This is a genomic window from Pseudomonas sp. 203-8 (assembly GCF_020708595.1).
Taxonomy (GTDB): Bacteria; Pseudomonadota; Gammaproteobacteria; order Pseudomonadales; family Pseudomonadaceae; genus Pseudomonas; species Pseudomonas aeruginosa.
The window spans coordinates 111,141-167,814 of record NZ_JAJFDF010000012.1; the positions used below are offsets into that span (position 1 = coordinate 111,141).

Annotated in this window: 48 protein-coding genes (1 of these 48 running past the window's edge); 32 read left to right on the plus strand and 16 right to left on the minus strand. The window is 68.1% G+C overall.

Annotated features, from left to right (window positions below; translation table 11 throughout):
* Nucleotides 1-644, plus strand: partial view of a 4-hydroxy-2-oxoheptanedioate aldolase gene (gene hpaI, locus LJF27_RS26120; protein ID WP_003113007.1) — the 3' portion only. It extends 163 nt beyond the left edge of the window; 644 of the gene's 807 nt are visible here — the last part of the coding sequence; its start codon lies off the left edge, out of view; the stop codon is at nt 642-644.
* A gap of 81 nt (nt 645-725) precedes the next feature.
* Here the strand turns inward: hpaI and LJF27_RS26125 are convergent, their stop codons facing one another.
* Both LJF27_RS26125 and LJF27_RS26130 read right to left on the minus strand, forming a co-directional pair.
* On the minus strand, nt 726-1,214 hold the full coding sequence (locus LJF27_RS26125; RefSeq protein WP_003093457.1) for a DUF934 domain-containing protein: 489 nt from the start codon (nt 1,212-1,214) through the stop codon (nt 726-728).
* Complete coding sequence (locus tag LJF27_RS26130; protein WP_016263085.1) at nt 1,211-2,884, minus strand: nitrite/sulfite reductase; 1,674 nt, start codon at nt 2,882-2,884, stop codon at nt 1,211-1,213. Before LJF27_RS26130 ends, LJF27_RS26125 begins: the two co-directional genes overlap by 4 nt.
* Nucleotides 2,885-2,989: 105 nt before the next feature.
* Here LJF27_RS26130 and ccoG point away from each other — a divergent pair, with 105 nt between their 5' ends.
* The 4 genes from ccoG to LJF27_RS26150 all read left to right on the plus strand — a co-directional run bounded on the left by ccoG (nt 2,990) and on the right by LJF27_RS26150 (nt 8,241).
* Complete coding sequence (ccoG, locus tag LJF27_RS26135; protein ID WP_078465416.1) at nt 2,990-4,711, plus strand: cytochrome c oxidase accessory protein CcoG; 1,722 nt, start codon at nt 2,990-2,992, stop codon at nt 4,709-4,711.
* Between the two features lie 97 nt (nt 4,712-4,808).
* Nucleotides 4,809-6,224 (plus strand): GntR family transcriptional regulator MpaR, encoded by a 1,416-nt coding sequence (mapR, locus tag LJF27_RS26140; protein ID WP_003101248.1) that lies wholly within the window; start codon nt 4,809-4,811, stop codon nt 6,222-6,224.
* A 263-nt stretch (nt 6,225-6,487) separates the two neighbouring features.
* The gene (gene ccoN / locus LJF27_RS26145; RefSeq protein WP_003093467.1) at nt 6,488-7,915 is read left to right on the plus strand and encodes a cytochrome-c oxidase, cbb3-type subunit I; all 1,428 of its coding nucleotides are present in this window, start codon (nt 6,488-6,490) and stop codon (nt 7,913-7,915) included.
* An 83-nt stretch (nt 7,916-7,998) separates the two neighbouring features.
* Nucleotides 7,999-8,241, plus strand: a complete 243-nt coding sequence (locus tag LJF27_RS26150; protein ID WP_023117177.1) for a hypothetical protein — start codon at nt 7,999-8,001, stop codon at nt 8,239-8,241.
* Between the two features lie 15 nt (nt 8,242-8,256).
* On the opposite strand, the gene hpaR is transcribed toward LJF27_RS26150, so the two are convergent.
* Both hpaR and LJF27_RS26160 read right to left on the minus strand, forming a co-directional pair.
* Complete coding sequence (gene hpaR, locus LJF27_RS26155) at nt 8,257-8,679, minus strand: homoprotocatechuate degradation operon regulator HpaR (RefSeq protein WP_003093470.1); 423 nt, start codon at nt 8,677-8,679, stop codon at nt 8,257-8,259.
* Between the two features lie 85 nt (nt 8,680-8,764).
* Complete coding sequence (locus tag LJF27_RS26160) at nt 8,765-9,973, minus strand: Bcr/CflA family multidrug efflux MFS transporter (RefSeq protein WP_003159295.1); 1,209 nt, start codon at nt 9,971-9,973, stop codon at nt 8,765-8,767.
* A 364-nt stretch (nt 9,974-10,337) separates the two neighbouring features.
* Between LJF27_RS26160 and LJF27_RS26165 the strand changes: the two genes are divergently transcribed.
* Nucleotides 10,338-11,594, plus strand: coding sequence for an OprD family porin (locus LJF27_RS26165; RefSeq protein ID WP_003118192.1), 1,257 nt, complete (start codon nt 10,338-10,340; stop codon nt 11,592-11,594).
* 28 nt (nt 11,595-11,622) lie between these two features.
* Here the strand turns inward: LJF27_RS26165 and tyrS are convergent, their stop codons facing one another.
* Nucleotides 11,623-12,861 carry a tyrosine--tRNA ligase gene (tyrS, locus tag LJF27_RS26170; protein ID WP_023117178.1) on the minus strand — a complete coding sequence of 413 codons (1,239 nt, stop codon included), beginning with the start codon at nt 12,859-12,861 and terminating at the stop codon, nt 11,623-11,625.
* A gap of 758 nt (nt 12,862-13,619) precedes the next feature.
* On the opposite strand from tyrS, the gene LJF27_RS26175 reads away from it, so the two are divergent.
* The 7 genes from LJF27_RS26175 to LJF27_RS26205 all read left to right on the plus strand — a co-directional run bounded on the left by LJF27_RS26175 (nt 13,620) and on the right by LJF27_RS26205 (nt 22,375).
* Nucleotides 13,620-13,919, plus strand: a complete 300-nt coding sequence (locus LJF27_RS26175; protein ID WP_003093477.1) for a hypothetical protein — start codon at nt 13,620-13,622, stop codon at nt 13,917-13,919.
* A gap of 131 nt (nt 13,920-14,050) precedes the next feature.
* Entirely contained in the window at nt 14,051-15,844 is a 1,794-nt protein-coding gene (locus LJF27_RS26180; RefSeq protein WP_023117179.1) for a cholesterol oxidase substrate-binding domain-containing protein, read from the plus strand.
* A 308-nt stretch (nt 15,845-16,152) separates the two neighbouring features.
* Nucleotides 16,153-16,452 carry a hypothetical protein gene (locus LJF27_RS26185; protein ID WP_003093484.1) on the plus strand — a complete coding sequence of 100 codons (300 nt, stop codon included), beginning with the start codon at nt 16,153-16,155 and terminating at the stop codon, nt 16,450-16,452.
* A 96-nt stretch (nt 16,453-16,548) separates the two neighbouring features.
* Nucleotides 16,549-17,805 (plus strand): HlyD family secretion protein, encoded by a 1,257-nt coding sequence (locus LJF27_RS26190; protein WP_003118189.1) that lies wholly within the window; start codon nt 16,549-16,551, stop codon nt 17,803-17,805.
* 9 nt (nt 17,806-17,814) lie between these two features.
* Entirely contained in the window at nt 17,815-19,974 is a 2,160-nt protein-coding gene (locus tag LJF27_RS26195) for a peptidase domain-containing ABC transporter (RefSeq protein ID WP_003105688.1), read from the plus strand.
* The gene (locus tag LJF27_RS26200; RefSeq protein WP_003119014.1) at nt 19,974-21,389 is read left to right on the plus strand and encodes a TolC family protein; all 1,416 of its coding nucleotides are present in this window, start codon (nt 19,974-19,976) and stop codon (nt 21,387-21,389) included. The genes LJF27_RS26195 and LJF27_RS26200 overlap by 1 nt, the downstream gene beginning before the upstream one ends.
* A 95-nt stretch (nt 21,390-21,484) precedes the next feature.
* A complete protein-coding gene (locus LJF27_RS26205; protein ID WP_003093500.1) occupies nt 21,485-22,375 on the plus strand; it encodes a LysR family transcriptional regulator in 891 nt (296 codons plus the stop codon).
* Here LJF27_RS26205 and LJF27_RS26210 read toward each other — a convergent pair.
* On the minus strand, nt 22,362-22,973 hold the full coding sequence (locus LJF27_RS26210; protein WP_003104796.1) for a LysE family translocator: 612 nt from the start codon (nt 22,971-22,973) through the stop codon (nt 22,362-22,364). The two genes, LJF27_RS26205 and LJF27_RS26210, sit on opposite strands and share 14 nt — an antisense overlap.
* A 204-nt stretch (nt 22,974-23,177) precedes the next feature.
* The gene (locus LJF27_RS26215; RefSeq protein ID WP_003104795.1) at nt 23,178-25,055 is read right to left on the minus strand and encodes a sigma-54-dependent Fis family transcriptional regulator; all 1,878 of its coding nucleotides are present in this window, start codon (nt 25,053-25,055) and stop codon (nt 23,178-23,180) included.
* A gap of 331 nt (nt 25,056-25,386) precedes the next feature.
* On the opposite strand from LJF27_RS26215, the gene LJF27_RS26220 reads away from it, so the two are divergent.
* The 6 genes from LJF27_RS26220 to LJF27_RS26245 are packed head-to-tail and all read left to right on the plus strand — an operon-like array spanning nt 25,387 to nt 31,487.
* The gene (locus tag LJF27_RS26220; RefSeq protein WP_003104791.1) at nt 25,387-26,187 is read left to right on the plus strand and encodes an SDR family NAD(P)-dependent oxidoreductase; all 801 of its coding nucleotides are present in this window, start codon (nt 25,387-25,389) and stop codon (nt 26,185-26,187) included.
* A complete protein-coding gene (locus LJF27_RS26225; protein ID WP_003112999.1) occupies nt 26,184-27,224 on the plus strand; it encodes an ATP-NAD kinase family protein in 1,041 nt (346 codons plus the stop codon). Before LJF27_RS26220 ends, LJF27_RS26225 begins: the two co-directional genes overlap by 4 nt.
* Before the next feature lie 22 nt (nt 27,225-27,246).
* On the plus strand, nt 27,247-28,221 hold the full coding sequence (locus tag LJF27_RS26230; RefSeq protein ID WP_003093507.1) for a thiamine pyrophosphate-dependent dehydrogenase E1 component subunit alpha: 975 nt from the start codon (nt 27,247-27,249) through the stop codon (nt 28,219-28,221).
* A gap of 32 nt (nt 28,222-28,253) precedes the next feature.
* Nucleotides 28,254-29,273, plus strand: a complete 1,020-nt coding sequence (locus tag LJF27_RS26235) for an alpha-ketoacid dehydrogenase subunit beta (RefSeq protein ID WP_003104786.1) — start codon at nt 28,254-28,256, stop codon at nt 29,271-29,273.
* Nucleotides 29,270-30,382, plus strand: coding sequence for an acetoin dehydrogenase dihydrolipoyllysine-residue acetyltransferase subunit (locus tag LJF27_RS26240; RefSeq protein ID WP_023117180.1), 1,113 nt, complete (start codon nt 29,270-29,272; stop codon nt 30,380-30,382). Before LJF27_RS26235 ends, LJF27_RS26240 begins: the two co-directional genes overlap by 4 nt.
* Before the next feature lie 43 nt (nt 30,383-30,425).
* Nucleotides 30,426-31,487, plus strand: a complete 1,062-nt coding sequence (locus tag LJF27_RS26245) for a 2,3-butanediol dehydrogenase (RefSeq protein ID WP_003104781.1) — start codon at nt 30,426-30,428, stop codon at nt 31,485-31,487.
* An 83-nt stretch (nt 31,488-31,570) separates the two neighbouring features.
* On the opposite strand, the gene LJF27_RS26250 is transcribed toward LJF27_RS26245, so the two are convergent.
* From LJF27_RS26250 to LJF27_RS26260, 3 genes are all read right to left on the minus strand, one after another.
* Nucleotides 31,571-32,239, minus strand: a complete 669-nt coding sequence (locus LJF27_RS26250) for a TIGR04211 family SH3 domain-containing protein (RefSeq protein WP_003104779.1) — start codon at nt 32,237-32,239, stop codon at nt 31,571-31,573.
* Between the two features lie 436 nt (nt 32,240-32,675).
* On the minus strand, nt 32,676-33,983 hold the full coding sequence (locus tag LJF27_RS26255) for an NtaA/DmoA family FMN-dependent monooxygenase (protein ID WP_003104777.1): 1,308 nt from the start codon (nt 33,981-33,983) through the stop codon (nt 32,676-32,678).
* Between the two features lie 67 nt (nt 33,984-34,050).
* Complete coding sequence (locus tag LJF27_RS26260) at nt 34,051-36,135, minus strand: TonB-dependent receptor (RefSeq protein ID WP_023117181.1); 2,085 nt, start codon at nt 36,133-36,135, stop codon at nt 34,051-34,053.
* Nucleotides 36,136-36,390: 255 nt separating this feature from the next.
* Here LJF27_RS26260 and LJF27_RS26265 point away from each other — a divergent pair, with 255 nt between their 5' ends.
* Entirely contained in the window at nt 36,391-37,179 is a 789-nt protein-coding gene (locus LJF27_RS26265) for an IclR family transcriptional regulator (RefSeq protein ID WP_003119004.1), read from the plus strand.
* Between the two features lie 6 nt (nt 37,180-37,185).
* Here LJF27_RS26265 and LJF27_RS26270 read toward each other — a convergent pair whose 3' ends face one another.
* Complete coding sequence (locus tag LJF27_RS26270; RefSeq protein WP_003093530.1) at nt 37,186-37,983, minus strand: ABC transporter ATP-binding protein; 798 nt, start codon at nt 37,981-37,983, stop codon at nt 37,186-37,188.
* Between the two features lie 126 nt (nt 37,984-38,109).
* Here LJF27_RS26270 and fepB point away from each other — a divergent pair, with 126 nt between their 5' ends.
* From fepB to LJF27_RS26285, 3 genes are read left to right on the plus strand one after another with little or no spacing between them, the layout of a single operon-like run.
* The gene (gene fepB / locus LJF27_RS26275; protein ID WP_003093531.1) at nt 38,110-39,015 is read left to right on the plus strand and encodes a Fe2+-enterobactin ABC transporter substrate-binding protein; all 906 of its coding nucleotides are present in this window, start codon (nt 38,110-38,112) and stop codon (nt 39,013-39,015) included.
* A 30-nt stretch (nt 39,016-39,045) separates the two neighbouring features.
* Nucleotides 39,046-40,068: a FecCD family ABC transporter permease gene (locus tag LJF27_RS26280; RefSeq protein WP_003118181.1), complete on the plus strand. Its 1,023-nt coding sequence runs from the start codon at nt 39,046-39,048 to the stop codon at nt 40,066-40,068.
* The gene (locus LJF27_RS26285) at nt 40,065-41,096 is read left to right on the plus strand and encodes a FecCD family ABC transporter permease (RefSeq protein WP_023117182.1); all 1,032 of its coding nucleotides are present in this window, start codon (nt 40,065-40,067) and stop codon (nt 41,094-41,096) included. The genes LJF27_RS26280 and LJF27_RS26285 overlap by 4 nt, the downstream gene beginning before the upstream one ends.
* Nucleotides 41,097-41,105: 9 nt before the next feature.
* Here the strand turns inward: LJF27_RS26285 and LJF27_RS26290 are convergent, their stop codons facing one another.
* Nucleotides 41,106-41,822: an SDR family oxidoreductase gene (locus LJF27_RS26290; protein WP_003101310.1), complete on the minus strand. Its 717-nt coding sequence runs from the start codon at nt 41,820-41,822 to the stop codon at nt 41,106-41,108.
* A 304-nt stretch (nt 41,823-42,126) separates the two neighbouring features.
* Here LJF27_RS26290 and LJF27_RS26295 point away from each other — a divergent pair, with 304 nt between their 5' ends.
* A complete protein-coding gene (locus LJF27_RS26295) occupies nt 42,127-43,836 on the plus strand; it encodes an amidase (RefSeq protein WP_003101313.1) in 1,710 nt (569 codons plus the stop codon).
* Between the two features lie 61 nt (nt 43,837-43,897).
* A complete protein-coding gene (locus LJF27_RS26300; RefSeq protein ID WP_003093540.1) occupies nt 43,898-44,224 on the plus strand; it encodes a gamma-glutamylcyclotransferase family protein in 327 nt (108 codons plus the stop codon).
* A 15-nt stretch (nt 44,225-44,239) separates the two neighbouring features.
* Here LJF27_RS26300 and LJF27_RS26305 read toward each other — a convergent pair whose 3' ends face one another.
* Entirely contained in the window at nt 44,240-45,730 is a 1,491-nt protein-coding gene (locus tag LJF27_RS26305; protein ID WP_012613557.1) for a PLP-dependent aminotransferase family protein, read from the minus strand.
* Between the two features lie 131 nt (nt 45,731-45,861).
* Between LJF27_RS26305 and LJF27_RS26310 the strand changes: the two genes are divergently transcribed.
* Nucleotides 45,862-46,320 carry a GNAT family N-acetyltransferase gene (locus LJF27_RS26310; RefSeq protein WP_003101319.1) on the plus strand — a complete coding sequence of 153 codons (459 nt, stop codon included), beginning with the start codon at nt 45,862-45,864 and terminating at the stop codon, nt 46,318-46,320.
* Nucleotides 46,321-46,386: 66 nt separating this feature from the next.
* Here LJF27_RS26310 and dkgB read toward each other — a convergent pair whose 3' ends face one another.
* A complete protein-coding gene (gene dkgB, locus LJF27_RS26315; RefSeq protein ID WP_003118179.1) occupies nt 46,387-47,205 on the minus strand; it encodes a 2,5-didehydrogluconate reductase DkgB in 819 nt (272 codons plus the stop codon).
* Nucleotides 47,206-47,547: 342 nt separating this feature from the next.
* Here dkgB and LJF27_RS26320 point away from each other — a divergent pair, with 342 nt between their 5' ends.
* On the plus strand, nt 47,548-49,956 hold the full coding sequence (locus tag LJF27_RS26320; protein ID WP_003093547.1) for a TonB-dependent siderophore receptor: 2,409 nt from the start codon (nt 47,548-47,550) through the stop codon (nt 49,954-49,956).
* Nucleotides 49,957-50,020: 64 nt separating this feature from the next.
* Here LJF27_RS26320 and LJF27_RS26325 read toward each other — a convergent pair whose 3' ends face one another.
* Complete coding sequence (locus LJF27_RS26325) at nt 50,021-50,449, minus strand: Rrf2 family transcriptional regulator (protein WP_003115857.1); 429 nt, start codon at nt 50,447-50,449, stop codon at nt 50,021-50,023.
* Between the two features lie 80 nt (nt 50,450-50,529).
* Here LJF27_RS26325 and LJF27_RS26330 point away from each other — a divergent pair, with 80 nt between their 5' ends.
* The 3 genes from LJF27_RS26330 (at nt 50,530) to xth (ending at nt 52,984) form a co-directional block, all read left to right on the plus strand.
* Complete coding sequence (locus LJF27_RS26330) at nt 50,530-51,462, plus strand: NAD(P)/FAD-dependent oxidoreductase (RefSeq protein WP_003118999.1); 933 nt, start codon at nt 50,530-50,532, stop codon at nt 51,460-51,462.
* A gap of 135 nt (nt 51,463-51,597) precedes the next feature.
* Nucleotides 51,598-52,161, plus strand: coding sequence for a DJ-1/PfpI/YhbO family deglycase/protease (locus LJF27_RS26335; protein ID WP_017148481.1), 564 nt, complete (start codon nt 51,598-51,600; stop codon nt 52,159-52,161).
* Between the two features lie 22 nt (nt 52,162-52,183).
* Nucleotides 52,184-52,984 carry an exodeoxyribonuclease III gene (xth, locus tag LJF27_RS26340; RefSeq protein WP_003110540.1) on the plus strand — a complete coding sequence of 267 codons (801 nt, stop codon included), beginning with the start codon at nt 52,184-52,186 and terminating at the stop codon, nt 52,982-52,984.
* Between the two features lie 31 nt (nt 52,985-53,015).
* Here xth and LJF27_RS26345 read toward each other — a convergent pair whose 3' ends face one another.
* Complete coding sequence (locus LJF27_RS26345; protein ID WP_003101334.1) at nt 53,016-53,414, minus strand: RidA family protein; 399 nt, start codon at nt 53,412-53,414, stop codon at nt 53,016-53,018.
* Between the two features lie 140 nt (nt 53,415-53,554).
* Here LJF27_RS26345 and LJF27_RS26350 point away from each other — a divergent pair, with 140 nt between their 5' ends.
* Both LJF27_RS26350 and piv read left to right on the plus strand, forming a co-directional pair.
* Nucleotides 53,555-54,478, plus strand: coding sequence for a LysR family transcriptional regulator (locus LJF27_RS26350; RefSeq protein WP_003101343.1), 924 nt, complete (start codon nt 53,555-53,557; stop codon nt 54,476-54,478).
* A 532-nt stretch (nt 54,479-55,010) separates the two neighbouring features.
* Complete coding sequence (piv, locus tag LJF27_RS26355; RefSeq protein ID WP_023117183.1) at nt 55,011-56,399, plus strand: protease IV; 1,389 nt, start codon at nt 55,011-55,013, stop codon at nt 56,397-56,399.
* Nucleotides 56,400-56,674: the final 275 nt, after the last annotated feature.

The window sequence follows — 56,674 nt, forward strand, 5'->3', positions numbered from 1 at the left end:
GCCTGCTCGGCCAGTTGCAGGCGCTGGCGCCCTACCCCGGCCAGCCGGTGATCCGCCCGGTGCAGGGCGACACTGCGCTGATCAAGCAATTGCTCGACATCGGCGCGCAGACCCTGCTGGTACCGATGGTCGACAGCGCCGCCCAGGCCGAAGGGCTGGTGCGCGCCGTGCGCTATCCGCCGGCGGGCGTACGCGGGGTCGGCAGTGCGCTGGCCCGGGCCTCGCGCTGGAACAGCGTGGCGGAGTACCTGAACCACGCCGACGAGCAGATGTGCCTGCTGGTCCAGGTGGAAAACCTGGAGGGCCTGGCCAACCTCGACGCGATCGCCGCCGTCGAGGGCGTCGACGGCGTGTTCATCGGTCCGGCCGACCTCAGCGCAGCCATGGGCCATCGCGGCAATCCAGGCCATCCCGAGGTGCAGGCGGCCATAGAGGACGCCATCCACCGCATCCGCACGGCCGGCAAGGCCGCCGGCATCCTCTCCGCCGACGAGACACTGGCGCGGCGCTACCTGGAGCTGGGCTGCGCGTTCGTCGCGGTGGGCGTGGACACCAGCCTGCTGATGCGTTCGCTGCGCGAGCTGGCGGGGCGCTTCAAGGGCGGCGCGCCGGCGCCGTCCGCCAGTTCCTCGGTCTACGGCTGAGGGGTGCGCCCCGCTCCCGCTGCGGGAGAGGGGCCAGGTCGGCGTTGCGGCAGGTATCGGCGTCGGTCCGGGGGCGTATGCCTAGCGTCGGCGGAACAACGGTCGCGGCTCGATCGCCGAGCGGCCGTAGAGCACGCTCAAGCCCGCCAGCCCCTTGAGCGCATCCTCGACGTTCTTGTCCTCGCGCACCGCGAAGGCATCGAAGCCGCACTGGCGCATATGGCTGAGCTGGTCGCGCAACACGTCGCCCACTGCGCGCAACTCGCCGCTCCACCCCAGGCGCACGCGCAGCAGGTAGGCCAGGCTGTAGCCACGACCGTCGCGGAAGCTGGGGAAGTCGACGGCGATCAGCGGCAGCTCGGCGAAGTGCGGCAGCAAGGCCTCCACCTCATCGTCCGGCGCCAGCCAGGGCGCGGCGGCTCCGGCCTCGCCGCGGCGCTCCAGCCAGGCCGCCAGAGGCAGCAGCAACGGCCCCGGCGGCAGCGCGTCGGGCAACTCGCGCAGGAGTTGCCAGGGATCGTCGCGGCAGACCTCGGCGACGCCATCGCGCAAACGGATCAGGTTGTTCATGCCGGTTCCTCCATCCTGGCGTAGACCCGGGCCTTGAACGGCTCCAGGCCGACCCGGTTGAAGGTGTCGATGAAACGTTCCGGGCCGACCCGCAGGTCGGTGAAGGTTTCGACGATCCGTTCGATCACCGCCGGCACCTCGGCAGCGCTGAACGATGGCCCGATCACCTTGCCCAGCGCGCTGTCCTTGCCCTGGGCGCCGCCGAGGGTGACCTGGTACCACTCGCTGCCGTTCTTGTCGACGCCGAGGATGCCGATGTTGCCGATGTGGTGGTGGCCGCAGGCGTTCATGCAGCCGGAGATGTTCAGGCTAAGCTCGCCGATGTCGTGCAGGTGGTCGAGGTCCTCGAAGCGCTGCTGGATACCCTGGGCGATGGGGATCGACTTGGCGTTGGCCAGCGCGCAGTAGTCGCCGCCGGGACAGGCGATGATGTCGCTGAGCAGGCCTTGGTTAGGCGTGCCGAGGCCGGCTGCGCAGGCCTCGCGCCACAGCGCGTGGAGGTTCTCCAGGCGCACGTCGGGGAGCACCAGGTTCTGTTCGTGGGCCACACGGATCTCGCCGAAACCGTAGCGCTCGGCCCAGTCGGCGACGCGTTCCATCTGCTCCGCGGTGACGTCGCCCGGCGGCGCGCTGGCGCCGGGCTTGGTCGACAGCACCACCGAGGCGTAGCCCGGCACCTTGTGCGCCTGGACGTTGCGCGAGGCCCAGCGGGCGAAGGCCGGATCGGCCGCACGGGCGCTGCCGTAGGCCAGCTCGCCGTCGGCCGGCGGCAGGTAGCGCGGCAATACGAAGCGCTCGGCGACCCGCTGGCACTCCTCGGCAGTCAGTTGCGCCGGGCCGTCGCGCAGGTGCTGCCACTCTTCCTCCACCTCGCGGGCGAAAGCCTCGATGCCCAGCGCCTTGACCAGGATCTTGATCCGCGCCTTGTACTTGTTGTCGCGCCGGCCGTAGCGGTTGTAGACCCGCAGGATCGCCTCGACGTAGGACAACAGGTGCTGCCAGGGCAGGTCGTCGCGGATCACCTGGCCGAGCATCGGCGTGCGTCCCAGGCCGCCGCCGACCAGGACCCGCAGGCGCAACTCGCCGGCGTCGGGGTGGCGGTAAAGGTACAGGCCGATGTCGTGCATCTGCACCGCGGCGCGGTCTTCCACCGCCGAACTGAGGGCGATCTTGAACTTGCGCGGGAGGAACAGGAACTCCGGGTTCACCGTCGACCACTGGCGCAGGATCTCGGCCAGCGGCCGGGGGTCGGTCCATTCGTCCGCGGCGACCCCGGCGAAGGCTTCGGTGGTGATGTTGCGCACGCAGTTGCCGGAGGTCTGGATCGCATGCATCTGCGCGCCGGCGAGGTGTTCGAGGATATCGCCGACCTGCTCCAGTTCGATCCAGTTGAACTGGATGTTCTGCCGCGTGGTGAAGTGCCCGTAGCCGCGGTCGTAGTGCCGGGCGACGTGCGCCAAGGCGCGCAGTTGCGGCGACGAGAGGGTGCCGTAGGGAATCGCCACGCGCAGCATGTAGGCGTGCTTCTGCAGGTACAGGCCGTTCTGCAGGCGCAGCGGGAGGAACTCCTCCTCGCTCAGTTCGCCGTCGAGGCGGCGGGCGATCTGGTCGCGGAACTGCGCCACCCGCTCGCTCACCAGCGCCTGGTCGTATTCGTCGTACTGGTACATCGCAAAGCCCTCATCGACAGGGTTTCTCCACCGATGACGGGCAGGGTGCGTGGCGAAGAAACCGGGGACCGGCTGCGCCCCTGTTTCTGGCGACAGGATGGGCCGGTGTTCACTGGCACCCACTATCGCCCGCGTACAGACAGCGAAACAGCGGCAGATTCCGCCGAAAAAAACACATCAGATGGCCGACGGCGGCGAATTCGTGCCGCCTGCGACCGGTTGCCACGGGGCGCATATCTGTACTGCCCGAGGTCGCCCGGCAACCCGCGGCAATGCTGGGCCGCTGCTTTCCGGAGGCATCTGATACGGTTTTTCCCGCTCGATCTGCCGCTGTTTCGCCCATCAGCCGGTTCCTATAGTCGCAACCGCCTCTCCAGCCTGATGGGCCTACGAAAAATGAGCGAAAGAATTCCCGCGATCCAGGTCGAGCCCGCCGCACCGGCCGCTCCGTCGAAACAGCCGCCCGCGCCCGGCAAGCTGCCGTCGGCGGTGAACGGCCCGATCTACACCCGCAGCTTCACCGGTCTGTTCCGCAACTTCCGCCGCCTCGGCGGCGGCCTGCTGTTCCTGCTGTTCTTCGGCACCCTGTGGCTGAACTGGAACGGCCGCCAGGCGGTGCTCTGGGACCTGCCCGAACGCAAGTTCTACATTTTCGGCGCGACCTTCTGGCCGCAGGACTTCATCCTGCTCTCGGCGCTGCTGATCATCGCCGCCTTCGGCCTGTTCTTCATCACCGTGTTCGCCGGCCGCGTCTGGTGCGGCTATACCTGCCCGCAGAGCGTGTGGACCTGGGTGTTCATGTGGTGCGAGAAGGTCACCGAGGGCGACCGCAATGCGCGGATCAAGCTCGACCAGGGTCCGGCGAGCGCCGCCAAGCTCTTGCGCAAAACGGCCAAGCACGCGCTGTGGCTGGGTGTGAGCCTGGTCACGGCGATCACCTTCATCGGCTACTTCACTCCGGTGCGGCCGCTGGTGGCCGACCTGTTCAGCTTCCAGCTGGACCTGGAAAGCCTGTTCTGGGTGCTGTTCTTCACCGCCGCCACCTATGTCAACGCCGGCTGGCTGCGCGAGCAGGTGTGCATCCACATGTGCCCCTACTCGCGCTTCCAGAGCGTGATGTTCGACAAGGACACCCTGATCGTGTCCTACGACGCCGCCCGCGGCGAGTCCCGCGGCGCCCGCAAGAAAGGCAGCGATCCGCGCGCCCAGGGGCTCGGCGCCTGCATCGACTGCCAGCAGTGCGTGCAGGTCTGTCCCACCGGCATCGACATCCGCGACGGCCTGCAGATCGCCTGCATCGGCTGCGCCGCCTGCGTCGACGCCTGCGACTCGATCATGGACAAGATGGGCTATGAACGCGGCCTGGTGCGCTACACCTCGGAACGCGCCCTGGAAGGTGGCCAGACCCGCTTCCTGCGTCCACGCCTGGTCGGCTACGCGGCGGTGATGCTGGCGATGATCGGCGCCTTCGTCGTCGCCCTGGATGCCCGCCCGCTGGCCTCGCTGGACGTGACCCGCGACCGTGGGCTGTTCCGCGAGAACGCCGCCGGGCAGATCGAGAACATCTACACCCTCAAGGTCATCAACAAGACCCAGCAGCCGCAGCGCTATCGCCTGCAACTCGACGACGCGCCGGAGTTCCGCCTGCAGGGCGAGCACACCCTGAGCCTGAAGCCCGGCGAGATCCTCGACTTCCCGGTGTCGGTGGCCTCTACCGCCGAACGCGCCAGGGCCGGCTCGCAACCGCTGGCGTTCAGCCTGCGCGGCATCGACGACCCGAGCCTGGCGGTCGGCAGCACCAGCACCTTCGTTTCGCCGGCGCGCTGAGGAGGCCGCGATGAGGCATGACAACACGGTCCCGGCGCGCATAGAGTGGGCGCCAGCGGCCGTGCCCACGGCCAGCCAGGACAGCGGCCAGGACAAGATGAAGCGCTACGAGAAATTCGCCGACGAGATTGCCGAGCTGATCCGCACCGGCGTCCTCGCCCCCGGGCAGAAGGTGCCCTCGGTACGGCACGCCAGTCGTACCTACGGGGTCAGCGCTTCCACCGTGTTCCAGGCCTACTACCTGCTGGAAAGCCGTGGGCTGATCATGGCCCGCGCACGCTCCGGCTACTTCGTCTGCCAGCACGTGCAGCGGCCGCTGCCGGAACCGGAGATCAGCCCGCGCCAGGCCGACGCCACCGAGGTCGACGTCAGCGAGCTGGTGTTCTCCGTACTCAGTTCGATCAAGGACCCGGACACCGTGCCCTTCGGCTCGGCGTTTCCCAGTCCGCAACTGTTTCCCCTGCCGCGCCTGGCGCGCTCGATGGCCCACGCGGTGCGCGACATGGACCCGCAGTCGGTGGTCGCCGACATGACGCCGGGCAACCATGGCCTGCGCCGGCAGATCGCCCTGCGCTACATGGTCGGCGGCCTGCTGCTGCCGGTGGAAGAACTGGTCATCAGCAACGGCGCGCTGGAGGCACTCAACCTCTGCCTGCAGGTGGTCACCCGTCCCGGCGACCTGGTGGCCATCGAGGCGCCGGCGTTCTACGCCACCCTGCAGGTGCTGGAACGGTTGAAGCTGAAGGCGGTGGAAATCCCCGTGCATCCGCGTGAAGGCATCGACCTGGAAGTGCTCGCCGACAGCCTGGAGCGCCTGCCGATCAAGGCCTGCTGGTTCATGAGCAACTTCCAGAACCCGATGGGCGCGAGCATGGACGACGAGAAGAAACGCGCCCTCGCCGAGCTGCTGGCGCGCCACCAGGTGCCGATGATCGAGGATGACGTCTACGCCGAACTGTACTTCGGCCAGCAGGCGCCGAAACCGGTCAAGGCCTACGACCAGGAAGGCCTGGTGATGCACTGCAGTTCCTTCTCCAAGAGCCTGGCGCCGGGCTACCGGGTCGGCTGGGTGGCCGGCGGACGCTACGCCGAGCAGATCGAGCGACTGAAGCTGATGACCAGCCTGTCGGCGTCGATCCCGGCCCAGGCGGCCATCGCCGACTATCTCCAGCACGGCGGCTACGACCGCCACCTGCGCAAGCTGCGCTACGCCCTGGAGACCCAGCAGAACGCCATGCTCGCGGCGGTGGCGCGTTACTTCCCCGAGCAGACCCGGGTCAGCCGTCCCAGCGGCGGCTACTTCCTCTGGCTGGAGTTGCCCGAGGCGGTCGACTCGCTGCGCCTGTTCCAACTGGCCCTGGCCCAGGGCATCAGCCTCGCCCCGGGGCCGATCTTCTCCGCCACCCGCCGCTTCGCCCATTGCGCCCGGCTCAACTACGGGCACCCGTGGAGCGCGCGGCAGGAGAAGGCGATGGAGACACTCGGGCGGATCGCCCAGTCGCTGGCGGGATGACGCCCCGCAGACGGAAAGCCACCCCGGCGTAGGGCGGATAACCGCGCGCGGTCATCCGCCATGATCGGCTCGCGTCCCCCATCCCGGTATGCGCCGCCGCCCTGCACGAACGCCTTCCCCCGCCCCATCTGATACCCAAATTCCATATCGACCTGAAGCTGTTTTACCCCCGCCCCAGCCCTTAGATTGCAGGCTCCGGCCGGCGCCCCGTCTCCCCCCTCGACGGCGGTCGCCGGCTGTTCATTTCTTTCGGGACTGTACAGATGAACAAAGCAACGACGGAACCTGCCTACAACTACAAGGTGGTTCGCCAGTTCGCCATCATGACCGTGGTATGGGGCGTGATCGGCATGGGGTTGGGCGTACTGATCGCCTCGCAACTGGTCTGGCCCCAGATGAACTTCGACCTGCCCTGGACCAGCTTCGGCCGCCTGCGGCCGCTGCATACCAACCTGGTGATCTTCGCCTTCGGCGGCTGCGCGCTGTTCGCCACCAGCTACTACACGGTGCAGCGTACCTGCCAGGTGCGACTGTTCTCCGACACCCTGGCCGCCTTCACCTTCTGGGGCTGGCAGGCGGTGGCGGTGATCCTGCTGGTCAGCCTGCCGCTGGGCAACACCACCACCAAGGAATACGCCGAGATCGAGTTCACCGGCGCGATCTGGCTGGCGATCGTCTGGGTCGCCTACGCGGTGGTGTTCTTCGGCACCCTGATCAAGCGCAAGGTCAAGCACATCTATGTCGGCAACTGGTTCTTCGGCTCGTTCATCCTGACCACCGCGATGCTGCACATCGTCAACCACATGTCGCTGCCGGTGAGCTGGTTCAAGTCCTACTCGATGTACTCCGGCGCCACCGATGCCATGGTCCAGTGGTGGTACGGGCACAACGCCGTAGGCTTCTTCCTGACCACCGGCTTCCTCGGCATGATGTACTACTTCGTGCCCAAGCAAGCCGGGCGCCCGGTCTACTCCTACCGGCTGTCCATCGTCCACTTCTGGGCGCTGATCACCCTGTACATCTGGGCCGGCCCGCACCACCTGCACTACACCGCGCTGCCGGACTGGGCGCAGTCGCTGGGCATGGTGATGTCGCTGATCCTCCTGGCGCCGAGCTGGGGCGGCATGATCAACGGCATGATGACCCTCTCCGGGGCCTGGCATAAGCTGCGCGACGACCCGATCCTGCGCTTCCTGGTGGTGTCCCTGGCGTTCTACGGCATGTCCACCTTCGAAGGCCCGATGATGGCGATCAAGACCGTCAACGCCCTCTCCCACTACACCGACTGGACCATCGGCCACGTCCACGCCGGCGCCCTCGGCTGGGTCGCGATGATCACCATCGGCTCGCTCTACCACCTGATTCCCAAGGTCTACGGGGTCGAGAAGATGCACAGCGTCGGCCTGATCAATGCGCACTTCTGGCTGGCCACCATCGGCACCGTGCTGTACATCGCCTCGCTGTGGGTCAACGGCATTACCCAGGGCCTGATGTGGCGCGCGGTCAACGAGGACGGCACGCTGACCTACTCCTTCGTCGAGTCGCTGGTGGCCAGCCATCCGGGCTTCATCGTGCGCCTGGTCGGTGGCGGGTTCTTCCTCACCGGCATGCTGCTGATGAGCTACAACACCTGGCGCACGGTACGCCAGGCGCGCCCGGAAGGAATCCTCGCGGCGGCCCGCATGGCCTGAGCCGCGACAGCGCGTCCCTTCCCTTCCCGAGCCTCGCCCGCCACGCTGCGGGCAAGGCTCGACAGCCGACGAGGAGAATCATCATGGAATTCAGCTGGAGCGAGATCCTGCTGGAGCTGCTGGCGGTCGCCGTGCTGTTCTTCGGCGTGCATTGGAGCCTGCGCCACGCCAAGACCCTGGACCAGGCGAGCATGCTGCCGTTCGCCGACGACGAGGAGGTGGCCCGCCGGGTCGAGCGGGAAACCGGCAGGAGCCGCACCGGCTGCGGCTGTCCCGGTCGCTGCCAGGGCGACTGCCGGCACTGGGACATGAATTGGCCGGCATGACGCCGGCCAGTCGCTTCAGGGCTTTATCTTCTTCAGCTCGTTGAGCAGTTCCAGCAACTGCGCGAGCTTTTCCTCGCCGAACCGCTCCTGGATGCGCTGGTAGTTCTTCTCCATGTCGCCGCTCATGGAGACGAAGCACTGCTGGCCCTTTTCCGTCAGGTTCACGTAGACCCGCCGCTGGTCCTTGGGCGCCTTCCAGCGCCGGACGATGCCGTCGCGCTCCAGGCGCGCCAGCACGCCGGTCATGCTCGGGCGCAGGATGCAGGCCTGGTTGGCCAACTGGTAGCTCTCCATCTCGCCCTGCTGGCGCAGGATGCGGATCACCCGCCACTGCTGCTCGGTGAGACCGTGCTGGTTGAGGGAGGGGCGGAAGAAACTCATCGCGGCTTCGCGAGCCTGCAACAGGGTCAGGGTCAGGGAGGGTCTTGGCGTTGACATAGGGTCCGAGCTTGGATGACTGGTTTCGAAAGTGCAGAAGAGTAGCGGAAAAAACACAGGCTGCATGCGGGTATGCAGAAGGAAATCAACGGTTTCCGCCGTGCAGGGCCAAGCCCAGCGCGAGCAGGCTGCCGACGCCGCAGACGGCCATCACCAGCGCCATCGGCAGCACGCCGGGCAGCGCCAGCCAGCCGACCGCCAGGCTGGCCAGGCAGCCGAGGCCGAACTGCCCGGACACCGCCACCGCCGAAGCCGCCCCGGCCTGTCCGGGATACAACGCCAGCAGGCTGGCGATGCAGTTGGCGCCGAGCAGGCCGGTGACGCTGACGAAGCACAGCAGGCCGGGCACCAGCGCCCACAACCCGCCCCGCTCGCCGAGCGCCGCATAGCCGAGGAGGAACAGCCCGGACACGCAGGCCAGCAGGCTGCCGGCCCGCAGCAGCGGCCGCGGACCGTGGCGGCGCACCAGGCGCGCGCTGCACCAGGTGGCGAGCATCACGCCGAGGATGTTCAGGCCGAAGAACCAGCCGAAGCGCTCCGCGCGCACGCCGAAATGCTCGATGAACACGAAGGGCGCGGCGCTGATGTAGGCGAACATCCCGGCGAACGCCAGCCCCATGCACAGCACGTAGCCCAGCGCGCGACGGTCGCCGAGCAGCCGCCCATAGGCGAGAAAGGCCTGGGCCAGGCTGCCGCCGCGGCGCTCCGGCGGGTGGCTTTCGGCGACCCGCCAGACCGCCAGCAAGCAGAGCCCGGCGAACAGCGCCAGGACCACGAACAACGCGCGCCAGCCGGCCCAGAGCATCAGGTAGCCGCCGAGCAGCGGCGCGGCCAGCGGTGCCAGCATGGTCACCATGTGCATCAATGCCAGCATCCGGGCGGCCTCGCCCAACGGATAGAGGTCGCGCACCATGGCCCGCGCCAGCACCGACGCGGCGCCGCCGCCGAGGGCCTGGAGCACCCTCAGCAGGACCAGTTGCCCCGCGCTGTCGGCCAGCGCGCAGGCCAGGCTGCTGAACAGGTACAAGGCGATACCGGCCAGCAGCACCGGGCGCCGGCCGAAACGGTCGGACAAGGGGCCGTAGAACAGCATGCCGACGCAGAAGCCGACCAGGAAGCCGCTGATGCTCCGCTGCACCTGGGCATCGCTGGCGCCGAGATCGGCGGCGATCGCCGGCAGGCTCGGCAGGTACATGTCGATCGACAGCGGGCCGAACGCCACCAGCGCCGACAACAGCAGCAACAGGCGTCGTTCGCCGCTTCCGACCTGAATCCTCGATGCACTCGCAGGCACGCTCGCCCTCCTCTTCTTCGCCTTTCGGTCCAGACGACACCGCCGTGCACGCGGATGCAAGTTCGCCGTCCGGGAAATCCTCGCGCCGCGACCTCGTTCACCCTGGCAGCGCGCGGGCCTGGCTCCTTTCGCGGGCCGACAACGTTAACAGATTAACCAAATGCGCAGAAGGCGAAAGATTCCAGGCTGGCTTCGCTCTCCAGCGCCTTACCGTCAATGCTCGATGAGCATGGAAAGGGGCAGAGGCTAGCGAAGCTTCCGGGAGGATCGCCAACACTTCATTAACAAGTTAACAATATGCTAAAACTCACCGTGCAATCGGCGTCACCCATACCTACAAGAACAACAACCAAGGGAAGAATCGATGATCACGGCATGCCCCCGCCCGTGCGCCTGGCGCAGCTATGCGCTTGGCCTCGGCCTCCTGCCCCTCGCCGCGCAAGCGGAATTCCTCGCGGACAGCAGCGCCCACCTCGACCTCCGCAACTTCTACCAGTTGCGCGACTACCGCCAGCACGATGCGCCCCAATCGCAGGCCGGCAACTGGTCGCAGGGCTTCGTCCTGCGCCTGCAATCCGGTTTCACCGACGGCCCGCTCGGCTTCGGCCTGGATGCTACCGGGCTGCTCGGCGTCAAGCTCGACTCGGGACGCGGGCGTAGCAACGATGGCACGCTGCCGTTCGGAGCGAATTCGAAGGAGCCGGTGGACGACTACAGTCACCTCGGCCTGACCGCCAAGCTGCGCTATTCGCAGACCCAGCTACAGGTCGGCATCCTCATGCCGCAACTGCCGGTGGCGTTCCGCGACGACGTGCGCCTGTTGCCGCAGACCTTCGACGGCGCGCTGCTGACCTCCAGCGAGATCGAGGGTCTCACCCTCACCGCGGGGCAATTGTGGAAGTCGCGCACTCGCGAGTCGGCCGGCAGCGACGACATGTACATCATGGGCCGCGACAAGGCCCACGCCAGCGACGAGTTCAATCTCGCCGGCGCGACCTACGCCTTCACCCCTCGGCTCAGCGCCAGCTATTACTACGGCCAGCTCAAGGACATCTACCGGCAGCACTATCTCGGCCTGCTGCACACCCTGCCGCTGGGAGAAGGGCTGTCGCTGCGCAGCGACCTGCGCTACTTCGACAGCGGCGAAGACGGCGCGGCGATCTCCGGGCCGGTGGACAATCGCAACCTCAACGCCATGCTCACCCTGCGCGCCGGCGCCCACGCCTTCGGCATCGGTGTCCAGAAGATGATCGGCAACGACGCCTTTCCGGTGCTCAACGGCTACACCACGCCCTACGTGGCCAACCTCATGGCCTACCAGACCTTCACCCGACCGCAGGAGAAATCCTGGCAACTGCGCTACGACTACGACTTCGCCGGCCTCGGCCTGCCCGGCCTGAACCTCATGACCCGCTATGTACAGGGCCGCGACATCGACCGCGGCGCCGGCCGTGCCGACGACAGCGAATGGGAGCGCAACACCGACCTGTCCTACGTGATCCAGAGCGGACCGCTGAAGAGCGTCGCCTTGAAATGGCGCAACATCACCTACCGCAGCCGCTACGGTGCGGACCTGGACGAGAACCGCTTCATCGTCAATTACACGCTAAAGCTCTGGTGAAGCGCGGCCCCTTGGGGCCGCAGGCACCTCAATCCTCGAGTCGCAGGTGCAAATGCTGCTTCTTGCCCAGGCTCAGGCGCAGCCCGTCGACCTCGCCCGCCAGCGGCGCGTCCGGATCGCTGACCGGCGTGTCGTCCAGGCGCAGGCCGCCGCCGGCGGCGAGGCGGCGGACCGCGCTGCGGGAGGGCTGGATCGCGTGTTCCAGCAGCAGGTCGGTCAGCGACAGTCCCTGCGCCAGGCGCGCGCGGGATAGCTTCATCACCGGCAGGCCGCTGTCCCGCGTACCGTCGGCGAACACCCCGCGCGCGGCATCGGCGGCGGATCGCGCGGCGTGCTCGCCGTGCGCCAGGGCGGTGGCGGCATTGGCCAGGACCACCTTCGCTTCGTTCAGCTCGGCGCCCTGCAAGGCGCCCAGGCGGCGCACCTCATCCATCGGCAGTTCGCTGAACAGGGCGAGGAAGCGACCGACGTCGCGATCATCGCAGTTGCGCCAGAACTGCCAGAAGTCGAACGGCGCCAGGCGCTCGGCGTTGAGCCATACCGCACCCTGCGCCGACTTGCCCATCTTGCGCCCGTCACTGGTGGCCAGCAGCGGCATGGTCAGGCCGAACAGCTGGGCGCCGCTCTGGCGTCGCGACAGCTCCACGCCGTTGATGATGTTCGCCCACTGGTCGGCGCCGCCGAGTTGCAGGGTGCAGCCGCGCCGGCGCGACAGTTCGACGAAATCGTAGGCCTGCAGCAGGGTGTAGCCGAACTCGAGGAACGACAGCGAATGCTCGCGGTCCAGGCGCTGCCTGATGGCGTCGAAGGTCAGCAGGCGGTTGATCGAGAAGTGCCGGCCGACCCGGTCGAGGAACTCCAGGTAGCCGACGCCGTCCAGCCATTCGGCGTTGTTCACCAGGCTGTCGTCGTGCAGTTCGACGTAGCGCGAGAAAACCCGGGCGATGCCGTCGATATTGGCCTGGATCTGCGCCTCGGTGAGGATCGGCCGGCTCGAATCGCGGAAGCTCGGATCGCCGATCCGGGTGGTCGCGCCACCGATCAGCAGCAACGGGCGGTGCCCGGCCTTCTGTAGCCAGCGCATCAGCATCAGGCCCTGCAGGTGGCCGACGTGCAGGCTGTCGGCGGTGGCGTCGAAGCCCAGGTAGGCGGTTGCCGGACCGGCGGCCAGGTGCGCGGCGAGGCCGTCGCGGTCGGTGCACTGGTGGACGAAGCCACGCTCTTCGAGCAGGGCGATCAGGTCTTGCTGATGGGTCGGGACGGACACGGGTATCTCCTTTGGCACGGTGGATGCCCGAGGAGACAGGTTGGGAGGGAGTTCACCGGACCGCCGCCTCGGGCGGTTCGGGAATGCAGCGACGCATCTACCGCCTCAATGAGGGAGCAGATAGGCGTAATAGCGCTTGAAGGTCAGGGCTGCACGATTCATGCGCGGCACTCTACCCGCCTGTGCCGGGCTGTCAAGACTGGAAAGCGCCTCGACCCGAACCGAAGCACTTCCCCGCAACAGAAGCGCAGCCTGGGAAAGTTTGCCCGCCAGTTATCCGCACAAATTTATGACGCCGGTTTCTCTACTTTGAAAAACAACGCAAGACCGTAAATGGACTTCAATAACTCGACCGGAAGAAACCTATCAGCAAGGCAGTTGAATTTTTTCCGAAAGCAATAATTCGATACTTTTCTGGATTGGCGCATCATCTCGTAAAAATAGCGAGCCGCTTCCCAGCACCCACGAATATCAATGGGTCAGTAATATCCAGATGCTTATCGCGGCATTCGAAAAAACATCGACCAATTCCACTGACAGAATATCGGCGTCATTTGCCTAGCATGGATATTCCAGGTTCACCCTATCAACTTCCCAGATTGACACTCTCGCCGGCAGATCAGTAATTTTCAGCGACCAGCCGGCAAAGTACTTTTCCAGAGCGGCTGGCAACCGATAGTCACTCTATCTTCGCAAACCGATGTTTATGCGAGAGGGCCGGCTATCGCTCAAAACTTGATTGATGAAGGAATAGCGCCATGCAACTCGCCACACTTCAGGAACTGAGCTTCGATGAAATCGACCAGGTATCGGGCGCCGGACTCTTCAGCTTCGTCGGCGATGCCATCGTCGATGTGGTCAAGGTGTCCAACGACCTGCTCAACACGTCGGTCATCTCTTCGGTCGGCAAGGTGTTCAACGCCGTCGGCCTGACCCCCATCCATCAACTGGCCGACACCCTCGGCTACGGCGTGTTCAAGGGCGTCGCCGCGGTCGGCGGCCTGCTCGGCGGCGACACCAGCCGCATCGATTACCACTACGACACCGAGTGGACCTGATCCCAGGACCTCGGCCCGCTCCCGTCGCGGAGCGGGCCTCCACCGTCGCCGGAGACCCGGACGCCCCCGGCGGCGACCTAGGACCCGGCAACCGGGAAGGGGCGACCAGCGCCCCGATCAGGAGAACCGCCATGCACGACCTCATCCAGCACGCCGACGCCTTCGTCGGCGATCCCGACCAGGAATCCGGCGGCCTGTCGCGCCGCAGCTTCCTCGGCAAGAGTGCCACGCTCGGCGCGGTCGGCCTGGTGGCCGGCTGGACCCCGGCCTTCGTCATCCAGCCCGCCGAAGCCGCCGCCAGCAGTTGTCCGGCGCCGGCAGGCTTTCCGGCCGGCCTCGAACTTTATCGGCGGGCGTTCCGCAACTGGTCGGGGGAAATCGCCGCCGACGACCTCTGGAGCTACGCCCCGCGCACCAACGAAGAGGTTCTCGCGGTGGTCAACTGGGCCTGGCAGAACGGCTTCAAGGTGCGCCCGCGCGGCATGGGTCACAACTGGTCCCCGCTGCTGCTGAAAGGCGGCGAGAACTGCGAGAGCCGCATCATGCTGGTGGAAACCAGCCGTTACCTGACCCGCGTACGGATCGACACCCAGGGCGAGTTCGGCCTGTTCAGCGCGCAGACCGGCGTCACCATGGAAGCCCTGCTGAAACAACTGGAGCGGGTCAAGCTCGGCTTCGTCGCCACGCCGGCGCCGGGCGACCTGACCCTCGGCGGGGTGCTCGCCATCGACGGCCACGGCACCGGCATCCCGGCGCAGGGCGAAAGCCGCCTGCCGGGGCAGAGCTACGGCTCCCTGAGCAACAGCATCGTGGCGCTGACCGCGGTGGTCTGGGACGGCGCCGCCGGACAATACGTGCTGAAGACCTTCCGCCGCGACGATCCGGCCTGCGCGCCGTTCCTCGTCCACCTCGGACGCGCCTTCATCGTCGAGGCGACCCTCCAGGCCGGGGTCAACAAGCGCATGCGCTGCCAGAGCTACGTGAACATCCCGGCGAGCGAGATGTTCGCCGCAGCCGGCAGCGGCGGAAGGACCTTCGACAGCTTCCTGCAGAAAAGCGGACGCGCCGAGGCCATCTGGTTCCCCTTCACCGACAAGCCCTGGCTGAAGGTCTGGACGCCGACCCCGCGCTGCCCGTTCGGCGCCCGTGCGGTCAACGGCCCGTTCAACTACCCCTTCTCCGACAACATTCCCAAGGCGCTGTCCGACCTGCTGGCGGCGATCAACACCGGCCACCCGGAACTCACCCCGCTGCTCGGCAAGCTGCAGTACGACCTGGTAGTGGGCGGCATGGCGCTGACCCTGGGCTACGACCTGTGGGGCTGGAGCAAGGACCTGCTGCTGTACATCAAGCCCAGCACCCTTCGCGTCACCGCCAACGGCTACGCGGTGCTGACCCGGCGTCGCGACGTGCAGCGGGTGATCAACGAGTTCTACCTGCAGTACCAGACGATGGTCGCCGCCTACCGCGCCAACGGCCACTACCCCATGAACGGCCCGGTGGAGATTCGCGTCAGCGGGCTCGACCAGCCCGGCGAGTCGATCGTTCCCGGCGCCCAGGTGCCCAGCCTGTCGGCGATCCGTCCGCGCCCCGACCAACCGGAGTGGGACACGGCGATCTGGCTGGACATCCTCAGCCTGCCCGGTACCCCGCAGGCCAATGCCTTCTACCACGAGTTCGAGGCCTGGCTGTTCGACCACTTCAGCGGCGACTACGCCTCGCTGCGGGTGGAGTGGAGCAAGGGCTGGGGCTACAGCCCCGCCGCCGCCTGGGACGAGCCGACGGTGGTCGACCAGTTGGTGGCGCAGTCGCTACGCCAGGGCCTGGTCGCAGGCAACGATTGGGACAGCGCGGTGCGCCAGTTGAACGAAGCCGATCCGCATCGGCTGTTCAGCTCGCCGCTGCTCGACCGACTGATGCCATGAAATGCCGCTATGCGAGGCCGTACTGACTCGGACGAAGAGCGGTTGGCCGGAGCCGATATGAATGAGCCCTCGATACGGCGTTGACTTGTTCAACAGGTCTTATCGAGGTGTCGCACGAACCGGCCTTAATCATTCGCAAAGTTTACCCGGAGTGGCAAACCTTCATCCGCCGAATATTGAAACTCATTGTCAAACGAATTATCGAGCCCATGAAAAACCGCTAATCCTGGCAGTTCATCCCACTCTTTCGGATTAGTACCATCGAATGGCTTTCCAGACTCACGGGAAGCCTAAAGGAGATATATGAAATGAAAGAACTCAATGACATTGAAGTCACCTGCGTTTCGGGTGGAACTCTTTCCGGCATGATCGTAGGCGCCGTCGACGGCGCCGCGACGGGCATGGCAATCGGCGGGAAATGGGGCGGTGCCGGCGGCTTCGGCTTCGGCGCTCTTTCCCAGTTGGTCGGCCTGATCGTGCCAACCGCAATGGGCGCTATTGCCGGGGGCACGGTCGGTCTCTTCACCAATGCAGAGACGGCTGTCGGTTACTTGGGCCAATACCGGGAAAACTTCGGTCCCGGTGATGTAGGCCGCACCACCATCTAATTAGAAAAGTCGCACTCCGGCACTTCATGCGTTTGAACTTTCGCAAGGGTGTCGGAGTGTCATGCAAGTATTATTCGAATCCAGGATCCAGCCACCATGTTTCGCCAGGAAGCCCTCGACGCCCAGCATGCCGGCGGCCTGGGCGAGATCGTGCTGATCCGCCCGGTCTCCTTCACTTTTCTCACCCTGCTGGCCGCGGCGATGGCGCTGCTGGTGGTGGGCTTCTTCCTGTTCGGCAGCTACACCAAGCGCAGCACCGTCAGCGGCCAATTGGTGCCCGCCAACGGCCAGGTCAAGGTGCACGCGCCGCAGGCCGGCATCGTGCTGCGCAAGTTCGTCCAGGAAGGCCAGGCGGTACGACGCGGCGAGCGCCTGATGGTGCTTTCCAGCGAACGCTACGGCAGCGATGCCGGCCCGGTGCAGGCCGGTATCAGCAGGCGCCTGGAACAACGCCGCGACTCCCTGCGCGACGAACTGGAAAAGCTTCGCCGCCTGCAAGACGACGAGCGCGACAGCCTGACCAGCAAGGTCGCCAGCCTGCAGCGCGAACTGACCACCCTCGCCGCCCAGACCGACAGCCAGCAACGCCTGCTGGCGCTGGCCAGCGACGCCGCCGCGCGCTACCAGGGGCTGATGGACAAGGGCTACATCTCCATGGACCAGTTGCAGCAGCGCCAGGCCGAGCTGCTCGGCCAGCGCCAGACCCTGCAAGGCCTGGAGCGCGAACGCACGTCGCTGCGGCAGCAGTTGACCGAGCGCCGCAACGAACTCGCCGGGCTTTCCGCGCGCCAGGCCAACCAGCTCGCGGAAACCCGCCGCCAGCTCAGCGCGGTGGAGCAGGACCTGGCCGAAAGCGAAGCCAAGCGCACCTTGCTGGTCACCGCGCCGGAGAGCGGCATCGCCACCGCCGTGCTCGCCGAAGCCGGGCAGACCGTCGACAGCTCGCGTCCGCTGCTGAGCATCGTTCCCGCCGACACCCCGTTGCAGGCCGAACTCTACGCGCCGAGCAAGTCCATCGGTTTCATCCGGCCGGGCGACGCGGTGCTGATCCGCTACCAGGCCTATCCGTACCAGAAGTTCGGCCAGTACCACGGCAAGGTGCAGTCGATCTCCCGCGCCAGCGTCTCCTATGCCGAGCTTTCCAGCATGGTCGGCGGCGTACCGGGGCTCGGCCAGGATGGCGAGCAGCTGTACCGGCTGCGGGTAACCCTCGACGACCAGGCGGTGACCGCCTACGGCCAGCCGCGTCCGCTGCAGAGCGGCATGCTGCTGGACGCCGACATCCTCCAGGACACCCGGCGCCTCTACGAATGGGTGCTGGAACCGCTCTACAGCCTGACCGGCAAACTCTAGGAACGACCCATGGCCTTTCTCGACGCTCTCGCCCTGCGCCTGGGCCGCCGCCTGCCGCTGGTGCTGCAGACCGAAGCCACCGAATGCGGCCTGGCCTGCCTGGCGATGATCGCCGGCTACCACGGCCACCATACCGGCCTGATGGAACTGCGCCGGCGCTTCTCCGTATCGCTCAAGGGCATCTCCCTCAAGCAACTGATCCAGACCGCCCACCGCCTCGGCCTGGGTACCCGCGCGGTGAAGCTCGACCTCGGCGACCTCGGCAAGCTCAAGCTGCCCTGCGTGCTGCACTGGAACTTCAACCACTTCGTCGTGCTCAAGGCGGTCGACGGGCGCGGCGCGGTGCTCCACGACCCCGCCCACGGCCAGCGCCGGCTGGGCCTGGAGGAAGTCTCGCGGAGCTTCACCGGGGTAGCCCTGGAACTCTGGCCGGAGAGCGGCTTCGAGAAACAGGAGGCGCCGCCGCGGATCAAGCTGCTGGGCATGCTCGGCAAGGTCACCGGGCTGTACCGCTCGCTGGCCCAGGTGCTGCTGCTCGCCGGCGCGCTGGAAGTGTTCTCGCTGATCAGTCCGTTCTTCCTGCAATGGACCATCGACAACGTCATCGTCAGCGAAGACCGTGACCTGCTCAGCACCCTGGCCATCGGCTTCGGCCTGTTGCTGCTGATGCAGCAGGCGGTCAGCGGGGTGCGCGCCTGGGTGATGATGCACATGAGCACCCTGCTCGGCGTGCAGTGGCAGGCCAACGTCTTCAGCCACCTGCTGCGGCTGCCCGCGCAGTATTTCGAGAAGCGCCACCTGGGCGACGTGGTGTCGCGCTTCGGCGCGGTGAACAGCATCCAGCAGACCCTCACCGCGGCCTTCCTCTCGGCGGTGCTGGACGGCCTGATGACCGTCGCCACCCTCGGCATGATGCTGCTCTACAGTCCGCCGCTGGCGGCCATCGCCATCGCCGCCATGAGCCTCTACGCCCTCGGTCGCTGGATCTGGTACCGGCCGTTGCGCAACGCCACCGAGGAGCAGATCGTCCACGCCGCGCGCCAGCAGAGCCACTTCCTCGAGACGGTGCGCGGCATCCGCCCGCTGAAGTTGTTCCAGCGCCAGGACGAGCGCCGCTCGGTATGGCTCGGCCTGCTGGTGGAACAGATCAACGCCGGCCTGCGTACGCAGAAGCTGCAACTGTTCTACCAGCAGCTCAACGGCCTGCTGTTCGGCGTGGAGAACCTGCTGGTGATCTGGCTCGGCGCGACCATGGTGATGGACGGCCAGTTCAGCGTCGGCATCCTGATGGCCTTCAACGCCTACAAGTCGCAGTTCGACAGCCGCGTCGGCAGCCTGATCGACAAGTTCTTCGAGCTGCGCATGCTCCAGTTGCAGGGCGAGCGCCTGGCCGACATCGTGCTCCAGGCCCCGGAGGTCAGCCACGGCGACATCCTCCCGGAGAACCTCCGCGAGCGCGAGGCGAGCATCGAGATCCAGGGCCTGCGCTACCGCTACGCGGAACAGGAGCCCTGGGTCCTCGACGGCCTCGACCTGCGCATCGCCGGCGGCGAGTCGGTGGCCATCGTCGGCCCCTCGGGCTGCGGCAAGAGCACCCTGTTCAACGTCCTGCTGGGCATCCTCCCGCCAGTGGAGGGACAGATCCGCATGGCCGGCCTGGACCTTGCGCAACTGGGCCTGGACGGCCTGCGCGAACTGGTCGGCACGGTGCTGCAGGACGACGTGCTGTTCGCCGGTTCGCTCAGCGACAACATCAGTTTCTTCGACCCGCAACCGGACATGCCCTGGCTGCTGCAGTGCGCGCAGATGGCTGCCATCCACGATGACATCCAGGCCATGCCGATGGGCTACAACACCCTGGTCGGCGACATGGGCACGGTGCTCTCCGGCGGCCAGAAGCAGCGGGTGATGCTGGCCCGGGCGCTGTACAAGAAGCCGCGCATCCTGTTCCTCGACGAAGCCACCAGCCACCTCGACGTACACTGTGAACAGCGGGTCAACGCCGCCATTCGCGCGCTGCGCATCACCCGCATCATGGTCGCCCATCGGCCCGAGACCATCGCCTCGGCGGACCGCGTGATAGTCCTCGGCCAGGGCAAGGTAAGCCTCGACGAAAGCACCGCGCGCCTGGCCGAACGCCAGGCCGCCGCGGCGCGGGAGCAGGCCTGATGCGTGCCTTCGCCGGCCTGTTGTGCGGCCTGCTCGGCCTGGTTCCCGGCGCCGCCGCCTACGAGCCGGACGTGTTCGGCACCGCCGGCCAGGTCGCCGGCCAGGCGGTCTACGACCTCGGCGGCAGCGGTTTGCCCTGCCGCGGCGGGCCGCCACCGACCGAGCTGAGCCTGGAGGAAGCCATCGAGCGGATCCTCTGCCACGACCCACAGACCCGCCTCGCCTGGGCCAATGCCAAGGCCCAGGCGGCCCAGGTCGGGATCGGCAAGTCCGCCTACCTGCCGCGCCTGGACGGCCGTCTCGACGCCAGTCGCGGCTACAGCGACATGGATTATCGCGATGCCCCCTACCTCTCCGGCGACGGCCATCGCCACCGGCGTGGCGCCAGCCTCCAATTGAGCTGGGTGCTGTTCGACTTCGGCCGCCGCAGCGCCGCCCTGCGCAACGCCCAGCAGTTGCTGCTGGCGGCCAACGCCAGCCAGGACGCGACCCTGCAGAACACCTTCGCCCTCGCCGCCCAGGCCTACTACGACGCCCTCGCCGCCCAGCGCAGCCTGGCCGCCTCGCGGCAGGTCGCGGAGCTGGCGGCGCAGAACCTGGAAGCCGCCGACGCCAAGTACCGGGCCGGCGCCGCCGCCCTTTCCGATCGCCTGCAGGCGCAGACCGCGCTGTCCCAGGCGAGCCTCGCCCAGGTCCGCGACGAAGGCGCCCTGAGCAACGCCCTCGGCGTCATCGCCCTGCGCATGGGCCTGGCGCCGGATACCCCGCTGCGCCTCTCCGGCGAGCTGGAGGCGCAACCCGACACCGGCTTCGTCAAGGCCATCGACGAGATGCTCGCCGAAGCCCGCCGCGAGCATCCGGCGCTGCTCGCCGCCCAGGCGCGGCTGAAAGCCGCCGCCGCCTCGGTGGAGGAAAGCCGCGCCGCCGGCCGGCCGAGCCTGGCGCTGAGCGCCAACCTGGCACGCAGCCATAGCGACCAGGCGATGGCGTTCAACGGCGATACCCGCGAACGCGACCGCAGCATCGGCCTGCAACTGAACATCCCGTTGTTCGAAGGCTTCGAACGCACCTACCAGGTCCGCAACGCCCTGGCCCGCCGCGAAGCCAGCGAAGCGGAGCTGGCCGACACCGAGCAGCAGGTTTCGCTGGAGGTGTGGAACAACTACCAGTCGCTCAGCGTCGAGACCCGCAGCCTGGCGCGCACCCGCGAACTGGTCGAACAGTCGCGGCAAAGCCTGGAGGTGGTGCAGGGCCGCTACCGCTCAGGGGTCGGCAGCATGATCGAGCTGCTCAACGCCCTGACCGCCTACGCCAGCGCCGAGGACCAGCACATCCGCGCCCTCGGCAACTGGCAGACCTCGCGCCTGCGACTGGCGGCGAGCCTCGGTCGCCTGGGTTTCTGGAGCCTGCGCTGAAAAGCCCGGGAAGCGCCGCCGCTCTCTACCTCTCGCGCTTGTCCGGCTGGCCGCCATCGCGCAGGATGCACCCAGCCCCCGCGACGAGAGACCGCATGATCGACGACATCCGCTACCTGATCGTATTCGCCAAGATCGCCGAGACCGGCTCCGTCTCCGGCGGCGCCGAGGCGCTGGGCCTGAGCGCCGCGACCGCCAGCCTGCACCTGTCCAGGCTGGAACGGAACCTGGGCCGTGCGCTGCTCTACCGCAACAGCCGCAAGCTGTCGCTGACCCAGGACGGCACGCAGTTGCTGGACACCGCCCGCTCCATGCTGGAACTCTACGAGAAGGGCTTCATCGAGTTCCGCCAGCGCGCCGTCTCGACCCGCAACAGCCTGCGCATCTCGATGCCCGCGGTGTTCGTCAACGGCGACTTCACCCGTCACCTGGCAGCCTTCATCGAGGAGCATCCCGACCTCGACCTCGGCATCGCCTGCGACGACAGCCGCCACGACATCATCGGCGACGGCATCGACATCGCCTTCCGCATCGGCGACCTGCCGGACAGCTCGCTGAAGGCCCGTCACCTGTTCCTGCTGCCGCGCCAGGTAGTGGCGGCACCGGCATTCCTGGCCCGGCACGCGCCGCTGGAACACCCGCGCGACCTGCAGCGGCTGGAATGGATCGGGCTCGGCATGCGCCCCGACAGCCGGCTATTCCGTCATGCGCGGGACGACGAGGAGGTACGCGTCGACTACACCCCGCGGGTGCGCGTCGACAGCGTCGAAGCCTCCTGCCGCCTGGCCCGCCTCGGCGTCGGCCTGGCCGCGCCGCCGACCTACCTGAGCGACGAGCCGATCCGCCGCGGCGAGTTGCGCGCGGTGCTGCCGGAATGGCGCCTGGAGCCGTTGAAGGTGTATGCGGTGTGGCCGCCCAACGTACCCGCCAGCAGCATCGCCTATACCCTCATCAATCGCCTCTACGAGGCCTTCAATCCGGGCTAGCGGCGAGCTGCAGGTAGAGCATGTAGCCAGCGGTCAGCACCAGGGTGCCGCCCATCGCCCGATTGAACAGGCGCACCCGCCGGGGGCTGTCGAGCAGCAGCGCCACGCGGTCACCGAGCAGTGCCCAGGCGGCCAGCGAGAGGTAGCAGACCACCAGGTAGATGGCCATGAAGACCAGCAGCGGCGCGTGCGTGCTCGGGCTGGCGAACAAGGCCACGCCGGAAGCGCAGGCGATCCAGGCCTTGGGATTGAGCCATTGCAGGAGCACGCCCTGGAAGAACCCGGGGACCCCGTTTTCCTCCAGGGCCAGGCGTGGATCCGCGGTGGCGATGCGGTAGCCCACATGAGCGATGAACGCCGCGCCGGCCATCCCCAGGTAGTCGAAGAAGCGCGGGTAGGCCTCGATCGCGCGGACGAACCAGAAGCCGACGAAGGCCAGCAGCAGGACGAAGCCGAGGGTGGCGCCGGTGACGAACGGCAGGGTCCGGCGGAAACCATGGTTGGCGCCGGAAGCGACGATGGTCAGGTTCACCGGACCGGGGGAAATCGACAGGCTCAGGGAGAACGCGCCCATGGCGAGCAGCAGGGCTAGCGGCATGGGTCGAACTCCCCGGTCGGGTTGCGGGCTGGCTGGTGCGGGGCGGGCATGGGTTTCCTCCGTAGGCTCCTGGCGGGGCGCGACCGAACGGGTTGCGCCGCTGCCCGGAACGCTACAGGGAAAGCCCACCGGCATTAACGGGGCAAGGCTCAAGGCTGGTTTTGATTTTCCGCGCTTGACGACTGCGCCGGCCGCCGGCGCACCTCAGTCGTCCGCCTGGCCCGGCATGCGGATGCCATGCCGGCGCACCCGCCGATACAGGGTCGCTCGCGAGATACCCAGTTCCCGCGCCGCGGCCATGGGTTTCCAGCGATGCCGCACGAGGGCGTCGAGCAGGGCGTCGCGCTCCGGACCGCCGCCGCTCTCGCACGCACTGGCCGGTGTCCGGCCTTCGCCACGCAGCTCTGCCGGAAGGTCGGCGAGTTGCAGGGTGGCGCCGCCGCACAGCGCGCAGGCGTAGCGCAACACATGCCGCAACTGGCGGACATTGCCCGGCCAGCGATAGCCGAGCAGGCATTCCAGGGCTGCCTCGCCGAGTTCGATGCGTACGCCGCAGTGCGCGGTTTCCTCGTCGAGGATGCGCCGGATCAGCGCCAGCCGGTCGCTGCGTTCGCGTAGCGGCGGCAGTTCGAAGCGGGCGCCGCCGAGGCGGAAGTAGAGATCCTCGCGGAAGCCGCCGGCCGCCACCAGCGCCGCCAGGTCGCGGTGGGTGGCGCAGATCACCTGGATATCCACAGCCTGCCGGCGCGCAGCCCCCAGCGGCGCCACCTCGCCCTCGGCCAGCACGCGCAGCAGGCGGGTCTGCAGGCCCAGCGGCATGTCACCGATCTCGTCGAGGAACAGGGTACCGCCATCGGCCTGCTGCAGCAGGCCGCGCATCCCTTTCGCCGCCGCGCCGGTAAAGGCTCCGCCAACGTAGCCGAACAGCTCGCTCTCGATCAGGCTTTCGGGAATCGCCGCGCAGTTGAGCGCGACGAAGGGTTTGTCGCGACGGGCGCTGGCCTGGTGCAACTGGCGGGCGAAAACCTCCTTGCCGGCACCGGTCTCGCCCTGGATCAGCACCGGCAGGTTGCGGTCCTTGACCCGCACCGCCAGGCGCAGGCTTTCGGCGATGCGCGGGTCGAGCGCAGCGTCGTCGGGCACCTCGCGCTCCAGCCGCCGCGCCTTGGCCCGCGGCGCGCTGAGACGCACGTGCAGCTCGCCGGCCTGGCCGCGCAGCAGGCACGGCGCCTGGTCGGCGGCGGCGTGCAGGGCGTCGAGGTCGAACACCTCGCCGATGTGGCTCGGCACCTGCCCCAGGCGCTGCCGCAGGTAGTGCCGCGCCGCCGGGTTCAACGCCAGCAGGCGCCCATCGGCGTCCCAGGCGAACAGATAGTCCGGCTGGCTGTCGACGTAGCCCGGCGCACGGTGCGCGCGCAGCACCCAATGGCCCTGGGCGCTGTGCATGAAGAAGGCGTTCTCGATCTCCCGCGCGCTCTGCGCCACCATCTGCCGGATCAGATGCTGGCTGCGGCGGTCGTCCGGCGATTGCACGGCGGAAACGTCGAGCACACCGAGCAACTCGCCCTGCGGATCGAAGACCGGCGCCGCGGAACAGGTCAGGTCGATGAAGGCGGCGCGGAAGTGATCGCGCTTGTGCACCGTCACCGCAGTCCTGTCGGTGAGTACGGCGGCCACCCCGCAGGTGCCCTCCTCGCCTTCCGACCAGCAGGTGCCGAGGTACAGCCCGGCCTTGCGGCAGTCGTTGCGGATGGTCGACTCGACACGGTAGTCGATGGTCCGCCCCTGGGCATCGGTGAGCAGTACGCAGTAGTCGGCATCGCGCACCCGTCCATGCAGTCGCGCCACCTCTTCGCTGGCGATGCGCAGGAACAGTTCGGAACGCTCGCGACATTCGTCGAGGAGGGTCTGCGAGAGAATCCGCGGCCCTTGCAGGGACCCCGGGTCGAGACGGTGCTGCTCCATGGAGCGGCGCCAGGAGTCGAGGATCGGCGTCGGCACCGGCGCCTGCGGCAGGCGCGCGGCGTTCCTCAGGACACGGCTGACACAGTCCACATGGTCCTTCGAGTGTGCGGAAAGCATGGGGCCTCCGTTGCTCGGCATCTTGTTGTTGTGCCGCCCATTAAGCGCCCATCGGCGACCCTCGACAAGCGCCGGGCCGCCACAGCCGACGACTGAGACGGAGCGTCTCAGCGTCTCGCCGGGAACCCGTGCGCGATGACATGGGTTGTCTCGCCGGACGTCGCCCCGGCGGTCGCCGGCCTTCCCATGCCGGCGCTCTACGACGGGACTTCCGGCCGCCACACCGCAACCTGGCATCGGCCTTGCTCCAGCCACGGCGACGGCAGGGCGGACTGTCCGCTCCTCCCAACGCCCTGCCGCATACACCTACAAGAACAATCAGAGGTGAAGCATGCACGCTACGTCGTCCGACGATTTCTCCCTGTCTTCCCGGGTCGCGCTGGTGACCGGCGCCGGACGCGGCATCGGCCGGGGCATCGCCCTCGCCCTGGCGCGCGCCGGCGCCGACGTGGCGGTGGCCGACCTCGATCCGCAGGTCGCCGAGGAAACCGCCGCCGCGATCCGCAGCCTCGGTCGCCGCAGCCTGGCCCTTGGGGTCGACGTCAGCGACGGCGACAGCGTCCGGGCGATGGTCGAGCGGGTCGCCACGGAGTTCGGCCGGCTCGACGTGGCGGTGAACAATGCCGGGGTGATCAGCATCCGCAAGGTCGCCGAACTCAGCCTCGCCGACTGGGACCGGGTGATGAACGTCAACGCCCGCGGCGTGTTCCTCTGCTGCCAGGCCGAACTGCCGCTGATGCAGGCGCAGCGCTGGGGGCGGATCGTCAACCTGTCATCGATCGCCGGCAAGGTCGGTCTCCCCGACCTCGCCCACTACTGTGCCTCGAAGTTTGCCGTGATCGGTTTCAGCAATGCCCTGGCCAAGGAGGTCGCGCGCGACGGGGTGACGGTCAACGCGCTCTGCCCGGGAATCGTCGGCACCGGAATGTGGCGCGGCGAGGACGGCTTGTCGGGCCGCTGGCGGCAGGCCGGCGAAAGCGAGGCGCAGTCCTGGGAACGCCACCAGGCCAGCCTGCTGCCCCAGGGCGAGGCGCAGACCGTCGAAGACATGGGCCAGCTCGTCGTCTACCTGGCCTGCGCGCCGCACGTCACCGGCCAGGCCATCGCCGTCGACGGCGGATTCTCGCTATGACCCCGCCCTCGCCGATCGTCGGCATCATCGCCAACCCGGCCTCCGGTCGCGACCTGCGTCGCCTCACCGCCCATGCCGGGCTGCACTCCAGCACCGACAAGGCATCGGTGGTGCAACGCCTGCTCGCCGCCTTCGGCGCCACTGGCATCCGCCATGCGTTGCTGCCGCCGGACATGACCGGCATCGCCGCCGCCGTGCTCCGGGCCAGCCAGACCCGCCAGGCCCGCGACGGCCACTGGCCGTTCCTGGAGTTCCTCGACATGCCGCTGCGCCAGAGCGTCGAGGATACCCGCCTGGCGGCGCGGCGCATGGTCGAGCGCGGCGTGGCGCTGATCGCCGTGCTCGGCGGCGACGGCACGCACAAGGCAGTGGCCGCCGAGGTCGGCGACGTCCCCCTGCTGGCGCTGTCCACCGGGACCAACAACGCCTTCCCGGAGCTGCGCGAAGCCACTGGCGCGGGGCTCGCCGGCGGCCTCTGCGCCAGCAACCGGGTGCCGCCGGAGATCGGCCTGCGACGCAACAAGCGCCTGCTGGTGCGCGAGCCGCGCCGCGGGCTCTGCGAGTGGGCGCTGGTGGACGTCGCGGTGTCGCCGCAGCCGTTCATCGGCGCCCGCGCCATCAGTCGCGCCGAAGACCTCGCCGAAGTCTTCGTCAGCTTCGCCGAACCCCACGCCATCGGCCTTTCGGCGCTTTGCGGACTGTGGTCGCCGGTGAGCCGCGAGGAGCCCCACGGCGCCTGGATGCGCCTGCATCCGGACGCCCGCGAGAGCCTGCTGGTGCCGCTGGCGCCGGGCCTGCTGGTGGGCTGCGGGGTCTCTGCCGCCGGCTACCTGCAACCCGGCGTGGCCCACGCACCGAGCCTGTCCAGCGGGACCCTGGCGCTGGACGGAGAGCGCGAGATCGAGTTCAGCGCCACCGACCGCCCGAGCATCACCCTCGACCCTTCCGGCCCGTTCAGCGTCGATGTGCCGGCCACCCTCGCCTACGCCGCCCGCCATCGCCTGCTGGCCGGCCAGCGAACCCCGATGACCCCGTGAAGACAACCTGGAGAACAACAAGATGTCCACTCTGAGCACCGACCAACTGCTCCATGCCTACCGCGTGATGCGCACCATCCGCGCCTTCGAGGAACGCCTGCACGTCGAGTTCGCCACGGGCGAGATACCCGGCTTCGTCCACCTCTACGCCGGCGAGGAAGCCTCCGCCGCCGGCGTGATGGCGCACCTGCGCGACGACGACTGCATCGCCTCCACCCATCGCGGCCACGGCCACTGCATCGCCAAGGGCGTAGACGTGCACGGCATGATGGCGGAAATCTATGGCAAGAAGACCGGGGTCTGCCAGGGCAAGGGCGGCTCCATGCATATCGCCGACCTGGAGAAAGGCATGCTCGGCGCCAACGGAATCGTCGGCGCCGGCGCGCCGCTGGCCGCCGGCGCCGCGCTGGCGGCCAAGCTGAAAGGCAGCGATGCGGTGGCGGTGGCCTTCTTCGGCGATGGCGGCTCCAACGAAGGCGCGGTGTTCGAGGCGATGAACCTGGCCGCGGTGTGGAACCTGCCGTGCCTGTTCGTCGCCGAGAACAACGGCTATGCCGAGGCCACCGCGGCCAACTGGTCGGTGGCCTGCGACCACATCGCCGACCGCGCCGCCGGTTTCGGCATGCCCGGGGTGACCGTCGACGGCTTCGACTTCTTCGCCGTCCACGAGGCTGCCGGCGCCGCCATCGAGCGCGCCCGCGCCGGCGAGGGGCCGTCGCTGATCGAAGTCAAGCTGACCCGCTACTACGGACACTTCGAGGGCGACGCACAGACCTACCGCGATCCCGACGAAGTAAAGCACTACCGGGAAACCCGCGACTGCCTCAAGCAGTTCCGCGAACGCACCTGCCACGCCGGCCTGCTCTCCGCCAGCGACCTGGACGCCATCGACGCCGAGGTCGAGGCGCGCATCGAGGATGCCGTGCAGCGCGCGAAGAACGATCCCAAGCCGGAGCCGGACGACCTGCTGCGCGACGTCTACGTGTCCTATCCCTGAGCCGCCCGAAAACAAGAACGAGGAGAACCATCATGGCGAGAAAGATCAGCTACCAGCAGGCCATCAACGAGGCGCTGGCCCAGGAAATGCGCCGCGACCCGAGCGTCTTCATCATGGGCGAAGACAATGCCGGCGGCGCCGGCGCGCCCGGCGAGGACGACGCCTGGGGCGGCGTGCTGGGGGTCACCAAGGGCCTCTACCACCAGTTCCCCGGCCGTGTGCTGGATACCCCGTTGTCAGAGATCGGCTATGTCGGCGCCGCGGTCGGCGCCGCCACCCGCGGCATGCGCCCGGTGTGCGAACTGATGTTCGTCGACTTCGCCGGTTGCTGCCTGGACCAGATCCTCAACCAGGCCGCCAAGTTCCGCTACATGTTCGGCGGCAAGGCGGTCACCCCGCTGGTGATCCGTACCATGGTCGGCGCCGGCCTGCGCGCCGCCGCCCAGCATTCGCAGATGCTCACTTCGCTATGGACCCACATCCCCGGCCTCAAGGTGGTCTGCCCGTCGTCGCCCTACGACGCCAAGGGCCTGCTGGTCCAGGCGATCCGCGACAACGACCCGGTGATCTTCTGCGAGCACAAGCTGCTCTATTCGATGCAGGGCGAGGTACCCGAGGAGCTGTACAGCGTACCCTTCGGCGAGGCGAACTTCCTCCGCGACGGCGACGACGTCACCCTGGTGACCTACGGCCGCATGGTCCACCTGGCGCTGGACGCCGCCGCCAGCCTGGCGCGCCAGGGCATCTCCTGCGAAGTACTGGACCTGCGCAGCACCAGCCCGCTGGACGAGGACAGCATTCTCGAAAGCGTGGAAAAGACCGGCCGCCTGGTGGTGGTCGACGAAGCCAACCCACGCTGCTCGATGGCCACCGACATCGCCGCGCTGGTCGCCGAACGGGCCTTCTCCGCGCTGCGCGCGCCGATCCGCCGGGTCACCGCGCCCCATACGCCGGTGCCTTTCTCCGACGCCCTGGAAGACCTCTACATCCCCGACGCGGCGAAGATCGAGGCAGCCGTGCGCCAGGCCCTGGAAGGGAGGGACGCGGCATGAGCCGGATCCATACACTGACCATGCCCAAGTGGGGCCTGTCGATGACCGAGGGTCGGGTGGACGCCTGGCTCAAGGAAGAGGGCGCGCATATCGAGAAAGGCGACGAGGTGCTCGACGTGGAGACCGACAAGATCTCCAGCAGCGTCGAGGCGCCCTTCTCGGGCGTGCTGCGGCGCAAGGTGGCGCGCGAGGACGAGACCCTGGCGGTCGGCGCGCTGCTCGGCGTGGTGGTCGAGGGCGAGGCGAGCGACGAGGAGATCGACGCACTGATGCAACGCTTCCAGGCCGAATTCGTACCCGCCGACGAGGACGCTGGGGATAGCGGACCGGCACCGCGGAAAGTCGAGCTGGACGGGCGCCTCCTGCGCTATTTCGACCGCGGCGAGGGCGATCCGGCGCTACTGCTGATCCACGGTTTCGGTGGCGACCTGAACAACTGGTTGTTCAACCACGAGGCGCTGGCCGCCGAGCGGCGGGTGATCGCTCTAGACCTGCCGGGCCACGGCGAGTCCGGCAAGGCCCTGGTGCGCGGCGACCTCGATGAACTCAGCGGCAGCGTGCTGGCCCTGCTCGACCACCTCGACCTGGAACAGGTACACCTGGCCGGTCACTCCATGGGGGGAGCGGTGGCGCTGAACTGCGCGCGCCTGGCGCCGCAGCGGGTGCTGTCGCTGAGCCTGATCGGCAGCGCCGGCCTCGGCGAGGAGATCAACGGCGACTACCTGCGCGGCTTCGTCGAGGCGGCCAACCGCAACGCGTTGAAGCCGCAACTGGTGCAGTTGTTCTCCGACCCCGCGCTGGTCACCCGGCAGATGCTCGAGGACATGCTCCGCTACAAGCGCCTGGAAGGCGTCGATGCGGCCCTGCGCCAGTTGCTGGACAACCTGTTCGCCGACGGTCGCCAGCGCAACGACCTGCGTGCCGTGGCGAGCGAGGGCCGCCAGCCGGTCCTGGCGATCTGGGGCAGCGATGACGCGATCATCCCGGCGCGGCATGCCGAGGGCCTGCCAGCCCAGGTGGAGATCATTCCCGGACAGGCGCACATGGTGCAGATGGAAGCCGCCGAGCAGGTCAACCGCCTGCTGCTCGACTTCCTCCGCCAGCATTGAGGAGACGACCGACATGAACAGTTCCCCGCAAGCCAACGCGGCGATGCGCGCCGCCGTCTGGCACGGCCGCCACGATATCCGCGTGGAAGACGTGCCGCTCCCGGCCGAGCCGCCGCCCGGCTGGGTGCAGATCCGCGTGCACTGGTGCGGCATCTGCGGCTCCGACCTGCACGAATACCTGGCCGGCCCGGTATTCATCCCCGTGGAGGCGCCGCACCCGCTCACCGGCCTCAAGGATCAATGCATCCTCGGCCACGAGTTCAGCGGCGAAATCGTCCGCCTCGGCAACGGCGTGACCGGCTTCGCCGTCGGCCAGGCGGTCGCCGCAGACGCCTGCCAGCATTGCGGCACCTGCTACTACTGCCGGCATGGGCTGTACAACATCTGCGAGAACCTGGCCTTCACCGGGCTGATGAACAACGGCGCCTTCGCCGAATACGTCAACGTACCGGCCAACCTGCTCTACGCCCTGCCGGCCGGATTTCCCAGCGAGGCCGGCGCGCTGATCGAGCCGCTGGCGGTGGGCATGCACGCGGTGAAGAAGGCCGGCAGCCTGCTCGGGCAGAACGTGGTGGTGGTCGGCGCCGGCACCATCGGCCTGAGCACCATCATGTGCGCGCGCGCCGCCGGCGCGGCACAGGTGATCGCCCTGGAGATGTCCTCGGCGCGCAAGGCCAAGGCCCTGGAGGTCGGCGCCAGCCAGGTGCTCGACCCCTCGCGGTGCGACGCCCTAGGCGAAATCCGCGCCCTCACCGGCGGGCTTGGCGCCGACGTCAGCTTCGAATGCATCGGCAACAAGCACACCGCCAAGCTGGCCATCGATGCCATCCGCAAGGCCGGCAAATGCGTGCTTGTGGGAATCTTCGAGGAGCCCAGTGAATTCAATTTCTTCGAGCTGGTTTCCACCGAGAAGCAGTTGCTCGGGGCCCTCGCCTACAACGGCGAGTTCGCCGACGTGATCGCCTTCATAGCCGACGGCCGCCTCGACATCGCACCGCTGGTGACCGGTCGCATCGGCCTGGAAGAAATCGTCGAGCGCGGTTTCGAAGAGTTGGTGAACAACAAGGAGCACAACGTGAAGATCATCGTCTCGCCGGGCGGCTGACGCTTCAGCCCTTGTCGCGCTTGCGACACAGCCCCGCGGCCGGCGGGGCTTGCTTTACGAAACGCAGAGACGCGGGCGGAGGCTCAGAACCACTTGTCGTTGCGCTTGCGCCGCACCCTCAGCAGCGACGGCAGGATCAGCCCGGCGAACAGGCCGGCGCCGGCGATGCTGCCGCCGTAGACCATGTAGCGCATCAGCACCTGCTTGTTCTCGTCGCCCAGTTGCGCCTGCACCGCACGCAGGTCGGAGCGGGCCTTGCCGAGCTCGGCGTCCAGGTTGCTGCGCGCCGCCTGCAATTCGTCGATCAACTTCTTGCGCGTGTCGAGGGTTTCCTGCATGCCCTGCACGCGGGTCTTCCAGGTGTCGTTGATGCCGTCCAGCTCGGCGGTCAGGGCGGCCACCTTCTGTTCCAGTTGCGGCAGGCGCTCGGCCTGGCCGGGAACCTCCTGCAAGTCGCGGCTGGGAATCCACACGGTGCTGCCGTTCTCGCCGCGCACCTGGCTGTAGTTGCCCTGGGTGCCAAGCAGCTCGACCTTCTGCCCGGAGGTGAGGGTGCCGACGATGCGATAGCCATCGGTGGGGCCGCTGCGCACGAAAGTGGTCAGGCTGTCGCTCACCCAGCGCGCGTTGCCGGTCGCCTCCTCGGCCTGCGCCGGGGCGCCGGCCGCCAGCAGGCCGCCGAGCAGGCAGGCTCCGATGACACGGTTCTGGAACGGGGAAAGAGCGGCGGGGATGCGACGGGATAGGGACATGGCAATCTTCACATGGCGAGAGAACGAAACCCGCAAAGGGGAGCGAAAAAGCCGGCCAGTCGAATTGTTATGGACAAGCGCGCGACCGGGGCGGGGCTACCGCATGGCCAAGGGCCATGCGCCCGGCCCGGTTGGGCCGACGGCTGACAGACAGCGCTCGGGGCGATTGAGTTCACTCGTTTCCGCAGGAATGGATGGATGGTTGTAACAGCAGAATGCCAGGCCTGCCGACGGCCAGCGCTGCCCAGGCTGCGACCTGTCCGGATGATCCCCGGGGTACGACGGTATCTACGCCAAGGCAGAGGCTCCCTCGCCTGTACCACGCCCCACCGGTCGGATGGCGTGCTGCGATACAGCGGGCCCGTCAGGCGGCCAACCGCAGGCAGTCACTCGCTCGCCATCGCCGCCAGGACGCGGCCGTCGCCGGCCCTTTCCATCATTCCTCTGCCAGGTGCCCGGCGAAGGTAGTGGCGCTGTAGCGCTCGCGGAACAGCCCCTTCTCCACCAGGCGCGGCACCACCTGTTCGAGGAACAGCCGCAGCGAGCCGACCGAGCCTCCCGGCGCGGCGATGAAACCGTCCATGGCGCCGGCGGCGGCCCAGTCGACGATCTGCTCGACGGCATCGTCCACCGTACCGATGACCTGCCAGTGCGCCGCGGAAACCACCTCGGGGCGCAGCAGCAACTGGTCCAGGCGTAACGTCTCGCGCTCGATCAGGCGCCGCAGCAGGTCGGTGTGGGTGCGGCTGCCGGGGTTGGCCACCGGCGGCGGCAGGTCGGCCGCGGAAATCGGCCGGTCCAGCGGCCAGTCGCTGAGGTCGAGGCCGAGCATCTGCCTGATCGTGGCGAACTTGCGCGCGCGGTCCAGGCGCGCGTGGGTCTGCATGAAGATTTCCCGCGCCTCCTCGCGGCTCTCCGCCAGGTACAGGCTGAAGCCCGGCAGCAGGCGCACGTCGCGCGGCGAGCGACCGTGGCGTTCGGCGCGGCGGGAAAGGTCGCGGCGCAGTTCCAGGGCAGCCTCCTTGTCCGGGGTCGGCGCGAACACCAGGTCGGCCACCGAGGCGGCGAAGTCGCGCCCGCTCTCGGAGGCGCCGGCCTGCACCAGGGGAATCCGCGCCTCGCCGAAGGCCGGCAGGTTGAGCGGTCCCTTGACCTTGAGGAATTCGCCGTCGTGGTCGACCGGGTGCACCCGGGAAACGTCGGCGTAGCGGCCGCTCTCGCGGTCGACCAGGAGTGCCTCGCGGGGGAAGCTGTCCCACAGGTCGTGCACCAGCCGGGTGAACTCGGCGGCGCGCGCGTAGCGCTGCTCCGCATCGGGCATCGCGTCCAGGCCGAAGTTCTCGTGGCCCTGCAGCGCGGTGACGATGTTCCAGCCGGCGCGGCCGTTGCTGATCCAGTGCAGCGATTGCAACTGCCGGGCCACCACGTAGGGCGGATAGAACGTGGTGGAGACCGTCGACACCAGGCCGATCCGCGAGGTTTCGCGGGCGACCGCGGCAAGCAGTACGGTGGGATCCAGGCTGGCGAAGCCGGAGCCGGTCTCCAGCACGTCCAGTGGCAGGCTGCTGACGTCCGGGCGAAACACGAAGTCGAGGTGGGCGGCTTCGGAGCGCCTGGCGATGTCGACGGCGAAATCGCTGCCGAAGATGCCTTCGATATTGCTGTCGGGGCGCCGCCAGGCATCGCCGCTGAGCCAGGTGGGGGCCAGCGACATGCCGATGTGCAGGCGTTTCGGGGTACTCATCGTGCCAATCTCCTGTATGGGCTCTGGGGCTGGGCCGGCCCTGCGCGGGGCCGGCTTCTCGGGGCGCCTAGAAGGTGCCCTTGATGCCGATGCCGAGGGTCCGCGGCTGCGTCATGCTCGCCTCGATGCCGCCGATCCCCCGGTTTTCCTGCATGTAGGTGGGCGAGCGGTCGTCGAACACGTTCTTCACGTAGCCATAGAGCTGCAGCTGGTCGTTGAAGCGGTAGCTGGCGCGGGCGTCGGTGAGGGTGTAGGCCTTGATCGAGTAGGCCTTGGTGTTGGCGGTGTCCGAGTAGTAGCCGTCCAGGTAGCGCACCTGGGCGTTCAGGTTGAGGCGCTCGGTGACGTCCCAGCTCGGTCCGAAGCTGAGGGTATAGCCCGGCGAGCGGGCGAACTCGTTGTGCTCGTAGCCGGTATTGCCGGACATCTCGTCGATCCGGGTGCGTAGCACGCCGGCGCTGGCCTTCAGCCGCAGGTCGTCGCGCAGGCGATAGTCGAGGTCCAGCTCCATGCCGTAGGCGTGGGCCTTCTCGGCGTTGATGGTGTACGACTGCGCCACCCCCGGCGAAACCACCACCGGGATGTTGTACTGGGCGTCCTTGAAATCCATGAAGAACAGGTTGCCGTTCAGCAGCAGGCGGCCGTCGAGCAGGCTGGCGCGGGTGAACAGTTCGTAGTTCCAGATGGTTTCTTCCTTGAAGTAGGCCCAGTTGCGGGTGGTCAGGTTGAGCGACACGCCGCCGGGGTTGTAGCCGCGGCTGACCAGGCCGCCGACGGTCCAGTCCGGGGTCGCGGCGAAGGCCAGGGAGACTTTCGGCAGGAAGGCCGAGAAGGTCTTCTGGTAGTCCAGCGGACGCGGCGCCAGCACCGAGTTGCCGCTGCGCTCGATGCGATCCTCCTGGTAGCGCAGGCCGGTGGTCAGGGTCCAGCGGTCGCTCAGGCGGTAGTTCAGCTCGCCGAACACACCGAGGTTCTTCTTCGTGTCGTCGAAGGCCGACAGCCCGCGCAGGTGCAGTGTCTCGTCGGTGCGGGTGCGGGCGTAGTAGACCCCGCCCATGCCACTGATCCGGTCCTCCTGCTCGCCGAAGCTGACCCGCGATTCGTTGGAGGCGTTCTTCTGGCGGATGTCGGCGTCGCCCTCGCCGCCCGCGCCGGTGGTGCGGTGCACCGAGGACAGCGAGTACTGCGCCTGGTTGAACAGGCGGATGCCGTTGTCGAGGTCATAGGCGACGTCGAGGATGCTGGTGTTGGTGTCCTGCTCCCAGCTGGGCATGGTGGTCGAGCGATGGTCGAGCTTGTCGAACGGGCGGGTCGCCGCTTCCTGGGTCGGGCGATTGCTGTCGTTGTGGGAGAAGGTGAACTTGCTCTCCAGGCCCGGAATTCCGCTGGGCAGCCAGAGCAGCTTGGCGCGCGCGTTGAGGGCGCGGAAGTCCTGGTCGGTGCCGCTGTCCTGGAACTTCGGGTTGTCGTAGTCGATGAAGGTGTCGCGACCCGCGTAGTCCACCGCCAGGCGCCCGGCGAAGTCCTGCGCCAGCGGGCCGGACACTGCGATCGAGCTGCGCCGCGAATGGTAGCTGCCGATCTCCGCCTGGTAGGCAGCCTCGGGGCTGAAGGTCGGGTCCTTGGTGTTGACGATGATCGCCCCGGCGATGGCGTTGGCGCCCTGGGAGGTGGTCTGCGGGCCGCGGAACACCTCGATGCTGTCGACGTCCCAGACCGAGGTCGCGCCGAAGAACATCTCGTTGTAGTTCAGGTAGTGGCCATCGAGGTTGATCGTCGCCCGCGGCACTGTGCCGCCCCAGAACACGTTCTGCCCGTTGTTCGGGCCCTGGGTGTCCTGGCCGCGGATGATCGGCGCGCCCACCGAGTCGGTGTAGACCACGTTGGGACTGCCATTGATCACCTCGGCGACCGAGGCGTTGCCGGTCTGCTTGCGGTCGATGTCGCGGGCGCTGGTGAGCGATACCGAGGACGCCGTGTCCTTCAGCGAGCGTTCACGTTTCTCGCCGGTCACGACCAGCGCCTCGAGGGCGGCGGGTTCGTCCTCGGCGGGCGGGTTTTCCCGGGCCAGTGCCGATGGCGAGGCGAGCAGGGTGGACAGCGTGACGACGCCGATTCCCCGGTTGAGCGTGCGGTGCGTGCGGGCGTTCAAGGATCTTCTCCAAATGGGAATGACTCTCTTTTCCATTCAGGCTATCACGCCACCAGATCATTCCTCAATGGGGAATAGATTCCTCATTGCGAAATATTAAATCTCCTACGCCCGTCCCTTCCGCGGCGCCCCACCGCCCCGGGGAATCGGTATCATGGGCGCCGCCCGCGCCACCGCAGCGCGGACCGAAGCCTATGGATCAACCGTGGTGAGGAGACCGAGCCGTTGAATACTTCGCAGCCCCCGGCGGACGAGATGCCGGACGCCCCGGGCGAAAAGCGCTCCGGCACCATCCAGTCGGTGTCCATCGCCGCGCGCTTCCTGAAGACCCTGGCCAACGCCGAAGGCGAACTGGCCCTCGGCGAAGTGGCCCGGCGCACCGGCACCGGCGGCTCCACCGCGCACCGCTACCTGCAGAGCCTGGTGAAGGAAGGCCTGGCCCGCCAGGACCCGCTCAGCGGTCTCTACGACCTCGGGCCGGCGGCGCTGAGCATCGGCATAGGCGCGCTGAAGCGGATCGACGCGGTGGATATCGCCGCCCGCCACATGAAGGCCCTGGCCCAACGGCATGCCGCCAGCGGCGGGGTGGCGATCTGGACCGAGCGCGGCCCGACCCTGGTGCGCTGGTACCGCAGCGCCTATTTCTCGATCAACCCGCTGGCCCTGGGCGATATCCTGCCCATCGACAATACCGCTTGCGGCCTGGTGTTCCAGGCCTTCCTGCCGAAGGCCGTGGTCGACGCCGCGCGCAAGCAGCAACCGGCGCACTTCCGCGGCAGCCCGCCGAGCCGCGCGCTGCTCGACGAGGTGCGTGAGCGCTGCTGGGCCGAACTGACCAGCCACCTGCTGTCGAATGTCACCGGCCAGGCGGCGCCGGTGTTCGACGCCCAGCAGGAGATCGTCTGCGCCATGACCACGGTGACCGATCTCGGCCAGTTGCAGTCGGCGGAAGACCGCGACGCGCTGTTCCACGAGGCGCTGCAGGTCAACCAGTCCACCGGTGGCCTGGTACTCCACCCCGGCATGCGGCCGCCGCCGCGCTGAGCCACCTCAGCCCGGCGCGTCGGCGGCGATCCCGCGCGGCACCAGCAGCGGCGTGCCGCTGACCGGGTCGGCGATGATCAACGAGCGCAAGCCGAACACCTCCTCCACCAGACGCTCGGTGAAGATATGCGCCGGCGCGCCCTCGGCGAGGATCGCGCCGTCACGCATGGCGATCAGGTGCGAGGCATAGCGGCAGGCCTGGTTGAGGTCGTGCAGCACGGCGACGATGGTGCGCCCCTGGCGATTCAGCTCGGCGAGCAGTTCGAGCAATTCGATCTGGTGGACGATATCCAGGTAGGTGGTCGGCTCGTCGAGCAGCAGCAACGGGGTTTCCTGCGCCAGCACCATGGCGATCCACACGCGTTGCCGCTGGCCGCCGGAGAGCGCATCGAGCGGTCGCTCGGCCAGGCCGTCGACCCGCGTGGCGCGTAACGCCGCCGCTACCGCGCGCTCATCCGCCGGCGACCACTGGCGCAGGAACGACTGGTGCGGATAGCGCCCGCGCGCCACCAGCTCGGCCACCGTGATGCCATCCGGCGCCAGCGCGCTCTGCGGCAGCAGGCCGAGACGCCGCGCCACTTCCCGTCCCGGCAGGCTGTGGATATCCCTGCCGTCCAGCACCACCCGGCCCTCGGCCGGCGCCAACAGGCGCGACAATGCCGCCAGCAGGGTCGACTTGCCGCAGGCGTTGGGCCCGACGATCACACTGAACGAACCCTCGGGGATGGCCAGCGAGAGATTCCGCGAAACGGTCCGCGCGTCGCGGCGCAAGGTCACGGCGTCCGCGTGCAGGCGATGGGTCATGGGAGGTTCCTGGATAAGAATGGCTCGAATATGTGGAATCGATTCTACATTATGGAATAGACTGCATGAGAAGCATTATCATATGAATCCGTCCGCCCGGCTTCCCCTACAGCGAAAACAGCCTTCATGCCGACCCGCCGCCGCTCCGCCCTGCCGTTACTCGCCCTCGCCCTGAGCCTGTTCGCCACCCTCGCCGCGGCCGGGGAGCCGAAGCCGGCGCGGATCGTCTCCACCACCCCGAGCGTCACCGGCATCCTACTGGCGATGGACGCACCGCTGGTGGCCAGCGCCGCCACCACGCCAAGTCGCCTGACCGACGCCAAGGGCTTCTTCTCGCAATGGGCGAAGGTCGCCGACCAACGTGGCGTCGAGGTGCTCTACCGCAACCTGCGCTTCGACATCGAAGCGGTGATCGCCCAGGATCCGGACCTGCTGGTCGCCTCCGCCACCGGCGCCGACAGCGCCGCGCCATACCGTGCGGAGCTGGAGGCGCAGGGCGTACCGACGCTGGTGGTCGACTACTCGAAACACAGCTGGCAGGAACTGGCTACCGAGCTGGGCCGGCACACCGGCCTGGAACGCCAGGCGCAGGCCGCCATCCAGCGCTTCGACGCCTACACCGCCGAAGTCGCCGCGGCCATCGCGCCGCCGCAGGGCCCGGTCAGCGTGGTCGGCTACAACATCGCCGGCAGCTATTCCATCGGCCGCCAGGCCAGCCCCCAGGCACGCCTGCTCGAGGCCCTCGGCTTCCAGGTGGCGGAACTGCCGGAGGCGCTGGCGGGCAAGGTGACGCGCGCCTCGGACTTCCAGTTCATCTCGCGGGAAAACCTGCCCGCCGCCATCGCCGGCGACAGCGTGTTCCTGCTCGGCGCCAGCGACGACGACGTGCAGGCGTTCCTCGCCGACCCGGTACTGGCCAACCTGTCGGCGGTCCGCGAAAAGCGCGTGTACGCCCTGGGCCCCAGTTCCTTCCGCATCGACTACTACTCGGGACGGCAGATGATCGACAACGTCGCCCGCCATTTCCGCTGAGCCATGCGCCCGTTCGCCGGAAGTCCGCTCATGCAGGCGTCCCCGATGCGCCGCCGGCGCCTGCGCGCCTGGGGCCTGCTCGCCGGCGCGCTGCTGCTCGCGCTGGCGGCCCTGGCCAGCCTGGCGCTGGGCTCGCGGCCGGTGCCCCTGGCGGTCACACTGGACGCCCTGCAAGCCGTCGATCCGCACGATGATCGCCACCTGGTGGTACGCGAACTGCGCCTGCCACGCACCCTGGTGGCGCTGCTGGCCGGCGCGGCGCTGGGAGTGGCCGGCGCGCTGATGCAAGCGCTGACGCGCAATCCGCTGGCCGAACCCGGCCTGCTGGGGATCAACGCCGGCGCGGCGCTGGCGGTGATCGTCGGGGTCGCGCTGTTCGACCTGGCGAGCATGGGCCAGTACCTCGGTTGCGCCTTCCTCGGCGCCGGCCTGGCCGGCATCGCCGTATTCCTTCTCGGCCAGGCCCGCGAGACCGGCACCAACCCGGTGCGCCTGGTGCTGGCGGGTGCCGGCTTGTCAGTGATGCTCGCCTCGCTGACCGGGATCATCGTGCTGAACGCCCCGCCGGAAGTCTTCGACCGCTTCCGCCACTGGGCCGCCGGCTCGCTTTCCGGCAGCGGCTTCGCCCTGCTCGGATGGCCGGGCCTGGCCATCGGCGCCGGGCTGGCCGCCGCCTTCGCCCTCGCCGCCAGGCTCAATGCCCTGGCCCTGGGCCAGGAGATCGGCCGGGCGCTCGGCGTCGACCTGCGCCTGACCTGGCTGCTCGCCTGCCTGGCGGTGATGCTGCTGGCCGGCGCGGCGACCGCCCTGGCCGGGCCGATCGCCTTCGTCGGCCTGGTCGCCCCGCACCTCGCGCGACTGCTGGCCGGACCGGACCAGCGCTGGATCCTGCCTTTCTCGGCGCTGATCGCCGCCGGCCTGCTGCTCGGCGCCGACATCCTCGGGCGGCTGCTGGCGGCGCCGGCGGAGATCGCCGCCGGAATCGTCGCTTTGCTGCTCGGCGGACCGGCCTTCATCGTCCTGGTCAGGCGCTTCCGCCTGAGCCGCCTGTGAACGGTCTCCACGCCCTGCGCCTGGGCTCCCTGTCGCTGCGTTGGCGGCCACGGGCGGCGCTGGCCTGCCTGGTCCTCGCGGGGGTCGGACTGGCGCTGGCGGCGGCGCTGCTGGGGACCGGCAGCCTGGCGCTGGGTCCGGCAGAGGTGTTCGCCAGCCTGCTCGGCCAGGGCCAGGACCCCACCGCCCAGCGCATCGTCCAGCGCGTGCGCCTGCCACGGGTGCTCACCGCCTGCCTGGTCGGCGCCGCGCTGGGCATGGCCGGGGCGATCTTCCAGTCGATCTCGCGCAATCCGCTGGGCTCGCCCGACGTCATCGGTTTCACCACCGGCACCGCCAGCGGCGCCATCGTGCAGATCATCCTGTTCGATGCCGGCCCGCTGGCCACCTCGCTGGCGGCGCTGGCCGCCGGCCTCTGCACGGCGCTGGCGGTGGTGCTGCTGGCGCGCCGGGGCGCCACCGCCGGCGGCTACCGCCTGGTGCTGGTGGGCATCGGTGTCGGCGCCAGCCTGTCGGGCCTGAACAGCCTGCTGCTGGTCACCGGCAACCTCGACCAGGCGATGTATGCCCAGCTCTGGCTGGCCGGCTCGCTGAACACCCGGACCTGGTCGCACGTCGTCCCGGCAGCGCTGGGCCTGCTCGCCAGCGTGCCGCTGGCGCTGTACCACGGTCGTCGCCTGGAAGTGCTGGAGCTGGGCGATGCCAGCGCCGCCCAGCTCGGCGTGGCGGTGGAGCGCGTGCGCTTGCAGATGGTCCTGGTCGCCGTCGGCATGACCGCCATCGCCACCGCCGCGGCCGGCCCCATCGCCTTCATCGCCCTGGCCGGCCCGCAACTGGCCCGGCGCCTGACCCGCTCGGCCGGGGTGCCGTTGCTGTCCGGCGCATTGATGGGCGCGGTCCTGCTGCTGGCCGCCGACCTGCTCGGCCAGCGCCTGGCATACGTCGCCAACCTGCCGATCGGCCTGATGACCGGCCTGCTCGGCGGTTTCTACCTGCTCTGGCTACTGCTGCGCAGCCGCCGGATCTGAGCCCCGGCCTCAACGACCGCCCAGGCTGCCGCCGCCGTCGACACCGATCACCTGGCCGGTGACGAACGAAGCGCCCTCGCTGAGCAGGAACTCGATCAGCGCGGCCACTTCGTCCGGCCGCCCGAGCCGCTGCATGGGGATGGTCGAGAGAATCCGCCGTTCCTCCTCGCCGCCGACCGGGCGGGTCTGGCGGAACAGCTCGGTCTCGATCGGCCCGGGCGCCACCGCGTTGACCGTGATGCCCAGCGGCGCCAGCTCCAGCGCCCAGGTGCGAGTCACCCCGACCAGCGCGCTCTTCGCCGCGGCGTAGGCGGTGCGTTCGCGGGCGCCGTGGATCGCCCGGCTGCACAGGTTGACGATGCGGCCCGCCGGCGAACGCTTGAGCCCCGGCAGGCAGGCCTGGGCAAGCTGCACGGCGACCCGCACGTTGAGGTCGAAGACCTGTTGCAGAGCGGCCAGGTCGAGGTTCTCCAGGCTTTGCGGCAAGGCGATCCCGGCGTTGTTGACCAAGGCATCCACGGCGCTTTCCGAGAGCAATCCGCGCAGCGTCTCGGCGGTTTGCGCAGGATCGGCCAGGTCGCAGCACAGCAGACGTCCAGGAAAGTCGTCGCTCGCATGGCGGGCGATGCCCACTACACTCCAGCCGGAGGCCGCCAAGCGCCTGGCCAGGGCCAGGCCGATGCCACGGGTGGCGCCGGTGACCAGCGCGGTACGATGATTCGTCATGACGATTCCCCTGTGTGAAATGGTCCCCCCGACGCCGCACCTTACGCCTCGCCGGCGGCCGGCGACAGCCCGCGGACTTTCTCCGACGCCGCGCTTCGGCGGCAACCCCAGACACTGGCCAGGACCTGCGAGGCCGTTGCCGCGCCCCGCCAGGGAAGCCGCGAGCGCCGGCCAGGATGTACACTGCATCCCCTGTATCGACCCGGCCGCCTCGCGGCCCCCGTCGCAGCAAGCAGAGAACAAGAGGAACGATGATGAGCGTCGCTAACGGTCTCCCCGTCTCCATTCGCCAGGCGGTGACAGCATGATCGAGGTCACCGAGGTTTCCATCGCCGAGCTGCGTGACGCGCTCGAGTCCGGTCGTACCACGGCGGTCGAACTGGTCCAGGCCTACCTGGCGCGGATCGACGCCTACGATGCACCCGGCACGCCCACCGCGCTGAACGCGGTGGTGGTGCGCAATCCCGATGCGCTGGCCGAAGCGCAGGCCTCCGACGCCCGCCGGGCGCGTGGCGAGCCCCTCGGTCCGCTGGACGGCATTCCCTACACCGCCAAGGACAGCTACCTGGTCAAGGGCCTCACCGCGGCTTCCGGCAGCCCGGCGTTCAAGGACTTGGTGGCCCAGCGCGATGCCTTCACCGTCGAGCGCCTGCGCGCCGCCGGGGCGATCTGCCTGGGCAAGACCAACATGCCGCCCATGGCCAACGGCGGCATGCAGCGCGGCGTCTACGGCCGCGCGGAGAGCCCGTACAATGCCGCCTACCTCACCGCGCCCTTCGCCTCGGGGTCCTCCAATGGCGCCGGCACCGCCACCGCGGCCAGCTTCGCCGCCTTCGGCCTGGCCGAGGAAACCTGGTCGAGCGGGCGCGGCCCGGCGTCGAACAACGGCCTGTGCGCCTACACCCCTTCGCGCGGGGTGATCTCGGTGCGCGGCAACTGGCCGCTGACGCCGACCATGGACGTGGTGGTGCCCTATGCGCGGAGCATGGCCGACCTGCTGGAAATCCTCGACGTAGTGGTCGCCGACGATCCCGATACTCGCGGCGACCTCTGGCGCATGCAGCCCTGGGTGCCGATCCCCAAGGCCTCCGAGGTACGCCCGGCGAGCTACCCGGCCCTGGCCGCAGGCGCCGAGGCCCTGGCCGGCAAGCGCTTCGGCGTGCCGCGCATGTTCATCAACGCCGACCCCGATGCGGGCACCAGCGAGTCCCCCGGGATCGGCGGCCCGACCGGCCAGCGCATCCATACCCGGCCCTCGGTCATCGCCCTCTGGGAACAGGCGCGCAAGGCCCTGGAAGCCGCCGGCGCCGAAGTGATCGAGGTGGACTTCCCGCTGGTGTCGAACTGCGAAGGCGACCGACCCGGCGCGCCCACCGTGTTCAACCGCGGCCTGGTGTCGAAGGAATTCCTCCACGACGAGCTGTGGGAACTCTCGGCCTGGGGCTTCGACGACTTCCTGCGCGCCAATGGCGATCCGAAGCTGAACCGCCTGGCGGATGTCGACGGCCCGCAGATCTTCCCCCACGACCCCGGCACCCTGCCCAACCGCGAGGGCGACCTGGCCGCCGGCATGGACGAATACGTGCGGATGGCCGAGCGCGGCATCAAGCCCTGGGACCGGATCGCGACCCTCCCCGATGGCCTGCGCGGCCTCGAGGAAACCCGGCGGATCGACCTCGAGGAGTGGATGCGACGCCTGCGCCTGGACGCCGTGCTCTTCCCCACCGTCGCCGACGTCGGCCCGGCGGACGCCGACGTCAACCCGGCCTCGGCCGACATCGCCTGGAGCAACGGTGTCTGGGTCGCCAACGGCAACCTCGCCATCCGCCACCTCGGCGTGCCGACGGTCACCGTACCGATGGGGGTGATGGCCGACATCGGCATGCCGGTGGGCCTGACCTTCGCCGGCCGCGCCTACGACGACTCGGCGCTGCTGCGCTTCGCCGCGGCCTTCGAGTCGACCGGCTCGCGGCGTATCGTGCCGCCGCGTACTCCACCGCTGGCAAGCAAGTGAAAGGCGCGGGCGGAAGGCTTCGCGTCTTGCGCCCACGCTGTTCCGTTCAAGGGAGTTATCGATGCAGCGACTCTTCGTCTACGGCAGCCTCGGCCCCGGCCGTCCCAACGAACACCTGATGCAGAAGATCGGCGGGCAATGGCAGGCGGCCAGCCTCCGCGGTCGCCTGCTGGAAAAGGGCTGGGGTGCCGGGATGGGCTTTCCGGGCCTGGCGATCGACGCCGACGGCGAGGAAATCCACGGCCATGTGTTCGTCTCCGACCGCCTCGCCGAGCACTGGCCCGCGCTGGATGAATTCGAAGGCACCGAATACCGGCGCGTGGCGACCCGGGTAACGCTGGCCGACGGCGCCCAGGTCGATGCCTACGTCTACGCCCTGCGCGACTGAGCGCTTGCCGGCGGCCTAGGGATTCGCACGCAAACCGCGCAGGGTCTTCGCGAGGACCCCGACCGCCGCCTCCAGCTCGTCCGTGGTGTAGGCGGCGAAGCCCATCAGGAAACCCGCTCGCGGTGGCGCGGCGAGATGCAGGGTGCTGAGCCCGACCAGCTCGACACCGGCGCGGTATGCCGCCGCGATGGCGCGCGTTTCGTCGATTCCCGCGCAAAGCAGCCCGGGCATCTGTAGCCCGCCGGCCGGCACGCGCGGCTCGACCAGGCCGCCCAGACGCTTGCCCACCCGCTCCGCGAGGAATCCCAGGCGCTCGCCGTAGAGATTGCGCATGCCGCGCACATAGGCGCCGAAATGGCCGCCGGCGATGAAGCGCGCCAGGGTCAGTTGCGCCAGCGAGGCGTTGTGCCCGTCCTGCAGGGAGCGGGCGACGGTCATCGGCGCCACCAGCGCCGGCGGCAGGACCATGTAGCCGATGCGCAGGCCGGGAAACAGCGACTTGGTGAACGTGCCGATGTAGAGCGTCCGCTCGTGGGCGTCCAGGCCTTGCACGCAGGCGGTGGGCCGGCCGGCGTAGTGGAACTCGCTGTCGTAGTCGTCCTCGATGATCCATGCCTGCTGCCGCTGCGCCCATTCGATCAGCGCCAGGCGGCGCTCCAGCGACAGGGTCACGCCGGTCGGGTAATGGTGCGACGGGGTCAGGCACAGCGCCCGCGCTGCCTGCGGCTGGGCGAGGATCGGCTCGGGCCGCAGGCCCTGTTCGTCGACCGGGACCGGCAGGCACTCCAGGCCTGCGGCCTCGAAGGCCTTGCGCGCGCCGTAGTAGGCCGGGTCCTCGACGAATATCCGCTCGCCGGCGTCGAGCAGCACGCTGGCGCAAAGACCCAGCGCCTGTTGCGAACTGGTCAGCACCAGTACCCGGTCGGCCGTGGCGCGTGCGCCACGCTCCAGGTTGACGTAGTCGGCGATCGCCTGGCGCAGCGGTTCGGCACCCTGCGGGTCGCCATGGGTCAGGGCGCGCGCGCCGTATTCCTTGAGGACCTGGCGCTGCAGGCGCTCCCAGGTCGCCAGGGGAAAGGTGCGGGTCTCCGGCACGCCGGGAGCGAAGGGGCGCGGGACGAGCTGCTCGCGAACCCCGCCGCCAGCCTGCATCGCCTCGCCACGCCGGCTCAGTCGCGGCGCGCCGCCGCCCCGTCGTGGAGCGCCCGCGCCGCGCCGGCCGGGGGACAGCCGGGTAGCCGCGGCGACCACGCTGCCGCTGCCGACCCGACGCTCGATGAAGCCCTCGGCATGCAGGTGCGAATAGGCCGCTTCGACGGTGTCGCGGGATACCCCCAACGACTGCGCCAGCGCCCGCGAGGCCGGCAACGGATTGCCCGGCGCCAGCGCACCGTCGAGGATCAGTTGGCGGATCGCGCGCTGGATTCGCGCATGCAGCGGCAGGGCCTGGAGCTGTGGATGGAGGAGGCGCGCCTTGACCGACTCGAGCAGTGACTGCCTGAACAAATGGTCTGCCCTCGATTATCTAATTGGTGGGATATGGCAAGCCATTAGGCGGCTATAAAAACAGCCGGGTCAAGACCCTCGGTCCCGGCCTCCGCCGGATCGCCCCATCAAGCCAAAGAAGGAAGCACTGGATGCAATCCCTGCACACACTGGTATCGGTACGCCCCGTGGCACACGAGGACTTCGAGCAGTGGCTCGAATACTGGAAGGCCTACCAGGCGTTCTATGAAGTCGAACTCTCGGCACAGGCCACCGAGGCCACCTGGCGGCGCTTCTTCGACGAGGGCGAACCGATGCACTGCGCCGTGGCCAGCGACGGTAGCCGCCTGCATGGCATCGTCAACTTCCTCTACCACCGCTCGACCTGGGCGGCACAGGACGTCTGCTACCTGGAAGACCTCTATGTCTCGCCCGACGTGCGCGGCCAGCAGATCGGCAAGCAGTTGATCGAGTACGTCCGCCGGCAGGCCGAGGAACGTCGCTGCGCGCGGCTCTACTGGCATACCCAGGAAAGCAACCACAGGGCACAGCGCCTGTACGACTGGGTAGCGGACAAGCCGGGTGTGATCGAATACCGCATCGAGCTCTGAACCGGCCGCGCGACCGGAGCCTCGGCCGCCCCGCTCATGCACCGCGGCGGACCTTCGACGCGGTTCTCAGTCCCAGGCCGGCGCCAGGCCCTGCGGACTGACCTCGCGGCCGTTACGCTCGAGGCCGGCGATGCGCGCCATGTCCTCGGCGTCCAGGCGCAGGTCGCGCGCCAGCAGGTTGCTGGCGAGGTTCTCGCGGCGGGTCGAGGACGGAATCACCGCGTAGCCCAGTTGCATCGCCCAGGCCAGCGCCACCTGGGCGACCGTGGCCCGGTGCCTGGCGGCTATCCCGGCCAGCGTCGGGTCCTTCAGTACCTTGCCGTAGGCCAGGGTCATGTACGAGGTGACCGCGATGCCCTGCTCCTCGAGGTAGGCGGTCAGCGCGCGGTTCTGCAAGTAAGGGCTGAGTTCGATCTGGTTGGTGGATATCTCGCCCGCACCGACCGCGGCGATGGCCTGGCGGGTCAGTTCGATGTTGAAGTTGGAGACGCCGATCCGCCGGGTCAGGCCCAGGGACTTGGCTTCCGCCAGCGCCGCCATGTACTCCGCCAGCTCGACGCCGTTGCCGGGTGCCGGCCAATGGATCAGGACCAGGTCCAACCGGTCGGTGCGCAGTTTCTCCAGACTCTCGCGCAGGCTGGCGAGCAGCTTTTCGCGGGCGTAGTTGTCGACCCAGACCTTGGTGGTGAGGAACAGCTCGGAACGCGGTACGCCGCTCTCGGCGATCGCGCGGCCGATATCCGCCTCGTTGCCGTAGATCTGCGCGGTATCGATGGCGCGATAGCCCAGTTCGAGGGCGCTGCGCACCGAGTCGACGACGACCTGGCCGGTAAGGCGGAAGGTGCCGAGACCGAAGGACGGGAGGGGGTGGATGGTGGACGACATGGCTGCGCTCCGTGGGCGGGATGGCTCGAATGAAGCGCAGTGTGGCGGCTTACATCTCTTCGATTAAGACCCGAATCGAGCAAATTCATTTGCGCTGGAGTCACGAATCCAGACGGCCTTCACGGGAGGTATCCAGCGGAAATCCCCGTCAGCCGCTGGCAGGACGCAGTTCATCGGATTCCTGCGAATACTGCTGATAACGATAATCTCTATCATTTACTCCATTTTTACATTTACATACACTTGCCCCGCCGCGAATTCCTACGCCGGTTTCCCACATAAACAAGAAACGCAGCCGGTCGCGCCAACGGCCTGCCTGCGCCGCCATCCAGGACACTGCAGATGAAACACGTCGTTTCCAGTGCGTTATTGCTCGGTCTCTCCTCGCTTTCCCTGGCCGCCCAGGCCGCTCCCATCGCCCTTGACCTTCCCGCCCAGCCCCTGGCCGCATCCCTCGAGCAATTGCAGGGCGCCAGCGGCCTGCGCATCCGTTTCGACCGCGCGGCCGTGGCCGACCGGCGCGCACCGGCCCTACGCGGCACGCTGGAGCCAAGCGAGGCACTGCAGCGTCTGCTCGCAGGTTCCGGACTGAGCGGGGAGGTACGGGGCGGCGACGCCTGGGTCGAGGCCGCGGCGACAGGTGCCGGCATCGCCCCCGGCGACAGCGTCGACCTCGGCGCGCTCAGCGTGGTCGCCACCCAGGACCCGGCCACCGCCGCCATCACCGAAGACAGCGGCTCCTACACCACGCGGGCGATGCGCACCTCGACCAAGCTGGCGATGTCGATCCGCGAGACCCCTCAGTCGGTCAGCGTGGTCACCCGCCAGCGCATGGACGACCAGGGCATGCGCGACCTCAACGACGCGGTGAAGGGCGTCACCGGCCTCACCGTGCAACAGTACGGGCCGGCCCGGGTGAAGTACGCGGCGCGCGGCTTCGACGTCGACAACATCATGTACGACGGCCTGCCGACGAGCATTTCCACCTATACCCAGGACGTCATTTCCGCCGCCGACCTGGCCATGTTCGACCGCGTCGAAGTGGTGCGCGGCGCCACCGGACTGATGCAGGGCGCAGGCAACCCGGCGGCGGCGATCAACATGGTGCGCAAGCGTCCGACCCAGGACTTCCGCGCCTCCCTGCAAGGCAGCGTCGGCACCTGGGACCGCTATCGCAGCGAGGCCGACGTTTCCGGCCCGCTGAACAGCGAAGGAACCCTGCGCGGCCGCGCGGTGGTCGCCTACCAGAAAGGCAACAGCTTCCAGGACCACGTCAGCAGCGAACGCGGCGTGTTCTACGGGATCGCCGAAGCCGACCTGAGCCCGGACACCACCTTCGCCATCGGCGCCTCGAACCAGAACGACAACCGCAACGACAACTGGGTAGGCCTGCCCAGCCCGCTGGGCGGCCGCCACCTGGACCTCAAGCGCTCGTCCTATTACGGCGCCGACTGGTCCTACTGGGATACCGACACCACCCACCTGTTCAGCGACCTGACCCACCGCTTCGCCAACGGTTGGCAGATGAAGCTGGCCGCCGACAAGCTGTGGGCGCGAATCAACATGCTCGGGCTGTACAACGACTGCTACTACTCGACCACCGGCTGCGCCAGCATGACCCAGAACCCCGGCGACTACAGCTACACCGACGACCACGACAGCTATGACGCCTATGCTAACGGTCCCTTCCAGTTGCTCGGCCGCGAGCACGAGCTGGTGGTCGGCGCCAGCTATCGCCAGGAACGCTTCGACGGCCACGGCGGCTGGGGCAGCCTGTTCAACAAGGACGGCACCCCCACCGGGCCGATGGACCCGACCCAGTGGGACCCGAGCTCGACTCTCAAGCCGAGGCTGAACACCAGCCTGTGGGGCATGAAGCTCGACCAGGAACAGAAAGGCGCCTACCTCACCACCCGGTTGAACCTCGCCGACCCGCTGAAAGTGATCCTCGGCGGGCGCCTGGACTGGTACAAGGCCGACGCCGATACCGACAGCTACAAGGTCACCCGCAACGTCACCCGCTATGCCGGGGTGATCTACGACCTGAACCAGACCTACTCGGTCTACGCCAGCTATACCGACATCTTCAAGCCGCAGAGCAACTTCGACGCCGGCGGCGGCCTGCTCGACCCGATCACCGGCAAGAACTACGAGATCGGCCTGAAGGGCGAACACTTCGGCGGCGCGCTCAATTCGCAGATCGCGCTGTTCCAGATCGACCAGGAAAACCGCGCCACCGAGGACGTCGGCGGCCCCTCGCCATGCCCCTTCAGCCCCACCTCGCGCTATTGCTCGCGCGCTTCGGGCAAGGTCCGCAGCCAGGGCGTCGACCTGGAGCTGAGCGGTGCGCTGAGCGACGACTGGCAGATGATGGCCGGCTATACCTACGTCGACGCCAAGTACAAGCACGACAGCAACAAGGCCAACGAGGGCAAGCCATTCGACGCGGCCAAGCCACGCCACCTGTTCAAGCTCGCCACCAGCTATACGCTACCCGGCGAACTGCACAAATGGCGCGTCGGCGGCGACCTGGCCACCCAGAGCAAGACCGAGGACAGCAGCACCGGTTTCCAGCAGGGCGGCTACACCGTGGTCAACGCCATGCTCGGCTACAAGGTCAACGAACGGATCGACACGCGGCTGAACTTCAACAACCTGTTCGACAAGTACTATTACAGCGGCATCGACTTCGGCAACCTCAACTACGGCGAGCCGCGCAACCTGATGTTCACGGTGAAGTACTCGCTCTGATCCCGGACCGCCGGCGTGCCTCCGCAGGCGCGGCGGCGGTGTCCGAACGGCCCTTCGAGGCGCCTCAGCAGGGCCGATAGCGGCGCTCGAACTCGCTCGCCAACTGCTCCAGCGTGACGCTCCCCAGGCGCTCCAGGAGCAACGCCTGCGCCGCCTCGAACGCCTCGCCGAGCGCTTCGTTGACCGCCTGCTCGACCAGGCATTCCGGATGATCGGTAGACAGGCCGATGGCGAAGATCGAGGACGCTCCCAGCGCCTGGTGGATATCCAGCAAGGTGATGTCCGCCAACGGCTTGGCCAGCCGCCAACCGCCGCGATGGCCCTTCTCCGAACTCACGTAGCCTTCGTTCTTCAGCAGCGCCATGGTCCGTCGCACCACCACCGGGTTGGTGCCGAGCATCTGCCCGATGGCTTCGGACGTCGCCGGCCCTTCGTGGCGGGCCATATGGATCAGCACATGGAGCATGCGCGAGAGGCGGGTGTCGTTTCTCATGAACGGCGGGCTCGTGACGGAAAGACCATGAGTATGTCTCGCTACAGAAAAAGTTACGAGAGCGTTGACAAGCGCATCTCATGAAACTTACGTTGTTTCGTGACTATCCGAATGGGAGATACGCCATGACTTTCGACGTGATCATCGTGGGTGGCAGCTACGCCGGCATCTCCGCGGGCATGCAACTGGCGCGGGCGCGGCGCAGGGTGCTGGTGATGGATACGGGACTGCGACGCAACCGCTTCGCCCGGGCCTCCCACGGCTTTCTCGGCCAGGACGGCCGCGATCCGGCGGCCATCGCCGATGACGCCCGCGCGCAGTTGCTGGCCTATCCCAGCGTCGAGTGGCTGTCCGAAGCCGCCGTCGCGGCGAAGAAGGAGGCGGACGGTTTCGTGGTGAAGGCCGCCAACGGAGAACGTTTCACCGCGCGCCGGCTGATCCTCGCCAGCGGGGTCGCCGACGAGCTGCCGGAGATCCCCGGTCTTGCCGAGCGCTGGGGACGGCACGTGTTCCATTGCCCGTATTGCCACGGCTACGAACTGGACGGCGGGCCGATTGGCGTACTGGCGGCCTCGCCGCTGGCCATCCACCACGCCCTGATGTTGCCCGACTGGGGAGCGACCACCTTTTTCCTCAACGGCGTCTTCGAACCGGATGCCGAGCAAATGTCCAGGCTGGACCGGCGCGGCGTGACGATCGAGCGCGAAGCCGTGGTCGCGCTGGGCGGCGCGCGCGCCGACGTGACCCTGGCCAGTGGCCGCACGATTACGCTCGCGGGGTTGTTCACCCAGCCGCGTACGCGCATGGCCAGCCCGCTGGCGGCGTTGCTCGGCTGCGAGTTCGAGGACGGCCCGAGCGGGCCGTTCATCAGGACCGACGGCATGCGCGAAACCAGCGTTCCCGGCGTCTTCGCCTGCGGCGACGCGGCGCTGGCGGCCGGCAACGTCGCCATCGCGGTGGGCGACGGCGCGCGCACCGGTGGTGCGGCGCATCATTCGCTGCTGTTCCGCTGACGCCGGAGGCTGGCAGACCAAGGATCCGGCCCACCGCCCGGCAAATCTTTCGAACTCCCCGGCGCTCCAGCTTTCCACTCTCCTGCATGTCACGCCACGGTGCCCGCCACGGGCGCCCCAGCAGAGGAGAAAACCATGAGCGCGAAGCTGCAAGGCAAGAACGTCCTGGTCATCACCGCCAACACCGGCATCGAGCGCGACGAGCTGCTCGAACCGCTGAAGACCCTGAAGCGACAGGGCGCCACGGTCACCCACGCGACCATCGAGGGCGGCGAAGCGCAGACCTGGGTGCACGACAGCGAGAAGGACCTGATCGTCAATTCCGACGCCAGGCTGCAAGGCCTGCGCGCCGAGGACTACGACTTGCTGCTGGTCCCCGGCGGCACGGTGAATGCCGACACCCTGCGCCAGGACAGCGAGGCCCAGCGCCTGGTCAGGGAATTCAGCGACGCAGGCAAGACGGTCGCCGCCATCTGCCACGGCCCCTGGCTGCTGATCGACGCCGGTGTCGCCCGCGGCAAGACCCTGACCTCCTATTCCAGCGTGCGTATCGACCTGACCAACGCCGGCGCGGACTGGGTCGACACGCGGGTGAAAGTCTGCCCGGCGCACGGCTGGACCCTGATCACCTCGCGCAACCCGGGTGACTTGCAGGCGTTCAACGAAGCCATCGGCGAAGCCCTGCAGGCGGCCGCCTGATCGTCATTCGCGGAGACAAGCGGTGGACACCCTGAAGATCGCCACCTTCAACGTCAACGGCATCCAGACCCGGCTGGCCGCGCTGCTGGCCTGGCTGGAGCGGGAAGCGCCGGACATCGTCTGCCTGCAGGAACTGAAGACGCCCGACGCGCGCTTCCCCGCCGCGGCGCTGGAGAGGGCCGGATACGGCGCGATCTGGCAGGGCCAGTCGGCGTGGAACGGCGTCGCCATCCTCGCCCGCGACAGCCAGCCGCTGGAGGTACGCCGCGGCCTGCCGGGCAACGCCAGCGATCCCCACAGCCGCTACCTCGAAGCGGCCGTCGACGGCCTGCTGGTGGCCAGCCTGTACCTGCCCAATGGCAATCCCCAGCCGGGACCGAAGTTCGACTACAAGCTGGCCTGGTTCGAGCACCTCATCCGACACGCCGCCGAGCTGATGGAGAGCGGCCATCCGGTGGTGCTGGCCGGCGACTTCAACGTGGTGCCCAGCGACTTCGATATCTACGACACCCGCTCCTGGAAAAAGGACGCCCTGCTCCAGCCGGAGTCCCGCGAGTGCTTCGAGCGCCTCCTGCGGCAGGGCTGGGTGGACGCGCTACGCCAGCGTTTCCCCGACCGGCGCCTCTATACCTTCTGGGACTACTTCCGCCAGCACTGGCAACGCGACGCCGGGCTGCGCATCGACCACCTGCTGCTCAGCGCCAGCCTGGCGGACCACCTGGAAGACGCCGGGGTGGATCGCTGGGTGCGCGGCGAGGAGCACGCCAGCGACCACGCGCCGGCCTGGGTAAGCCTGCGGCGTCCCTCAGAGCCCCGGCGCTAGCCGAGCTGGCCCCGGCACTGCGCATCGGCTCTCACCGCCCCTCCGGCAACCTCGCGACCACCTTGATCTCGAAGCTGAAGCCATACAGCCAGTTCACCCCCACCGCCGTCAGCGTGGGGTACGGCGCCTCGCCCCAGTACTCCGGGACGATCTTCCAGATGCGCTCGAAGTTGGCCTCGGCGTCGACCATGAACACGGTGACGTCGAGCACATCGTCGAACCCGCAACCGGCCGCGGCGAGCACCGCATTCAGATTGTCGAAGGCGCGGCGGACCTGGGTCTCCAGCTCGGGTTCGGGAGAGCCGTCGTCGCGGCTGCCGACCTGGCCGGAGACGAACAGCAGGCCGTCGCTGCGGACCGCCGGGGAATAGCGGTTGCGCTCGTAGAGGGCCTGGCGGCCGGCGGGGAAAACCACGTCGCGTACAGTCATGCGATACCTCCATCCTGGGGCTCCCGGCCCCGTCATCGTCGATGGAAGAACGGTAAGGTCGTGCGCGCCGTGGATAAACGCGCAACCCTGGCCATGACTGTTTGTAGAATCCAAACAATCCCCGACGACCCGGAGTCCCGATGGACCGTTTCGATGCGATGCAGGCCTTTGCCCGTGTGGTGGATACCGGCAGCTTCACCAAGGCGGCGGAGACGCTGCACATGAGCCGCACCAGCGTCACCCAGTTGGTCCAGCAACTGGAAGCGCGGCTGCGGGTACGCCTGCTCAACCGCACCACGCGCAAGCTCAACCTGACCGCCGACGGCGCCGCCTACTACGAGCGGGTGGTACGTCTGCTGGCGGAACTGGACGATGCCGAGACCAGCCTCTCCAGCGCCGCCCTGGCGCCCCGCGGGCGTCTCCGGATCGACGTACCGAGCCCGCTGGCGCGGCTGCTGCTGATCCCGGCGTTGCCCGAGTTCCATGCGCGCTATCCGGAGATCCAGATCGACCTGGGCGTGAGCGATCGGCTCGTCGACCTGATCGACGAGAACGTCGACTGCGTCATCCGCGGCGGCGAACTGCGCGACCAGTCGCTGATGGCGCGGCGGGTCGGCGACCTGCAACTGGGGGTCTACGCGGCACCGGCCTACTTGCAGCGCGCCGGCGTGCCGAGCCACCCGCGCGAACTGGAGGACAGCCACCAGCGTATCGTCGGCTTCCTCTGGGCGCGCACCGGCAAGGCCCTGCCCTACGCCATGCGCAGGGGCGAGGAATGCCTGCGGGTGGCGGGCCGTCATGTGCTGGCGGTGGACGACGGCAACGCCTACCTGGCGGCCGGGCTGGCCGGCCTGGGCATCCTCTGGCTGCCGCACTACATGGCGCGTGAGCCCCTCGCCCGCGGCGAGCTGCTGCCGCTGTTCGAGGACTGGAGCCTGGAGCCGATGCCGCTGTACCTGGCGTTCCCGCCGAACCGCCACGTCAGCGGCAAGCTGCGGGTGTTCATCGAGTGGGTCGCCGAACTGATCGCGCGGCATGCGCCGCCGTTGCATCCGCCGCTCTGAAACAAAGACGGAGGCGTATCCTGGAAAACCCTGGAGTAATGGTAAGCGGCCAGGGCTCTATATATGCCCCGCGATTATAAAGATGACTGATACGACCATAAGCCGGATATCCTGGAATTCAACCAAGCCGACATCGGAACGGTTTCCGAGCGGTGAATGAAAGATTCACCCAGCCTTATATTCAGGACTGGTCAAACCGGATAACTTGAAAATCCGGATTTCGTTAACCCGATCACATCGATAGATGCACCAGCAAAGCACTCGCGCACTACACCCTGCACCTCTCTGAAGCAAGCCGAAGGCTCTATAGCGGCACTCCAGACCAAACTTTAGTTGGTAGAGAGAGCACTCCAACATCAATGACAAGTGAGGGGAATAGCTATCTATTCTGCTATCCATAAACGCTTCTTCATATTTAATAGCTAGCAGAAACGAATATAAAAAATATTTGAACGACTCCGTCACCCCTGCATATCTTTCGCCACGCGAACGATTAAGGAAGTTGCCCTCCCCAAACTGAAGGAGTCGATTCATGCATAAGAGAACGTACCTGAATGCATGCCTGGTTCTGGCGTTGGCTGCCGGCGCGAGCCAGGCCTCGGCCGCGCCCGGTGCGAGCGAAATGGCTGGCGACGTCGCCGTGCTCCAGGCCTCCCCGGCGAGCACCGGCCACGCCCGCTTCGCCAACCCCAACGCGGCGACCTCGGCGGCCGGCATCCACTTCGCCGCGCCCCCCGCCCGCCGCGTGGCCCGCGCCGCGCCGCTGGCGCCGAAACCGGGTACGCCGCTGCAAGTGGGCGTGGGCCTGAAAACGGCGACTCCGGAAATCGACCTGACAACCCTCGAATGGATCGACACTCCGGACGGGCGCCACACCGCGCGCTTCCCGATCAGCGCTGCGGGGGCCGCCAGCCTGCGCGCCGCGATTCGCCTGGAAACCCGCAGCGGCTCGCTGCCCGACGACGTGCTGCTGCACTTCGCCGGCGCCGGCAAGGAAATCTTCGAGGCCAGCGGCAAGGACCTCTCGCTCAACCGTCCCTACTGGAGCCCGGTCATCGAGGGCGATACCCTGACCGTCGAACTGGTGCTGCCGGCCAACCTGCAACCGGGCGACCTGCGCCTGTCGGTACCCCAGGTATCGTATTTCGCCGACTCCCTGTACAAGGCCGGCTACCGCGACGGCTTCGGCGCCAGCGGCAGCTGCGAGGTGGATGCGGTCTGCGCGACCCAGAGCGGCACACGGGCCTACGACAACGCCACCGCAGCGGTGGCGAAGATGGTCTTCACCAGCTCGGCGGACGGCGGCAGCTACATCTGCACCGGCACCCTGCTGAACAACGGCAACTCGCCCAAGCGCCAGTTGTTCTGGTCGGCCGCGCACTGCATCGAGGACCAGGCCACCGCCGCGACGCTGCAGACCATCTGGTTCTACAACACCACCCAGTGCTACGGCGACGCCTCGACCATCAACCAGAGCGTCACCGTGCTGACCGGCGGGGCGAATATCCTGCACCGCGACGCGAAGCGCGACACCCTGCTGCTGGAACTCAAGCGCACTCCGCCGGCCGGCGTGTTCTACCAGGGCTGGAGCGCCACGCCGATCGCCAACGGCTCGCTCGGCCATGACATCCACCATCCGCGCGGCGACGCCAAGAAGTACTCGCAGGGCAACGTCTCGGCAGTGGGCGTCACCTACGACGGGCATACCGCCCTGACCCGCGTCGACTGGCCGTCGGCGGTGGTCGAAGGCGGCTCGTCCGGCTCGGGCCTGCTGACCGTCGCCGGCGACGGCTCCTACCAGCTGCGCGGTGGCCTGTACGGCGGCCCCTCGTACTGCGGCGCGCCCACCTCACAGCGCAATGACTACTTCTCCGATTTCAGCGGCGTCTATTCGCAGATCTCCCGCTACTTCGCGCCCTGAGGCCAGCCAGGCTATCGATCGCGCACCGGCGGATAACCGCGCAGCGGTTATTCGCCCTACGCCCGGATTGGCGCCTGGAAGTGCGGCTTCTTTCGTCGTCCGGGACAGGTAGGGCGCATAACGCCAACGGCGTTATCCGCCGTTTATCCCGCGCAGCGGTTATCCGCCCTACGCCCGGATTGGCGCCTGGAAGTGCGGCTTCTTTCGTCGTCCGGGACAGGTAGGGCGCATAACGCCAACGGCGTTATCCGCCGTTTATCCCGCGCAATGGTTAT

Coding starts and splice junctions, on each gene's coding strand:
- LJF27_RS26320 (WP_003093547.1), top strand. CDS start 47,548: ATGAAACACGTCGTTTCCAGTGCGTTATTGCTCGGTCTCTCCTCGCTT.
- LJF27_RS26195 (WP_003105688.1), top strand. CDS start 17,815: ATGGCCTTTCTCGACGCTCTCGCCCTGCGCCTGGGCCGCCGCCTGCCG.
- LJF27_RS26270 (WP_003093530.1), bottom strand. CDS start 37,983: ATGACCCATCGCCTGCACGCGGACGCCGTGACCTTGCGCCGCGACGCG.
- LJF27_RS26350 (WP_003101343.1), top strand. CDS start 53,555: ATGGACCGTTTCGATGCGATGCAGGCCTTTGCCCGTGTGGTGGATACC.
- LJF27_RS26180 (WP_023117179.1), top strand. CDS start 14,051: ATGCACGACCTCATCCAGCACGCCGACGCCTTCGTCGGCGATCCCGAC.
- piv (WP_023117183.1), top strand. CDS start 55,011: ATGCATAAGAGAACGTACCTGAATGCATGCCTGGTTCTGGCGTTGGCT.
- LJF27_RS26245 (WP_003104781.1), top strand. CDS start 30,426: ATGCGCGCCGCCGTCTGGCACGGCCGCCACGATATCCGCGTGGAAGAC.
- LJF27_RS26345 (WP_003101334.1), bottom strand. CDS start 53,414: ATGACTGTACGCGACGTGGTTTTCCCCGCCGGCCGCCAGGCCCTCTAC.
- LJF27_RS26215 (WP_003104795.1), bottom strand. CDS start 25,055: ATGCTTTCCGCACACTCGAAGGACCATGTGGACTGTGTCAGCCGTGTC.
- LJF27_RS26295 (WP_003101313.1), top strand. CDS start 42,127: ATGATCGAGGTCACCGAGGTTTCCATCGCCGAGCTGCGTGACGCGCTC.
- LJF27_RS26325 (WP_003115857.1), bottom strand. CDS start 50,449: ATGAGAAACGACACCCGCCTCTCGCGCATGCTCCATGTGCTGATCCAT.
- LJF27_RS26235 (WP_003104786.1), top strand. CDS start 28,254: ATGGCGAGAAAGATCAGCTACCAGCAGGCCATCAACGAGGCGCTGGCC.
- LJF27_RS26335 (WP_017148481.1), top strand. CDS start 51,598: ATGAGCGCGAAGCTGCAAGGCAAGAACGTCCTGGTCATCACCGCCAAC.
- fepB (WP_003093531.1), top strand. CDS start 38,110: ATGCCGACCCGCCGCCGCTCCGCCCTGCCGTTACTCGCCCTCGCCCTG.
- LJF27_RS26225 (WP_003112999.1), top strand. CDS start 26,184: ATGACCCCGCCCTCGCCGATCGTCGGCATCATCGCCAACCCGGCCTCC.
- LJF27_RS26175 (WP_003093477.1), top strand. CDS start 13,620: ATGCAACTCGCCACACTTCAGGAACTGAGCTTCGATGAAATCGACCAG.
- LJF27_RS26310 (WP_003101319.1), top strand. CDS start 45,862: ATGCAATCCCTGCACACACTGGTATCGGTACGCCCCGTGGCACACGAG.
- LJF27_RS26240 (WP_023117180.1), top strand. CDS start 29,270: ATGAGCCGGATCCATACACTGACCATGCCCAAGTGGGGCCTGTCGATG.
- dkgB (WP_003118179.1), bottom strand. CDS start 47,205: ATGTCGTCCACCATCCACCCCCTCCCGTCCTTCGGTCTCGGCACCTTC.
- LJF27_RS26290 (WP_003101310.1), bottom strand. CDS start 41,822: ATGACGAATCATCGTACCGCGCTGGTCACCGGCGCCACCCGTGGCATC.
- LJF27_RS26150 (WP_023117177.1), top strand. CDS start 7,999: ATGGAATTCAGCTGGAGCGAGATCCTGCTGGAGCTGCTGGCGGTCGCC.
- LJF27_RS26185 (WP_003093484.1), top strand. CDS start 16,153: ATGAAAGAACTCAATGACATTGAAGTCACCTGCGTTTCGGGTGGAACT.
- LJF27_RS26190 (WP_003118189.1), top strand. CDS start 16,549: ATGTTTCGCCAGGAAGCCCTCGACGCCCAGCATGCCGGCGGCCTGGGC.
- LJF27_RS26230 (WP_003093507.1), top strand. CDS start 27,247: ATGTCCACTCTGAGCACCGACCAACTGCTCCATGCCTACCGCGTGATG.
- hpaR (WP_003093470.1), bottom strand. CDS start 8,679: ATGTCAACGCCAAGACCCTCCCTGACCCTGACCCTGTTGCAGGCTCGC.
- LJF27_RS26255 (WP_003104777.1), bottom strand. CDS start 33,983: ATGAGTACCCCGAAACGCCTGCACATCGGCATGTCGCTGGCCCCCACC.
- LJF27_RS26165 (WP_003118192.1), top strand. CDS start 10,338: ATGATCACGGCATGCCCCCGCCCGTGCGCCTGGCGCAGCTATGCGCTT.
- LJF27_RS26330 (WP_003118999.1), top strand. CDS start 50,530: ATGAAACTTACGTTGTTTCGTGACTATCCGAATGGGAGATACGCCATG.
- LJF27_RS26280 (WP_003118181.1), top strand. CDS start 39,046: ATGCAGGCGTCCCCGATGCGCCGCCGGCGCCTGCGCGCCTGGGGCCTG.
- LJF27_RS26200 (WP_003119014.1), top strand. CDS start 19,974: ATGCGTGCCTTCGCCGGCCTGTTGTGCGGCCTGCTCGGCCTGGTTCCC.
- LJF27_RS26300 (WP_003093540.1), top strand. CDS start 43,898: ATGCAGCGACTCTTCGTCTACGGCAGCCTCGGCCCCGGCCGTCCCAAC.
- LJF27_RS26210 (WP_003104796.1), bottom strand. CDS start 22,973: ATGCCGCTAGCCCTGCTGCTCGCCATGGGCGCGTTCTCCCTGAGCCTG.
- LJF27_RS26265 (WP_003119004.1), top strand. CDS start 36,391: ATGCCGGACGCCCCGGGCGAAAAGCGCTCCGGCACCATCCAGTCGGTG.
- ccoN (WP_003093467.1), top strand. CDS start 6,488: ATGAACAAAGCAACGACGGAACCTGCCTACAACTACAAGGTGGTTCGC.
- LJF27_RS26130 (WP_016263085.1), bottom strand. CDS start 2,884: ATGTACCAGTACGACGAATACGACCAGGCGCTGGTGAGCGAGCGGGTG.
- mapR (WP_003101248.1), top strand. CDS start 4,809: ATGAAGCGCTACGAGAAATTCGCCGACGAGATTGCCGAGCTGATCCGC.
- LJF27_RS26205 (WP_003093500.1), top strand. CDS start 21,485: ATGATCGACGACATCCGCTACCTGATCGTATTCGCCAAGATCGCCGAG.
- LJF27_RS26250 (WP_003104779.1), bottom strand. CDS start 32,239: ATGTCCCTATCCCGTCGCATCCCCGCCGCTCTTTCCCCGTTCCAGAAC.
- LJF27_RS26220 (WP_003104791.1), top strand. CDS start 25,387: ATGCACGCTACGTCGTCCGACGATTTCTCCCTGTCTTCCCGGGTCGCG.
- LJF27_RS26125 (WP_003093457.1), bottom strand. CDS start 1,214: ATGAACAACCTGATCCGTTTGCGCGATGGCGTCGCCGAGGTCTGCCGC.